The organism is Leeia speluncae (assembly GCF_020564625.1).
GTDB lineage: Bacteria > Pseudomonadota > Gammaproteobacteria > Burkholderiales > Leeiaceae > Leeia > Leeia speluncae.
This window is the reverse complement of the sequence record NZ_JAJBZT010000012.1, coordinates 1-57,671: the sequence shown is the minus strand read 5'-3', so window position 1 is coordinate 57,671 and position 57,671 is coordinate 1. Positions and strand designations below refer to the sequence as shown.

At 43.2% G+C, this 57,671-nt stretch carries 46 protein-coding genes (1 of these 46 running past the window's edge); 31 read left to right on the top strand and 15 right to left on the bottom strand.

What is annotated here, in order from left to right:
• On the top strand, window positions 1–613 hold the 3' portion of the coding sequence (locus LIN78_RS16310; protein WP_227181943.1) for a transporter substrate-binding domain-containing protein. 140 nt of this gene lie to the left of the window's left edge; the window shows 613 of its 753 coding nt (coding positions 141–753); its start codon lies beyond the left edge, outside the window; the stop codon is at window positions 611–613.
• A 92-nt stretch (window positions 614–705) separates the two neighbouring features.
• Here the strand turns inward: LIN78_RS16310 and LIN78_RS16305 are convergent, their stop codons facing one another.
• From LIN78_RS16305 to LIN78_RS16290, 4 genes are read right to left on the bottom strand one after another with little or no spacing between them, the layout of a single operon-like run.
• Window positions 706–1,689 (bottom strand): GlxA family transcriptional regulator, encoded by a 984-nt coding sequence (locus tag LIN78_RS16305; RefSeq protein WP_227181942.1) that lies wholly within the window; start codon window positions 1,687–1,689, stop codon window positions 706–708.
• 58 nt (window positions 1,690–1,747) lie between these two features.
• Window positions 1,748–2,515, bottom strand: a complete 768-nt coding sequence (locus tag LIN78_RS16300; protein WP_227181941.1) for an ABC transporter ATP-binding protein — start codon at window positions 2,513–2,515, stop codon at window positions 1,748–1,750.
• Window positions 2,516–2,550: 35 nt separating this feature from the next.
• The gene (locus LIN78_RS16295; RefSeq protein ID WP_227181940.1) at window positions 2,551–3,279 is read right to left on the bottom strand and encodes an ABC transporter permease; all 729 of its coding nucleotides are present in this window, start codon (window positions 3,277–3,279) and stop codon (window positions 2,551–2,553) included.
• Entirely contained in the window at window positions 3,276–3,965 is a 690-nt protein-coding gene (locus LIN78_RS16290) for an ABC transporter permease (RefSeq protein WP_227181939.1), read from the bottom strand. The genes LIN78_RS16295 and LIN78_RS16290 overlap by 4 nt, the downstream gene beginning before the upstream one ends.
• A gap of 262 nt (window positions 3,966–4,227) precedes the next feature.
• Here LIN78_RS16290 and LIN78_RS16285 point away from each other — a divergent pair, with 262 nt between their 5' ends.
• Genes LIN78_RS16285 through LIN78_RS16265 form a run of 5 tightly spaced genes read left to right on the top strand, consistent with a single transcriptional unit; the run spans window position 4,228 to window position 9,007 of the window.
• Entirely contained in the window at window positions 4,228–5,376 is a 1,149-nt protein-coding gene (locus LIN78_RS16285; protein WP_227181938.1) for a succinylglutamate desuccinylase/aspartoacylase family protein, read from the top strand.
• 30 nt (window positions 5,377–5,406) lie between these two features.
• Window positions 5,407–6,174: an ABC transporter substrate-binding protein gene (locus LIN78_RS16280; protein ID WP_227181937.1), complete on the top strand. Its 768-nt coding sequence runs from the start codon at window positions 5,407–5,409 to the stop codon at window positions 6,172–6,174.
• A 49-nt stretch (window positions 6,175–6,223) separates the two neighbouring features.
• Window positions 6,224–7,180, top strand: a complete 957-nt coding sequence (locus LIN78_RS16275) for an ornithine cyclodeaminase family protein (protein WP_227181936.1) — start codon at window positions 6,224–6,226, stop codon at window positions 7,178–7,180.
• 33 nt (window positions 7,181–7,213) lie between these two features.
• Window positions 7,214–8,338 (top strand): aminotransferase, encoded by a 1,125-nt coding sequence (locus LIN78_RS16270; protein ID WP_227181935.1) that lies wholly within the window; start codon window positions 7,214–7,216, stop codon window positions 8,336–8,338.
• Between the two features lie 24 nt (window positions 8,339–8,362).
• Window positions 8,363–9,007: a helix-turn-helix transcriptional regulator gene (locus LIN78_RS16265; RefSeq protein ID WP_227181934.1), complete on the top strand. Its 645-nt coding sequence runs from the start codon at window positions 8,363–8,365 to the stop codon at window positions 9,005–9,007.
• A 14-nt stretch (window positions 9,008–9,021) separates the two neighbouring features.
• Here LIN78_RS16265 and LIN78_RS16260 read toward each other — a convergent pair whose 3' ends face one another.
• On the bottom strand, window positions 9,022–9,441 hold the full coding sequence (locus tag LIN78_RS16260) for an SgcJ/EcaC family oxidoreductase (protein WP_227181933.1): 420 nt from the start codon (window positions 9,439–9,441) through the stop codon (window positions 9,022–9,024).
• Window positions 9,442–9,734: 293 nt separating this feature from the next.
• Here LIN78_RS16260 and purU point away from each other — a divergent pair, with 293 nt between their 5' ends.
• From purU to LIN78_RS16220, 8 genes are all read left to right on the top strand, one after another.
• The gene (gene purU, locus LIN78_RS16255) at window positions 9,735–10,610 is read left to right on the top strand and encodes a formyltetrahydrofolate deformylase (RefSeq protein WP_227181932.1); all 876 of its coding nucleotides are present in this window, start codon (window positions 9,735–9,737) and stop codon (window positions 10,608–10,610) included.
• Between the two features lie 9 nt (window positions 10,611–10,619).
• Window positions 10,620–11,465 (top strand): tetrahydrofolate dehydrogenase/cyclohydrolase catalytic domain-containing protein, encoded by an 846-nt coding sequence (locus tag LIN78_RS16250; protein ID WP_227181931.1) that lies wholly within the window; start codon window positions 10,620–10,622, stop codon window positions 11,463–11,465.
• Window positions 11,466–11,648: 183 nt separating this feature from the next.
• Complete coding sequence (locus tag LIN78_RS16245; RefSeq protein ID WP_227181930.1) at window positions 11,649–13,301, top strand: electron transfer flavoprotein-ubiquinone oxidoreductase; 1,653 nt, start codon at window positions 11,649–11,651, stop codon at window positions 13,299–13,301.
• A 111-nt stretch (window positions 13,302–13,412) separates the two neighbouring features.
• The gene (locus tag LIN78_RS16240; protein ID WP_227181929.1) at window positions 13,413–15,863 is read left to right on the top strand and encodes a GcvT family protein; all 2,451 of its coding nucleotides are present in this window, start codon (window positions 13,413–13,415) and stop codon (window positions 15,861–15,863) included.
• 276 nt (window positions 15,864–16,139) lie between these two features.
• A complete protein-coding gene (locus LIN78_RS16235) occupies window positions 16,140–16,889 on the top strand; it encodes an electron transfer flavoprotein subunit beta/FixA family protein (RefSeq protein WP_227181996.1) in 750 nt (249 codons plus the stop codon).
• A 2-nt stretch (window positions 16,890–16,891) separates the two neighbouring features.
• Window positions 16,892–17,824, top strand: a complete 933-nt coding sequence (locus tag LIN78_RS16230; RefSeq protein ID WP_227181928.1) for an electron transfer flavoprotein subunit alpha/FixB family protein — start codon at window positions 16,892–16,894, stop codon at window positions 17,822–17,824.
• A gap of 83 nt (window positions 17,825–17,907) precedes the next feature.
• Entirely contained in the window at window positions 17,908–19,224 is a 1,317-nt protein-coding gene (locus LIN78_RS16225; protein ID WP_227181927.1) for a chorismate-binding protein, read from the top strand.
• A gap of 249 nt (window positions 19,225–19,473) precedes the next feature.
• Window positions 19,474–20,082, top strand: coding sequence for a helix-turn-helix domain-containing protein (locus LIN78_RS16220; protein ID WP_227181926.1), 609 nt, complete (start codon window positions 19,474–19,476; stop codon window positions 20,080–20,082).
• A gap of 232 nt (window positions 20,083–20,314) precedes the next feature.
• Here LIN78_RS16220 and LIN78_RS16215 read toward each other — a convergent pair whose 3' ends face one another.
• Window positions 20,315–21,061 (bottom strand): hypothetical protein, encoded by a 747-nt coding sequence (locus LIN78_RS16215; RefSeq protein WP_227181925.1) that lies wholly within the window; start codon window positions 21,059–21,061, stop codon window positions 20,315–20,317.
• A gap of 637 nt (window positions 21,062–21,698) precedes the next feature.
• On the opposite strand from LIN78_RS16215, the gene LIN78_RS16210 reads away from it, so the two are divergent.
• The 9 genes from LIN78_RS16210 to LIN78_RS16170 all read left to right on the top strand — a co-directional run bounded on the left by LIN78_RS16210 (window position 21,699) and on the right by LIN78_RS16170 (window position 38,372).
• Entirely contained in the window at window positions 21,699–22,097 is a 399-nt protein-coding gene (locus LIN78_RS16210; protein ID WP_227181924.1) for a hypothetical protein, read from the top strand.
• A gap of 870 nt (window positions 22,098–22,967) precedes the next feature.
• On the top strand, window positions 22,968–24,398 hold the full coding sequence (locus tag LIN78_RS16205) for an integrase domain-containing protein (protein ID WP_227181923.1): 1,431 nt from the start codon (window positions 22,968–22,970) through the stop codon (window positions 24,396–24,398).
• A 660-nt stretch (window positions 24,399–25,058) separates the two neighbouring features.
• On the top strand, window positions 25,059–25,403 hold the full coding sequence (locus LIN78_RS16200; RefSeq protein WP_227181922.1) for a hypothetical protein: 345 nt from the start codon (window positions 25,059–25,061) through the stop codon (window positions 25,401–25,403).
• A gap of 301 nt (window positions 25,404–25,704) precedes the next feature.
• Complete coding sequence (locus LIN78_RS16195; protein ID WP_227181921.1) at window positions 25,705–30,678, top strand: DEAD/DEAH box helicase; 4,974 nt, start codon at window positions 25,705–25,707, stop codon at window positions 30,676–30,678.
• A 149-nt stretch (window positions 30,679–30,827) separates the two neighbouring features.
• Complete coding sequence (locus tag LIN78_RS16190) at window positions 30,828–32,024, top strand: hypothetical protein (RefSeq protein ID WP_227181920.1); 1,197 nt, start codon at window positions 30,828–30,830, stop codon at window positions 32,022–32,024.
• Window positions 32,024–34,210: a hypothetical protein gene (locus LIN78_RS16185; RefSeq protein ID WP_227181919.1), complete on the top strand. Its 2,187-nt coding sequence runs from the start codon at window positions 32,024–32,026 to the stop codon at window positions 34,208–34,210. Before LIN78_RS16190 ends, LIN78_RS16185 begins: the two co-directional genes overlap by 1 nt.
• A 42-nt stretch (window positions 34,211–34,252) precedes the next feature.
• Entirely contained in the window at window positions 34,253–34,447 is a 195-nt protein-coding gene (locus LIN78_RS16180) for a hypothetical protein (protein WP_227181918.1), read from the top strand.
• Window positions 34,448–34,498: 51 nt separating this feature from the next.
• Window positions 34,499–36,166: a GmrSD restriction endonuclease domain-containing protein gene (locus LIN78_RS16175; RefSeq protein WP_227181917.1), complete on the top strand. Its 1,668-nt coding sequence runs from the start codon at window positions 34,499–34,501 to the stop codon at window positions 36,164–36,166.
• 49 nt (window positions 36,167–36,215) lie between these two features.
• On the top strand, window positions 36,216–38,372 hold the full coding sequence (locus LIN78_RS16170) for an AAA family ATPase (protein ID WP_227181916.1): 2,157 nt from the start codon (window positions 36,216–36,218) through the stop codon (window positions 38,370–38,372).
• 382 nt (window positions 38,373–38,754) lie between these two features.
• On the opposite strand, the gene LIN78_RS16165 is transcribed toward LIN78_RS16170, so the two are convergent.
• Window positions 38,755–39,666, bottom strand: a complete 912-nt coding sequence (locus tag LIN78_RS16165) for a viperin family antiviral radical SAM protein (protein WP_227181915.1) — start codon at window positions 39,664–39,666, stop codon at window positions 38,755–38,757.
• Window positions 39,667–39,863: 197 nt separating this feature from the next.
• On the opposite strand from LIN78_RS16165, the gene LIN78_RS16160 reads away from it, so the two are divergent.
• Window positions 39,864–42,620 carry an ankyrin repeat domain-containing protein gene (locus LIN78_RS16160; protein WP_227181914.1) on the top strand — a complete coding sequence of 919 codons (2,757 nt, stop codon included), beginning with the start codon at window positions 39,864–39,866 and terminating at the stop codon, window positions 42,618–42,620.
• Between the two features lie 447 nt (window positions 42,621–43,067).
• Window positions 43,068–43,310, top strand: coding sequence for a type II toxin-antitoxin system TacA family antitoxin (locus tag LIN78_RS16155; protein WP_227181913.1), 243 nt, complete (start codon window positions 43,068–43,070; stop codon window positions 43,308–43,310).
• A 439-nt stretch (window positions 43,311–43,749) separates the two neighbouring features.
• Here LIN78_RS16155 and LIN78_RS16150 read toward each other — a convergent pair whose 3' ends face one another.
• From LIN78_RS16150 to LIN78_RS16140, 3 genes are all read right to left on the bottom strand, one after another.
• Window positions 43,750–44,241 (bottom strand): 3'-5' exoribonuclease, encoded by a 492-nt coding sequence (locus tag LIN78_RS16150; RefSeq protein WP_227181912.1) that lies wholly within the window; start codon window positions 44,239–44,241, stop codon window positions 43,750–43,752.
• Between the two features lie 116 nt (window positions 44,242–44,357).
• A complete protein-coding gene (locus LIN78_RS16145; protein ID WP_227181911.1) occupies window positions 44,358–45,749 on the bottom strand; it encodes a DEAD/DEAH box helicase in 1,392 nt (463 codons plus the stop codon).
• On the bottom strand, window positions 45,740–46,312 hold the full coding sequence (locus LIN78_RS16140; protein WP_227181910.1) for a VspR family transcription factor: 573 nt from the start codon (window positions 46,310–46,312) through the stop codon (window positions 45,740–45,742). Before LIN78_RS16140 ends, LIN78_RS16145 begins: the two co-directional genes overlap by 10 nt.
• 125 nt (window positions 46,313–46,437) lie before the next feature.
• Between LIN78_RS16140 and LIN78_RS16135 the strand changes: the two genes are divergently transcribed.
• Complete coding sequence (locus LIN78_RS16135) at window positions 46,438–46,644, top strand: helix-turn-helix domain-containing protein (protein ID WP_227181909.1); 207 nt, start codon at window positions 46,438–46,440, stop codon at window positions 46,642–46,644.
• Between the two features lie 70 nt (window positions 46,645–46,714).
• Here LIN78_RS16135 and LIN78_RS16130 read toward each other — a convergent pair whose 3' ends face one another.
• Window positions 46,715–48,019 carry a Fic family protein gene (locus LIN78_RS16130; RefSeq protein ID WP_227181908.1) on the bottom strand — a complete coding sequence of 435 codons (1,305 nt, stop codon included), beginning with the start codon at window positions 48,017–48,019 and terminating at the stop codon, window positions 46,715–46,717.
• Window positions 48,020–48,581: 562 nt separating this feature from the next.
• Between LIN78_RS16130 and LIN78_RS16125 the strand changes: the two genes are divergently transcribed.
• Window positions 48,582–48,851 (top strand): hypothetical protein, encoded by a 270-nt coding sequence (locus tag LIN78_RS16125; protein WP_227181907.1) that lies wholly within the window; start codon window positions 48,582–48,584, stop codon window positions 48,849–48,851.
• A gap of 139 nt (window positions 48,852–48,990) precedes the next feature.
• Here LIN78_RS16125 and LIN78_RS16120 read toward each other — a convergent pair whose 3' ends face one another.
• Both LIN78_RS16120 and metC read right to left on the bottom strand, forming a co-directional pair.
• Window positions 48,991–50,193, bottom strand: a complete 1,203-nt coding sequence (locus tag LIN78_RS16120) for a YbfB/YjiJ family MFS transporter (RefSeq protein WP_227181906.1) — start codon at window positions 50,191–50,193, stop codon at window positions 48,991–48,993.
• A 74-nt stretch (window positions 50,194–50,267) separates the two neighbouring features.
• Window positions 50,268–51,515, bottom strand: coding sequence for a cystathionine beta-lyase (gene metC / locus LIN78_RS16115; RefSeq protein WP_227181905.1), 1,248 nt, complete (start codon window positions 51,513–51,515; stop codon window positions 50,268–50,270).
• Window positions 51,516–51,639: 124 nt separating this feature from the next.
• Here metC and LIN78_RS16110 point away from each other — a divergent pair, with 124 nt between their 5' ends.
• Window positions 51,640–52,563 carry a LysR family transcriptional regulator gene (locus tag LIN78_RS16110; RefSeq protein WP_227181904.1) on the top strand — a complete coding sequence of 308 codons (924 nt, stop codon included), beginning with the start codon at window positions 51,640–51,642 and terminating at the stop codon, window positions 52,561–52,563.
• Between the two features lie 233 nt (window positions 52,564–52,796).
• Here the strand turns inward: LIN78_RS16110 and LIN78_RS16105 are convergent, their stop codons facing one another.
• Window positions 52,797–53,252 (bottom strand): Lrp/AsnC family transcriptional regulator, encoded by a 456-nt coding sequence (locus LIN78_RS16105; protein ID WP_227181903.1) that lies wholly within the window; start codon window positions 53,250–53,252, stop codon window positions 52,797–52,799.
• Between the two features lie 152 nt (window positions 53,253–53,404).
• Here LIN78_RS16105 and LIN78_RS16100 point away from each other — a divergent pair, with 152 nt between their 5' ends.
• From LIN78_RS16100 to LIN78_RS16090, 3 genes are read left to right on the top strand one after another with little or no spacing between them, the layout of a single operon-like run.
• Window positions 53,405–54,670, top strand: coding sequence for a Zn-dependent hydrolase (locus LIN78_RS16100; RefSeq protein ID WP_227181902.1), 1,266 nt, complete (start codon window positions 53,405–53,407; stop codon window positions 54,668–54,670).
• A 35-nt stretch (window positions 54,671–54,705) separates the two neighbouring features.
• Window positions 54,706–55,965 carry a diaminopropionate ammonia-lyase gene (locus LIN78_RS16095; RefSeq protein ID WP_227181901.1) on the top strand — a complete coding sequence of 420 codons (1,260 nt, stop codon included), beginning with the start codon at window positions 54,706–54,708 and terminating at the stop codon, window positions 55,963–55,965.
• A gap of 12 nt (window positions 55,966–55,977) precedes the next feature.
• Window positions 55,978–57,138: a M20 aminoacylase family protein gene (locus tag LIN78_RS16090; RefSeq protein WP_227181900.1), complete on the top strand. Its 1,161-nt coding sequence runs from the start codon at window positions 55,978–55,980 to the stop codon at window positions 57,136–57,138.
• Window positions 57,139–57,402: 264 nt separating this feature from the next.
• On the opposite strand, the gene LIN78_RS16085 is transcribed toward LIN78_RS16090, so the two are convergent.
• Window positions 57,403–57,671: transposase (locus LIN78_RS16085; protein WP_373307778.1), on the bottom strand; the 269-nt coding region annotated here is incomplete at its 5' end.

Sequence of the window (57,671 nt, the reverse complement as noted above, 5' to 3'; positions counted from 1 at the left end):
TGCAAAACGCATATGTGAAATTATCAATGCTAAATGCCAACTAAAGCAAGTTCCATGGGTAAATATGATTAAATCTGTTGAGAATGGAGATATTGATGTTGCTGTTTCATTGATCTCAATAACAGAGGAAAGAAAGAAGCTAATATTATTTAGTCATCCCTATACCCATTTGGCCGCAAGTTTTGCAGCCAAGAAGAAGCAGTTTCTGTCTACTTATATCACGCAAATGGATCTAAAAGATAAGGTAGTTGCTTACCAGAGTGGCACTATTTATGAAAAGATTGTCAAAGAGCGTTTTCCGACAATCAAATCGGTTGGGTTTAATACTCAGAAAGAGTTATACGCTGCTTTAGCTGAGAGCCGTGTTGATGCCATCTTCAATGATATGGTTTCAACTTATGAAGGCTTCTTAAAGACAAGTGCGGGTAAAAACTTTGAGTTTATAGGTTCACCTGTTCGTGATAAAAAAATCCAAGGTGATGGTGAGGGAGTCGCTGTAAACCTAAAAAATGTTACTTTAATAAATAGAATTAACAAAGCAATTGATCAGATTCAGGCTAGTGGTGAATACGACCAAATGTCTTATAAATATTTTATATTTAGCATTAAATAGCTGATAATTTGCTAGTTATAAAAAATAATACAATGCTTGTTTTTCAATATTTATTAACACGCATATGTTAGATAGCCCGACCATTATTCGAGTCATATCTGAGGGGATGAAATAAACCTAACCTGCCTTTCATCTCTAGGCGTTATGCCAAAGTTCATTTTATATGCACTTGAAAAGTGTGGGCCGCTAGAAAAACCGCATATTAAGCCAATCTGTACGATAGACTTACTTGTCGTTAACAAAAGATGCCGTGCACGATTGAGTCTTAGGTCTAGATAATATTTAGAAGGAACACAGTTTAAGTATTGCTTAAAGAGTCTTTCTAATTGTCGTTTAGAAAGTCCAACATAGGTGGCGATGTCTAAAGTGGTGAGTGGTTCTTCTAAATTGGCTTCCATTAGCATGACTGCCTCTGTCAGCTTAGGCTGAGTTGGTCCAATAATATTTTGCAGAGGAATACGCTGTTTTTCATTTTTATCTCTAATTCGCTCAATGCACAGTTGTTCGGCTACTTTTCCAGCTAGTTCGCTGCTAAATTGAATATGAATGAGATGCAGTAGCAGGTCGAGGCTGCAGGAGCCGCCTGCACAAGTCATTCTCTGATTGTCAATTTCATACAAACTAGACGTGACTATAATTTTGTTGAATTCTTCACAGAACCTTTCTTGTTCTGTCCAATGAATGGTTGCTCGGCACTGATCCAATACCCCCGCTTTTGCTAGCCACCAAGAGCCAAGATGAATGCCGCAAAGGATTTTTTCTTGTTTAGCGATTTGCCCGATGAAACTGGTAATTAAATGGTCATTTCTGCTGATAGAAATATCTTCTGCAAGCACAAACAAAATATCTACTAGTGGACTATTTTTGATGCTGAAATCAACATTCCATACGTTTCCCCCATGTAGTTGTACAGCTTCTCCATCGGTTGAAATTGTAAAGTAATCACACTGTCTCCTTCCGCTTAGTCGATTGATGCGGGAGAGTGGTTCGGTGATTGCCGCAATTTCAAATAGCGAACAAGGTGGCAGTAATAAAATACCAATTTTCAGTGGGGAATTGGGTTCAAGCGCGTTCATTGTTGATCGTAGCGTCACAGTTTTCGAGCATTTGGAAGAATCCAAATGCTCTTTAGCGTTATTTCAGGCTGCCAGATAAAAATTGTTTTAGTCTGTCGCTTCTTGTGTTTTCAAAAACTGCAGCAGGACTGCCTTCTTCTTCAATTTTGCCTTGATGTAAAAAGATCACGTGATTGGAAACATTCTTGGCAAACCCCATCTCATGCGTCACAACGATCATGGTTCGACCTTCTTCTGCAAGGTTCTGCATGACCTTAAGCACTTCACCAACTAATTCAGGGTCGAGTGCCGAGGTTGGTTCATCGAACAACATCACTTCTGGTTCCATCGCTAATGCTCTAGCGATAGCAACCCGTTGCTGTTGACCTCCAGACATATGTGCTGGAAACTTATTTTCCGCATCTTTTAGACCGACTTTGTCTAAATATTTTCTAGCATTAGTGATTGCAAGTTCTTTGGGAATGCCTAGCACATGCACGGGGCCTTCAATGATATTTTCTAAGACGGTCATATGAGACCAAAGGTTAAAGTGCTGAAATACCATGGCTAATTTTGTGCGGACTTTTTGCAATTGCGCAGCATTAGATGCGCGTAAATCGCCATTTTTATCTAGGCTAGTGGCGATACTTTCCCCATTTACTTCAATGCTGCCTGCACTGGGTTGTTCCAGAAAATTGATGCATCTTAAGAATGTGCTTTTCCCAGAACCTGAAGAACCGATGATGCTAATTACATCTCCTCTTTTCGCACGCAAAGAAACGCCTTTCAGCACCTCATGATTTCCATACTTTTTATGAAGATCGTTCACTTTTAACTTGTATGTCATGTCTAACCTCTATCTATATATTATTAGGTGATGATTTATTTGGCTTTTCGGGGGGCGAGATGAGCTAAAAATCTACGTTCTGCATGCCGAAATAGAAAAACGATACTAAAAGTAACTACAAGGTATAAAAGTGCGGCAAGGCCAAATGCTTCGAACGAACGGTATGTCGCTGCATTTGCATCTCGAGCTACTTTTAACAAGTCTGGTACGGTCGCGGTGAATGCAATTGGTGTGGAATGCAACATGAAAATGACTTCGTTGCTGTAGGCGGGTAATGCTCGTCTTAGCGCAGAAGGTAAGATAATTCTTCGATACGCATTAAATTTAGACATGCCATAAGACATTGCTGCTTCAACTTCCCCGTAAGGCGTTGCTTTAATAGCTCCTGCAAATATCTCGGTTGTGTACGCGCAAGTATTCAGGACAAATGCCAAAATAGTGCAATTAAAACCACTTCTAAAGAATGCATCTAAATGCACATTTCCTTTAACAAACGCTAAACCATACAAGCCAGAGTAAATTAAGAGTAATTGCACATACAGTGGCGTTCCCCGAAAGATGTATGTGTATAACCATACTGGTTTTGAAAGCCACCATTGCTTAGATACTCTGGCCACTGCAAGTGGAATTGAGCAGATGAAGCCAAAGAAAATAGACAGAATAAGCAGCCACATCGTGACCGCTAGGCCCGTCAATTGGCTGCCATCCGTCCAGAGATATGTCTGCCAATAGCTTGAGATAATTTCTAATAATGGGGAAATCATAGATTTGCTCCTCGAGTCCCAACTGAATACTTTTTATCAAGGAGACGTAAAATCAAATTCGATAGGGTGGTTAAGAGTAGATAGATTGCTGCCGTGATTAAGGTAAAGAAGAACATATGAAAAGTTGCTTTACCGGCATCTGATGCGAGTTTGACGACATCGGCTAGTCCGATGATGGAAACAAGGGCGGTGCTTTTTAGCAATACTTGCCAATTATTCCCAATCCCAGGCAAGGCAAAACGCATCATTAATGGGAACATGATCCGCCAGAATACTTTTTGACGACTCATCCCAAATGCTTGTCCCGCTTCGATTTGGCCTTTTTGAATCGATAAGAAAGCACCTCTGAACGTTTCAGTAAAATAGGCGCCATAAATAAAGCCAATAGTAATCACCCCAGCCATGAAAGGGTTGATGTCAATTTGCTTCATTCCCAGCCAACTAGTGAAGTGATTCAACCAAATTTGACCGCTGTAAAACAGTAAGAGCATCAATACTAGATCTGGAATTCCTCTAACTACCGTTGTATAGAAATAACCTAGACTTCTCATCATGCGGTTTGAAGAGGTTTTTGCTAGTGCACCTCCTAACCCAATGACAAATGCAACCATCAAAGACAAAGCAGATAACGAAATTGTTAGCTTTGTCCCCTCCCATAACAAACTGCTATAGCCATATAGAAACATTCTTGTTTTTCCTCTTTTCCACTTCTAGTTATTAACCACTGTTTGTGTACTAAAATATACGATATAGACAAAGAGTCTATGATGTCAATCAATAGTTGCCGCTAAGTTTGGTGATGCAATTAGCCATTTTTCGTTTTGCTAGCGTTCGGTGATCTGAAAAAAACTTCTTAAAGCCGACTGGTTTTCTCAAACATAAATCTGTTGACACGAAATATACTAAAAGTCTATATTGGATTTAAATGTATGTTTTTGAGGTTGAGAAATGGCTTATCGATCTAAAAGTATTCAACTCCCCGCAGTAGCGCCAGGTGCAAGCTATTTTCTTAAGCTGCATGAATTTATTGGTACCAGAACGCTTAAAAGTGCCTACATTCATGCGGGTATTCATGCTGATGAACATCCTGGCTTATTGGTAATGAATCATCTTGGCAACTTGCTAAATGAACTGGACAAGCAAAATAAAATCTTGGGCCGGATCGTTTTAGTGCCATTTGCTAATCCAATTGGGATGGCGCAGAAGATATTTGGGCACGTAGTTGGAAGGTTTAATCTCGATAACGGCGAGAACTTTAATCGTAACTACCCCTGTATTTACGACAAGGTCTCTAAAGAGCTGACCAAAATTGCATTTGAGTGGAACGATATAGCTGGTTTTAAAGAATGGTTCATTAGCTTATTAGACCAAGAAGGGACTCTTGATCCTGTCGCCGCAAATAAACTTGAACTGCTAAAAGAGGCTTTTAGACATGACATTGTGTTAGATCTTCATTGCGACACAGGAAGTATCCTGCATATTTATAGTGCAACTGATCAACAGGAGCGTGCAGAACGACTCGCCTCTTGTGTCAACGTAAAAACCGTCTTCCTTGAAGAGGAGGCCGGTGGAAAACCGTTTGATGAAAGTTATGCAAAACCATGGAAACTGCTTCGCAGAGCGGGTTTAGTAGATGAACAGCATCAAGGCTTCTCTGCAACCATTGAGTTACGTGGTCAAACAGATGTTTCTGATGCACAAGCGCTTGAAGACGCCTATGGAATCATTCGATTCTTAATTGCAGAGGGCATTCTGAGTAAAGACGCGCTTCCTCCATCAAAATTAATCAAGCCTGAAACCCCTGTAAAGATTTATCCCCTAGAAGGGGTTGCACACATTATTGCGCCAGCAACTGGAGTATTGGTATTCCATAAAAAGCTTGGTGAATTAGTTTCTGCACAAGCATTGATTGGAGAGGTAATCCCCATCGACGGAGGGATTGATGCTAAGCGGATCCCAATTTTTAGCCAAACATCAGGAATCATTGTTGTCCAACATCATATTAAGTTGGTCAGAGTGGGACAGCGAATTGCACTAGTCGCTGGAGAGCAGCCGCTTACTAATCGTGTTACGGGTAAGTTGTTGCACAATTTTTAATGCTTTTTAAGTTGAGTGGGAGAGTTGTAAATGAAAAAGCTGTTTTTACTTTGTCTACTAGGCTATTCGTTTGGCAGTAATGCAGATGCGATCAAAGAAATTCGATTTGGGGTAGAGGCTGCGTATCCCCCGTTTGAATTTAAAGATGCGCAAGGTAAGTTGACTGGTTTTGATATTGAACTAGGAAATGCATTATGTGCAGAGTTAAAAGCGAAATGTACATGGGTAGAAAGCCCGTTTGATGGACTCATTCCTGCGTTACAAGCAAAAAAATTTGATGCGATTAATTCTGCCATCAGTATCACCGAAAAAAGAAAAAAAGTAGTTAACTTCACCAATCCTTTGTATCACAGCCCGACTTATTTGGTTGCCCCAAAGGGGAGTGCGCTAACACCAACCGCTGCAGCATTAAAGGGCAAAGTCATTGGTGTACTTAGAGGTTCTATCCAAGAAGATTTTGCCAATCAGCGTCTGAAAACAAATGGTGTGCAGGTGCAATCGTATGAAGACCAAAATGTCGCATTTAATGATTTAGCGAGTGGACGTTTAGATGGAACGATTGTAGAAGCCAGTACCGCAATGGATGGCTTTATCAAAAAGCCAGAAGGGAAGGGCTTTTCTTTTGCTGGCCCAGCAGTAAAAGATCCGCTGCTTGGCGTTGGGATCGGCATTGCTGTTCGCAAAGAAGACGTGCAGTTAACGCAAGCATTGAATAGTGCGTTTGAGCAGGTAAAGAAAAAAGGTACGTTCCAGAAATTGATGAAAAAGTACTTTGATTACAACATCGCCATTAACTAATTGATAAATAGGGCAGGCTAACTGCCTGCCAAATGAAATGGACATCATTGTGAAGTCAAATTTGATACCTATTTTAGATCGAAATGCCGTTTCTGAGTTTCTACCTAAGTTAAAAACAAGAGATGTGCTTTGGAATATGTTCAGTGATCTGGCTGAAGGCTTAGCGGTACAACCTTCCCAAACGCTTACCTTGTTTCCAAATAATTCAGGTGATTTTATTTCGTATGCTGGCGTCATGTCATCTGGGCAATCTTTTGGTGTTAAGTTATCCCCTTATATTCCAACAGAGGGACGCCCGATTGTCACTGCGTGGACAATGTTAATGTCTATGCAAACTGGTGAGCCGCTTTTACTGTGTGACTCTGGATTGTTAACGATTGAAAGAACGGCTGCCACAACTGCAATAGCGGTTGAGTTGCTTGCACCTGAACAAAGTGAATGCTTAGCAGTGATTGGTCTAGGTGCGGTTGGGCTTGCGCACTTAAGACATGTTTTAACGTTACATGGGTGGAAAGAGATTCGTGTTTTTGCAGCAGATGTTGCAACTTGGACAGAACAGCGTATATCTGAAGTAAAAGCAATGGATTCACGTATTAGGTTTGCGAACAGTGCGGAAGAGGCCATTCAGAACGCTGATGTGGTGATGCTTTGCACGTCATCTGCAAAACCGGTCATTCCATTTGATCATCTAAAATCTACATGTTTAGTGACATCTATTAGTACAAACGCACCTAGGGCTCATGAAATTTCTCCCCATGCACTGCCTTTGATGGATGTTTATTGTGATTACAAGGAAACAACGCCCTCAAGTGCCGGTGAAATGCAAATTGCCGCTGAAATGCATCAATGGTCGAAGAGCCAGATTCTTGGCGATTTACCGGGATTAGTTTCTGGCAGAGATCGACGACCATCATTTGATAAACCGGTTTTCTTCCGCTCCATCGGTTTAGGTCTAGAAGATGTGGCCATTGCTTACGCTTTGCACCAAGAAATCGTAGCTAACTAAATTTATATCTAAAAATAATATCGGAGAACAGAAATGAGAATTCGTGCTTTTGGTGTAGAACAATGGATGAATGAGTTCGAAACAAAATGTGATTTTAACCTTGCTGAAACGTGTGTTGAGTCGATTACGATCGATGAACTTGTTACCATGGCCGGCAAAAAAGAGTGTTTGCTTGATGAGATCTTGCCACTAAAGATGACGTATGGCGCAATTGAAGGATCTGATCGTTTAAGAAACGCTGTTGCTGGTTTGTATCAGAAACAACGCAAAGAAAATATTCTTATCACGCATGGCGCGATCGGCGCTAACGCACTGGTTTATGAAACGCTAGTTGAACCAAATGATAGAGTGGTTTCTGTATTACCAACCTATCAGCAACACTATTCAATCCCTGAAAGTTACGGTGCAGAAGTAAAGATTCTTCCTCTAAGAGAAGAAAATCAGTTTCTGCCAGATCTAGCAGAGTTGCGTGCTTTGGTGAACGACAATACTAGGTTAATCGCGATTAATAACCCTAATAACCCAACTGGTTCCTTGATGGATCAAGCATTTCTGTTAGATGTAATAGAAATTGCGCGAAGTGTTGATGCTTATATTCTAAGTGATGAAGTGTATCGCGGGACAGATCAGCATGGTAATGGCTATACCGCTTCTATTGCTGACTTATACGAAAAAGGGATTAGTACAGCGAGTATGTCTAAGACGTATTCATTAGCTGGTTTACGCTTAGGCTGGATTGCAGGTCCAGTTGAATTATTAAAGAAAGTCGAGATTCATAGAGACTACAACACAATTAGTGTGGGTGTTCTTGATGATTACTTTGCCTCTCTAGCACTTGAAAATCGCGACAAAATTCTGGCTAGAAATCATAAAATCTTGCGCGAAAATCTAGCTTTGTTGGATGAATGGGTATCCAAAGAACCTAAGATTAGCTACATCAAGCCAAAGGCTGGAACAACCGCATTATTAAAGTATGATTTTGATATGCCATCGAGAGAGTTGTGTATCGATTTATTAAAAGCCACAGGGGTGATGTTTACGCCAGGAAGCGCGCTAGATATGGAAGGCTATTTAAGGATTGGTTATGCAAATAACCCACAAACACTGAGAAAAGGTTTGGAACTTGTGTCATCATATTTAGCTAAATTAGATAAATAAGTCCAAATCCAAAAAGGGGCAGACGTGAAAAACGACGGTAGCAAAACTAAGAATGAGTTGTTGGAGACCTATATTCCGATTGCAGACGCAATTTCATCTCTTTTTTTTCCTAATGTAGAAGTCGTGCTTCATGATCTTGCCTCTCAAGAGGTTGTGTACATATCTAATAATTTATCAAAGCGAAAGATAGGTGACCCGGCAGGGTTAGATGCGATTGGCTTTACACCAGATGCTAAGGTGATAGGTCCTTATGAAAAGCTAAACTGGGATGGAAAGAAAATCCGATCCGTTAGCGTTGTTGCAAGAAATGCCAATGCAGAGCCCAAGTTACTGATCTGCATTAATATGAATGTCTCTGTCTTTGAAGAGGCGAGAAATGCGTTAGATCTCTTCTTATCGATTACAAAGGTACAACCGCAGCCAGAAAGCTTGTTCAAAGATGATTGGCAAGAACGCATCAACACGTTCTTACATCACTGGTTAAAAGAAAATCAATCTTCCTTATCTACTCTTTCCCAAGCTCAAAAGCGCGAATTGGTTTCTGCTTTATATGCAGAGGGCGCATTTCACGCTAAACATTCGGCTGAATACATCGCCAATGTCTTATCTCTTGGGCGCGCCACAATCTTCAAATACTTAAAAGCACTTAGAGCCCCATCAGGTCGATAACTTATTGGGGGAATTTATAAATCACCTCTTAACATCGCTTCACCCGTACGCGGGTTGGTGAGTGTGACATTTTCTAATGCGCTGATCGTCCATATCCCATTGCGGCTTGCTAATACAGCCAATACAAGTGTATCCATTGTGTGAGGTCCGGCTGGGTGCGCCAAACCAACCGTTAAACGGCTCCAGAAATGCACGACAGCCACTTCTTCCACTATCTCTTCAACATCAATCAATTCATTGCTAAGTGTTGAGTCGCTATAGATTGTTTCGTGTATAGGTGCGTGCATCTCGATAATTTGGTCAACCCCATGCACATAGCGACCAAACCGATTAACGAACGAAGCCGTTTTGGAAAACAGTGCGCCGAAGGCCTGCATATCATGTAAATTCCACGCCGCTTCTAAACGGCTTACTACTTCAATGGGTTGGTCCATTCCATGAGCTTTCTCTACTTCTTTAAATACAATGCTTGATGCTACATCAGTCGATGTCTCGCTGTGCGCGATTGATAGTTCTGATGAAGGTCTATTCTGGTTTCCTATTTTAAGCACATAAAAACCACCGTGTAATCCGGATGATTCGTTTGGTTCTTGAGTATGCGTTAGGAAACTAGTTTAAACATGGTTAAAGAAAAAATATGTAAAACATTTTATCTATAAAAATAATATGCACTAAATTATTTTTGTGATAAAGTTTGCGTGTCGATAATATTTTTCTGGTGAAAAAAATGATGGATCAAAGTAAGGCTGCTGGAAATTACATCCTGATGGTGAGTTGCAAAGGGACTTATGGAATTGTTGCTGCAATCGGTAACTTTTTAGCAGACAGAGGTTGTTACATCACATCTATGTCTCAGTTCGATGATGAACAAACTGATATGTATTTCTCTCGTGTGACATTTACTACGAATCCAGAGAGAGGGCCGTCTTTACAAGAACTAAGAGAAGCATTCAAAGCAACAGCAAAAACTTTTGGAATGGAATGGCAGATCTATGATCCTAGTGAACGTCCAAAAGTCTTGATCATGGTCTCTAAATTTGACCATTGTTTGGAAGATTTATTTTATCGGCAAAAAACAGGTGAATTAAAAATTGAAGTGACAGCTGTTGTTTCAAATCACCTGGATATGAAAGCATTTGTAGAAAGTAATGGCGTTAAATTTCATTATCTTCCGGTCACAAGTGAGACTAAAGCAGAGCAAGAGCAAAAGCTGTTGAGCATTGTTGAAGAGACTAATAGTGAACTTGTTGTATTAGCTCGCTATATGCAAATTCTATCAAATGACCTATGCAAAAAACTTTCAGGCAAGGCGATTAATATTCATCACTCATTCTTACCTGGCTTTAAAGGGGCGAAGCCATACCACCAGGCATATGACCGAGGTGTTAAATTAATTGGTGCAACTGCTCATTATGTAACTGCTGATCTTGATGAAGGTCCAATTATTGAGCAAGTGGTTGAGCGTGTTGATCATGCATTTCTGCCGGAGGATCTAGTTGCTGCTGGCCGAGATTCCGAAAGATTGGCGCTAGCTCGCGCTGTTAAATCTCATATAGAAAGACGTGTATTTTTAAATGGTCATCGAACCATTGTCTTTAGATAGGAGGGCGTGATGCGTTCAATTGTTTTAGATGGCAAGTCTGTTGCGCAACAATTAGAGGTTTCACAAAAGGCTAAAGCTCAACAGATATTTGAACAATCAGGTATTAGACCTTCATTAGCCACAATTCTAGTGGGAAATGATCCTTCTTCTGCCATTTATGTGCAAATGAAAGTGAATGCATGCCATCGAGTGGGATTAGGTTCCAAAAAAGTCGTGTTGCCCCAAAGCACAACGACAGATGAATTGAAAAAGGTGATTCGAGCACTTAATGCTGATCCATCTGTTTGTGGAATTTTATTGCAGCATCCTGTACCAGATCAAATTGATGAACAAGCCTGTTTTGATGAAATTTCATTAGAAAATGATGTTGATGGCGTCACTTGTCATGGGTTTGGACGTATGAGTCTAGGGCGAAACGCGTATGGTTCGGCTACACCTACTGGCATTATGAAGTTGCTAAAAGCGTATGAAATTCAATTAGAAGGTTTAAACGCGGTAGTCGTTGGTAGAAGTTCCATTCTTGGTAAACCAATGTCTCAAATGTTACTTAGTGAAAATGCGACGGTAACAACTTGTCATTCAAGAACGAAGAATTTAGAAGAAATTATTCGAAATGCAGATTTGGTTGTAGGTGCCGTTGGTAAGCCAAATTTTATAAAAGATTCATGGATCAAAGATGGTGCGATAGTCATTGATGCTGGATACCATCCGCCTGGTATTGGCGATATTCAGATTGAATCGTTAAAAAATCGAAGCTTGGCATATACCCCTGTTCCTGGAGGGGTGGGTCCAATGACGATTGCGTCTTTGATAGACCAAACAATAGATTCTGCATTAAATCGGTTGATGAAATAACTTGAAATGATTAAGTGCGCGAAACATGTGTTGAGTGGTTTTTAAAAATTTCTCATATAAAAAAAATTAAATAAAATTTTTTATTTGAGAAACACGATTTTCTAACTGAGTGAACCTTAGTTGGGTAAGGCCCCTCTTTAGGGGTCTTTTTTTGTCCAAATATTTTGCGGAGAGTGGTTGATCATGAGTCGAGATCAAATGGAATACGATGTGGTGATTGTCGGCGGTGGGCCGGCAGGGCTTTCCGCTAGTATACGTATTAAGCAAAAGGCCTTGGAAAATGGGGTAGACATTTCGGTGGCATTGCTAGAAAAAGGATCGGAAATAGGTGCTCATATCTTGTCCGGTGCCATCATGGACCCAATTGCATTGAATGAATTATTCCCTGATTGGAAAGAGCGAAAAGCCCCGCTTAATACGCCTGTTACGGAAGATAAGTTTCTTTTTCTAACGGAAGATGATTCTTACCGTGTGCCCAATTGGTTGCTGCCAAGTACTCTGCATAATGAAGGCAACTATATCATTAGCTTGGGTAATTTATGTCGTTGGTTGGCTGAGCAGGCTGAAGGGTTGGGCGTTGAGATTTTTCCTGGCTTTGTTGCTGCAGATGTCCTATTTGATAATGAAAAAGAGCGTGTCGTTGGTGTGGTAACCGGTGATATGGGAGTTGCAAAAGATGGAACGCAAACGGGGAATTACACCCCCGGTATTGAATTGCTTGCAAAGTACACCCTGTTTTCAGAAGGTTGCCGAGGACATCTTGGTAAAAAACTAATCCAACACTATGGATTAGATAAAGGAAAAGACCCACAAACATACAGTATTGGTATTAAAGAGCTTTGGGATATCTCGCCTGATAAGCATAGGGAAGGTCTTGCAGTCCATACCGCAGGATGGCCACTGCCAACTTCAGAGTATGGTGGCAGTTTCTTGTACCACGCAGAAAATAATCAAGTTGCAGTTGGCTTGGTGGTTGGTCTTGGTTATAAAAATCCACATCTTTCTCCCTTTGAAGAGTTTCAACGATTTAAACAACATCCTCATATCAAAGGATATTTTGAGGGTGGTCGCCGAGTTTCCTATGGTGCAAGGGCGATTGTGACCGGCGGGATTCAAGCTCAACCTAAATTAACTTTTCCTGGCGGCTGTTTGATTGGTGATGATGCGGGTTTTCTGAATGTGCCTCGAATTAAGGGAAGTCATGCTGCAATAAAAAGTGGCATGCTAGCAGCTGATTCAGTGATTCTGTCAATTATTGCTAAGTCCGATGATCTTTCCGGTTATACCTCAAAGTATGAAGAAAGCTGGCTTGCCGATGAGTTATATCGTGCCCGTAATTTTAAGCCGTGGATGAGTAAAGGGAGTTTGTTGCTAGGCACTTTGATGGGCGGATTTGACCAAAAAGTTCTGGCAGGGAAGGCTCCATGGACAATTCATAATCAGCAGGCAGATCATGCAAAGCTTAAAACTGCAACTGACTTTGAAAAAATCGATTATCCCAAACCTGATGGGAAAACATCATTTGACCGGTTGTCTTCTGTATTCCTTTCCAATACTAATCATGAAGAAAATCAGCCTTGCCATTTGCAGCTTAAAGATGCAGAGGTCCCTGTAGCGATTAACTGGCGTAAATATTTATCTCCTGAACAGCGGTATTGCCCCGCCGGTGTTTATGAAATGGTGGCTAGCCCTGATACGAGCGATGAGCCAATAAAGCTTCAGATTAACGCTCAGAATTGCCTCCACTGTAAAACCTGTGACATTAAAGACCCTACGCAAAATATAACGTGGGTGCCTCCAGAGGGTGGTGGTGGGCCTAACTACCCAAACATGTAATAAATTTTCTTACAAAATAATATTTAACAATTATTTTTTTATAAGAAAAAATGTGTTTTAATTAGTACATGTGCAGATACAACGTATCTGCTTTCCAAACTGGAGCCATGAATGAGCACAACTTTAAAATCACATGCAGATGTAGTAATTATTGGTGGGGGAATTGTCGGCGCATCAATTGCTTATCACCTTACAAAAATTGGCATCACTGACGTCACTTTGTTAGAGCGTAAGCAGTTAACTTGCGGTACCACTTGGCATGCTGCAGGATTGATTGGGCAACTTCGTGGTTCGCGCCGTATTACGGAACTAGCGAAATATACCTCTGATCTACTATATGAATTAGAGCGTGAAACAGGGCAGGCAACTGGATTCAAGCAAAATGGTTCAATTTCAGTTGCTCTGAATCATGAGCGTCTAGAAGAACTAAAACGTGGCGCATCAATGGCCAAAAACTTCGGCTTAGAAGTGGAAGTGATTACTCCATCAGAAATTAAAGCCATGTGGCCGTTGCTTGATCTCAACGGAGTGGTTGGTGGTGTTTTCTTACCTAAAGATGGTCAGGCAAACCCAACTGATATCACGCAGGCGTTTGCTAAAGGTGCACGCATGCGTGGTGCAACGATTCGTGAGCACATTAAGGTTGAAAAAATCTTAGTAGAAAATGGGCGCGCAGTCGGTGTTCGAACAAATGAAGGTGAGATTCGTGCCAATACCGTTGTACTTGCGGCTGGTATGTGGTCACGTGAATTAGCTGCTGATGTGGGTGTAACGATCCCTCTACATGCCGCTGAACATTTTTATGTGGTGACAGATCAAGTTGCTGGCATTCCATCCAATCTGCCTGTGGTTCGTGTTCCTGATGAATGTACCTACTACAAAGAAGATGCAGGGAAACTTCTGATTGGTGCATTTGAACCTGTTGCCAAGCCATGGGGTATGAATGGTATTTCTGAGAATTTCTGCTTCGATGCCTTACCAGATGATTTTGATCATTTCTCTCCAATTCTAGAAGATGCGATGGGACGAGTTCCTGTACTTGAAACAACAGGGATTAATACCTTCTTTAATGGTCCAGAAAGTTTTACTCCGGATGATCGCTATTTACTTGGCGAGACCGTAGAAGTTAAAGACTTATTCGTTGCATGTGGATTTAACTCTATTGGCATTCAGAGTTCAGGTGGGGCAGGGAAGGTACTTGCTGAATGGATTCGTGATCGCCGTGCTCCAGTTGATTTAGTCGATGTAGATGTTCGAAGAATGCACTCATTCCAGAACAATAAGACCTACTTGCATGACCGTACAGTTGAAACACTTGGCTTACTTTATGCAATGCACTGGCCATTCCGCCAGTATGAAACAGCTCGCGGTGTTAGAAAGTCACCTTTCTACGATCGATTAATTAGTGCTGGCGCCGTAATGGGTGAGGTAGCCGGTTGGGAACGTCCAAACTGGTATGCGCCAAATGGTGTAGAGCCTAAGTATGAATATAGTTGGGGTAAGCAGAATTGGTTTGAACATTCGGCAAAAGAATGTTTAGCAGTTAAAAATGATGTTGCCCTGTTCGATCAAACCTCATTCGCAAAATTTATCCTTGAAGGTAAAGATGCACTATCTGTACTGAATTATGTTTCGGTTTCTAATCTAGATGTTGCCATCGGCAAAATTGTTTACACGCAATGGCTGAATGAAAGTGGCGGTATTGAAGCAGATTTGACGATTACTCGTTTAGCAGAAGACCGCTTCATGATTGTTACTGCAGGTGCAACCCAAACGCGTGACTTTGCATGGCTAAAACGTCACATTCCAGATGGTGCTCATTGCTTCTTGATTGATATCACTTCTGGCTTGCCAATGTTGGGCATTATGGGACCGAAATCCAGAGCTTTATTAGAAAAGGTTTCTGGTGCTGACTTGTCAAATGAAGCCTTCCCATTCGGTACATCTCAAGAAATCGAAATTGGTTACTCAAAAGTAAGAGCAAGTCGAATTACCTATGTTGGTGAACTAGGTTGGGAAATCTATATTCCTGCCGAGTTTGCTCATAACGTCTTTGACACGATTGTTGAAGCAGGAAAAGCCTTTGGTCTGCAGTTTGCAGGTATGCATGCGATGAATAGTTGCCGAACTGAGAAGGGTTATCGCCACTGGGGGCACGATATTGTTATCGAAGATACGCCTTTGGAAGCTGGGCTTGGATTCTGCATTGCATGGGATAAGCCTGGTGGATTCATTGGTAAAGAAGTACTTGTGAAGCAAAAAGCTGCAGGTGTGCTGACTAAACGTTTAGTGCAAGTCATGCTGCTAGATAACAGCAAATTAATGTATCACGAAGAACCAATTTGGTTGGGTGACAAAATTGTCGGCTCTATTTCTTCGGGCATGTATGGACACAGACTAGATGCTTCATTAGGTATGGGGTATTTCCACAATGAAGAGGGAGTAACTGCTGATTGGTTGGCGAATAATCAATTCGAGGTAGAAATTGCATGGGAACGATTCCCAATCAAAGTAAGCCTTGTTCCATTCTATGATCCAAAAAATGAATTGATTAAGAGTTAATCGCATCGATCAATAGGAAAAAATCCAATAGGACGTGCTTACCGATACTGCAACGTATTTCGAGGATAGATCTCGTTGTGAACAAAGCGCTTGGATGCTAACAAGATTTAAGAACTCGAATAATCGGCCTATAAAAATAAGCACGTTCTAGATGGATTGATATTGGCATGAAATATCTCCTGCACTTTTTGCAGGTGAGCAAGCATTTAGCATCTTCGAAAGTTGGCGAATCGACGATGTGAAGTGGAAATCGAAATTAAAAAATGAGGATCCATGATGAAGGTTCTTGTGGCAGTAAAGCGGGTAGTTGATCCAAACGTAAATATCAGAGTGAAAGCGGATGGATCCGGTGTTGATATTGATAATGTGAAAATGTCTCCAAATCCATTTGATGAAACTGCAGTTGAGGCTGCGGTGCAATTAAAAGAAGCTGGAGTGGTTTCAGAAGTTGTTGTGGCTTCAATTGGATCACAGAAATCTCAGGATGTTATTCGCGCGGCACTGGCAATGGGGGCAGATAGAGGTATCCATGTTTCAACTGACGCGGATCTAGAGCCGTTGGCTATCGCGAAAGTTTTGAAACAGTTGGTGGAATTAGAGCAGCCAGACTTAGTATTTACAGGTAAACAAGCGATTGATGATGATAGTAACCAAACAGGTCAAATGCTTTCTGCTTTGCTTAACTGGAGCCAAGGAACCTTTACTTCAAAGTTATCTTTTGAAAATGATTGGGTGAATGTAACCCGTGAAGTGGATTCAGGACGAGAAACCATTGCGGTTAAATTACCTGCTGTACTGACTGTCGATTTACGTCTTAACTCTCCAAGATTTGCTTCCTTACCTGAGATTATGAAATCAAAAAAGAAGCCAGTCGAAACAAAAGAGCTAACTAGTTTTGATCTTCAATTGGATTCTAGATTCAAAGTACAGTTGGTATCTGCCCCTGAAACTAGAAATCAAGGCATCAAGGTGACTTCTGTGGATGAGTTGATTGCTGCCGCTAAACTAACAGCGAAAGGAAATTGAAAATGGCTGTATTAGTTATTGCCGATCATAACAATGTCGAGCTAAATGCGGCAACGAGAAATGCAGTCACTGCTGCACTTGAACTATCAAGCAATGTTTCCGTGTTAGTAACAGGTTATCAATGCCAAGCAGTTGTCGATCAAGTTGCAAAAATTGAAGGTGTTGGCCAAGTGCTTGTTGCCTCTCATCCTAGTCAGCAGCATTTCTTGGCAGAAAATCAGTCCTTGTGTATTTCATCCATCGCAAAGGAGTTTTCTCATGTGGTGGCCCCAGCTACCAGTATGGGAAAAAGTGTGATGCCACGAGTCGCTGCTCAGTTAGATGTACAGCAGATTACCGAAATCACAAAAATATTCGATGAAAATACTTTCGAACGTCCAATTTATGCTGGTAATGCATTTATTAAACTTGTTTCATCGGATGCAATTAAAGTCATCACAGTCCGCGCTACCAAGTTTGTCTCTGCTATAGATGGGAATAATGTGGCACCAACTAAGGATATTGAGGCAAATTTTGATGCTCAATTATCTAAATTTATCGGTGCTGAGTCTTCTAAGAGTGACAAAGTAGAGCTGACTACTGCCAAAGTAGTTGTGTCTGGTGGACGTGGCTTAGCATCTGAAGAAAATTTTGGGTTGATCCATCAATTAGCAGAAAAGCTAAATGCTGGGGTTGGCGCTTCCCGTGCTGCGGTAGATGCTGGTTTTGCACCTAGTGATTGCCAAGTTGGTCAAACAGGTAAAGTTGTTGCGCCAGATGTTTATATTGCGATTGGCATGTCTGGTGCTATTCAGCATCTGGCAGGCATGAAAGATTCCAAAATGATCATTGCAATTAATAAAGACCCTGATGCACCTATTTTCCAAGTGGCAGATATAGGAATGGTGGGCGATTTATTTGAAGTTGTACCGGAGATGATTGCTAAGTTAGCTTAAATGTAACTAACAAATCATCAGATAAAAGCCAGGCTGTTTCAGCTTGGCTTTTTTATTACAAAAGAGTTATTTGCGAGTTTGTGATGGATTTGCAGGTTTTAAGCCGGAAAATAAGCACAGATTTATCTTCCTCTGAAGTGTTCGAAAGAGTATTTTCATCCAGCCAGAATGCATTCTGGCTAGCTGCCAGCTCACAAGCGCAAGACCAGGCTTGTCGCTATTCTTACATGGGGAGCGATAATCATGGTGGCTACCTTGTTACTGAATTAAATGAACATCAATTAGCGATAGAGGATGACAGTGGGAAGAGGTTACTTAATACAACTATCCATGCGTTTATTGATGAACAAATCCATCTTGCCAATATTTGTGAGCATAACCTTCCATTTGAATTTATTGGCGGATTCGTTGGTTATGTTACCTACGAACGTGGACTTTCAGCTTGTAAACTAAACACCTCCCCATCCAAATATTACTACTCTAAGTATGTATATACGCCAAGAACGATTGTCTACGATCATCTAGAAAATGCAATTTATGTTATTTCGTTACAGGAAAAAGAGCGTACAACGACCCCGTTTGATCTCTGGTGTGAAGAAGTACTAAGTAAACTTAATCAACCCCCTCGTGATAACTATTACTGCAAGAAATTTTCATATTCCTTGGAAGAACTAGAAAGCGGCTTAATCATTGGTAGAGATGAGTATTTTAATAAACTACTGGCATGCAAAGATTTTCTTGAAGAAGAGCAGATATTGGAGGTATTTCTTTCCAATTCACTATTTCTAGATGCAGGAGGCATCACTGAGGATAGTTATTTTTATATTTTTAAAATGCTAATAGAAGGTGGCAAAGAAAGATCTTCTGCATTTATGCAATTTAATGGCTTAGGGATATTGAGTATCTCTTCCGATGTTTTTTTTGAGTGTACTGATAAACAGCTGAAGATTTCTCCAATCTCTCAAAAATTACCTCCGTATGACTGGTGTGTCACAGCGGATCACAGCCGATATTGTTTAGCAGAAGAGAATATGCCTCTTGTTACTCCTGTTATGGATTTTTTTTATCAGTTACTTCCCGTTTGTTCGGTAACTGGAAGCTCAAAATATAAAGTCATAAAAAAGCTGAAACAACTAGAGTTGCTTCCGAGAGGTATTTATATAGGGTGCCTTGGTTACGTTTCTCTCAATGGTAATGTTAACTTTAGTGTAGCGAGCAATACTGCTTTTATCCAAGACGGTACCTGTCAAATAGGTGTTGGAAGTAGGGTAACCGCGCATACGGACTTAGTCTTTTCATACGATGAAATGTTGTATAACGGCAAACCTCTCTATGACGTTTTGAGAGCAAATTTTGAAAATGCCAACAAGCGGCATGGCATCCGAAGAGCAGAAAACTAAAAGTAGTGAGCGTTTCATAAATAGATTGCCGGTCTCCTTTTTTGAGAGTGGACTAGGTGCTTCCTAAATGATTTCTTCTCGTAAAAATGTCATACACCCGTCTAGTTTTGTCCAATGATGTCTCTAAATTTGCTAAAATGAATTTTATACAAATAAAAAATATGATCGTTAGTATTTTTATTATGAGTAAATAATTTCTATCATTTTGTTCTGTAAACAAATGATTGCCATGTTGTTTATGGAGGTTAAATGGCGAAAGATACAAATGAGAGCAGCAATCTAAATGTACACACTGTTTTGGATGATGGTTCGACTTCACTTGGTGAGGAAGTCAGAAAACTTAGAAAAGCACGTGGCAAGTCGTTGTTATTTGTAGCAACTGCCATTGGTCGATCTGTCAGTTTTGTTAGCCAAGTTGAGCGTGGTCAAGCGGAACCCTCTATTGCAGATCTGAAAGCCATTGCTAAAACGTTGGGTGTTCCATTTGGCTGGTTTTTTCTATCAGAAGCGACACCAAACATAGAAAGAGGCAAAATTGTACGTTCAGATGTGAGGAGGAAATTGGGCACAGTAACGGATGGATTAATTGAAGAATTACTTTCCCCAAATATTGGTGGGGGATTTGAAATGTTTCTCAGTACATTTGAACCTGGCGCATCTCTTACTGAACCGACCACCCGTGCAACAGAAGAAGAGGGTTATGTTGTGTCAGGGTGTTTAAATTTATGGATTGATGAACAATTCTTTCAAGTAAGCGCCGGAGATAGTTTTCGTATCGCTAATCAATCATTTCGATGGGATAACCCTCACAATGCAGAGGCTGTCGTCGTGTGGGTTATCGCTCCACCTGTTTATTAGTGGAAGTTGGCTGATGCAAAAGGGGATTAATCTCAAGAGTTATCCACAAATTTTGTGGAGAAGTATCCTTAAAATTTAGGAATGCCTATTAAAAACATGCGCTCAGGTGACGTGCCTATTTTTTGATCAGTCCATCGGCTTTCGCTAACACAAGATCTTTTATTCGGCTAGTTGTTAGTCACTGACTTCTCTCTCGAATTGAAAAGCATGTCAACGATGAGATTTTCTTGCTTCATCCCACGTCCAGAACCAATGTTGATTCTGTCATTTCTGCGTAAAAGACTTGAATCGCGTAGAAATTGACCTTGCTCCATGTTGCGCTGCAACAAGAGAAAGTAGATCTTTTTCCCTGCACCCCTGTGTTTTTGAAAGTATCCTTGAGGACTTTATCGTAATCAATTTCTGATTCTGCTAAACCAAATACTGTATGACATAACGCACTACATACATCGAATAGACCACTTTCAGGTATAAACCAGCTTTGCTTTAATAAAGCGATATCGAAACCAGTAATATTGAAAATCAAATCCTTAAATCGTTCGAAAAACAAATCCTTTTGTGATAAACGATTAAATACTAGAAATATTTTTTCTACATCTACACCGTTAGCTATTAGCGTTGCAGCGGTCTTAATTGAGTCGATCCCTTGTTTGGCATCACTTGAAACTGGAATAATAAATCGGTCTACTCCATCTAAAATTCCTTCGTATTTGTTGAATGCTTCTAATAATGCCTTTAGGTCAGAAGCTCCAACATCTAATACAAGATTTTCTTCGAAAGCAACCTTTTCATAGATTGTTTCAATTATAAACATGTCTGCCTTTTCCAAAACAAGGTTTTTATCAGAATTAGAAACCGACTGTATATGGTTAGTAGACTCTAGATGTATTGGATTCACACCTAAATATGGTCCAAACAAATTATTTGCAATTGTTGTTTTTCCTACGTTTCCAGAAAAACCTAAAATAGCAACAATCACGATTTATCTCCTTTTAGTAAAGATGTATTTGCAACTTTCGGCATAAAAGCTTTCATGCGTTCATATTTAGCGCGATTTTCTCTTTGTATCTGCGACCCATCGCCTAATTAATTTTGCTAAGCAAGTCATGTCCTCTCCGGCTATTAACTTCATTAGGGGGAGGGGGGGTCGGAGTAGGCTGATTTATCGGTTCAGAAATGCATTTGACTGACTCGATTAAATTCGATGGTATCGGCAAACCCTCAGATTCCTCTGATCTTGAGTCCATTTGTGGGACAAATTCTGAGTTGTACTGGGTCCTAATTTTTCGAATATAACCTGCAGAAATAGATAGCCCTTTCTCCCGAATCGACAAAACAGCATCATTGCTGGATAACTCTAGGGGTATATCCAAAACCAGTTTCACCAGGGGTGTTTTTCGTTCGATTCCTTTGCATATCGCACCAATTGATCGCAACGAGATAGGGTCATCTAGAGATGCTTGGATATCCTTTAACGTAAGTCCCGACCGTCTCAAAGCTCTGCACCGCTCTTTGGCCGACTCCAAAATTTTTTTATACATTCCAAAATCCCGATATACACATAACAATTTTTCCAGAATTTCAATTTCTATGAGCTGAGTTATTAGGCCTTAAATGTGCCAAATTCCAGAAAATGGACAGATTTTGAAAAAAAGATAATCGACTTTGCCGATCTAGATGCACCCTTTACCGATTTAGATACAGGCTTTGCCGATCTAGATGCACCCTTTGCCGATTCAGATACAGGCTTTGCCGATCTAGATGCACCCTTTGCCGATTCAGATACAGGCTTTGCCGATCTAGATGCACCCTTTGCCGATTCAGATACAGGCATTGCCGATTTAGATGCACCCTTTGCCGATTCAGATACAGGCTTTGCCGATCTAGATGCACCCTTTGCAGATTTGGATGCAGGTATTGCCGATTTAGATGCACCCTTTGCAGATTTAGATACAGGCTTTGCAGATTTAGATACAGGCTTTGCGGGATTAACTTGCCTGTTAATAAAAGATTGAAACCCCCAGCGGAGTGGTGGGCCTCCAATTTTCGTTATAGGGGGCAATAGCGGTCCTTAATCGATGCATAACACATTGCTATTTCCCCACGTCGCTGTTGTTGCAGAGGCTCAAATTTGCATCCTTTAAACTATTTTCTAGGGGTGGGTAGGCGAAGATGAACCATAAGTTCCACCAGAGAGAATCCTGCCACCCCTGATGGATACTGGGATAGAAGGCTGATTTAACTTGTGAAAGTAGGGTGAATAAAAAGGTTAAACCAAAAAAGCCTATTGACATATCGAACAAACCTGAATTACATTTCTAACCATCATGAGCGCCAATTTTTCTCAATCATGGTCTAGTAGGCAGCAGCCTTCATTTCTTAAAGTCTCATAAGAGACACCTTGGCAACGGTACAGACCGTTCCCACAGCTAGGAACACCTAGCATCCAAGCCGCCAAAGTTAATTCTCTGGTAAGGCTAGTTGCGTAAGACAGATATCCGTCTGTTGGAATCACGCACACCTAAGCGACACCTCTTTTTTTTACCAATCTGTTTTTGGTTCCTCGATTTCGCGATTAATGCGATCAATGTCCTTAGTCAGCGTCCCGCTGATGAAACGCATTGCAGAGGTAAGCCGTGACACCCTTGGCAGGGGGTGTATCGGACGCGGCAACGACCAAAATTATTAAATGAAGAATGCAAGCCCATCGATCTATCGATGCCGAAAGGACGACCCGCAAGGTTGTGGAAAAGCGCTTTAACGAAAAAGCGAATCCGATTTTGTAAAAGTCAGCAGTGAACGAAGTACAGACAGGTAATACCTCCGTAACCATCGGGCCAGGCGCGGCAAAAGATGGAAATCCAAACCAAATATTGAAAAATTAAATGGAAGATAAAGACTGGAAAAAACAGCTGTCGGAGCTGTTGCGCCAAAATAACCTGTGGCGAAAAGCTGGTAAAGGCAGGGTCTCGTTTGAGACTGCAGATGGGCGGGCAAAAACCCTTTTCCATTGTTTTGCTTGGCTTCGCCAAAACGGGTACAAGGTAATGCCAAAGAACCTGGATGTTCGCCACATCGATGCAATTGTTGAAATGCTCCGCAATTCTGATTACTCGCCATCCTACCGCCAAAATTACCTATCGAGAATTCGCACCTTTGCTCAGTGGATTGGCAAACCTCACATTATTAAAGAAACGACTACCTATTTCCAAGACCAACCGGACCTAATTAAACGTAGTTATTGCGCTACTGTTGAGAAAACGTGGGAAGGGAAGGGGATTGATGCGGAAAAGATAATTGCCGAGGTGGATCAATATGACTCTTATATCGGAATGCAATTAAGAGTGGCCTTTGCATTTGGTGCGCGGCGGAAAGAGTGCATTATGTTTCGACCATTGGAGTCTATTAATCTTGAGGAAGGTATTGTTACTATTTGGCGAGGTACTAAAGGTGGAAAATTAAGAGAAGTTAAAATAGTCACGGATCAGCAAAAAGAAATGGCGGTGACGTTAATTGAATTTGCAAAGAAGAATCGTGGGGCACTATCCAATCAGGATTTAAGATTAGATGTTGCGATACAGCGATATAAATATGTAATGCATAAATTTGGTATTACCAAAAAGTCGCTAGGGATAACATCTCATGGATTACGTCATCAATTTCTTATTAATCGATTTGAAGACCTTTCTGGTATTCCAGCGCCGATTCGCTATATTCCAAAGATTGTGGATATTCCGCAAAAGATTGCGTCTGACAATCAGGAAGATTTACTAGAAAAGATCGAGCAGTTAAAAGAAAGTGATCCGTCTGTTGCTGCTCAATTGAACCTGATTCGCCTTTTTCATATTCCGGCTAAGTTGGTGGTCAGATTTAAGCCCTCGCAATCAGTCAATGCAGAAATGACGCATTTCCTTATTGAAAATCCTGATACCGGTTTTAAGACTAGGTATGTTATTGACTCACCAGAAAAGCTAGCTGCATTTACACAGTCGCTAATTGTCGCGGGAAATCAATCTGGGTTTGTAAGGGAGAGGAGATTTAACCCTTACTCTGCGTGGCTTCATCTTCATAATATCCGCAAAAAGTTGGGAATTCATTTAAAGGCGATGAAAGCGGAGGAAATTGGTCCAACACTTCCAGTTATTTTGCCGGAGATGAGTTTTGCTGAAGCAAAAAGAATTGCGGCTGAAGAGGTGGATTTGGTGAGAAGGGCGCGGCAGATTACTTCAGCAGAAGCTGGCCATGTTCGGATATCGATTACGGCGGCTTACTGTGGTGGTTTCCGGAGTTATGTGCCTAGGAAGCGTGGCTTTTAGGCATTGAAAATGGAACCACTCGCTATAACGCTTATTATGGCGAGTGGTTTTTGATGAACAAGTCAATGGTGTAGGCTGTATCATCCATCTATAGTCCAAGGCTGCTAAGGGTAATTCGTCCTTCAAAAGAAATGTTGCCTATAGGATTAAAAGGCCAGCGCCACCTCGAGCAAAGTATTGCCAAATGCGTCAGATGCCAATTTAACCTGTCCTGGCAAAAGTAGACACACCATCTCTTAATTGTGTTGCTGCTTTTTTGCTGAATTCAAGTGTGTAAACAGATGGTGCTACGAAACCAGACCATCCCCATGTTGCGACACCCGCAGACAGGGGAAGCCAAAAGTGTGCTGCCAGAAGCTCTCTTCTAGAAAGTTTGAGTATCAATATGCATTTTCGTACCTGACTTCTGGGTCATGAAATAAAATGCATATTTTGTATGGTATATGATTAAAGTCATGTTAGATCGAATCTACATCATGTGCTTAACTATTGGCATAGGCATCATGGTATTTGGATCTGTGCTCATTTTTGGGCATTAACTTCTTGGTGTGCCTAAGGGCTTGGCCCAAAGGGGCATTCTAGTTATACGAATCCAAAGAAATACATTTTTTTCTCAAATCACACGTGTGATTAAGACTAATTGAAAAATATGAGGCAAACATGGGGCAAGCAAAGAACCGTGGAAGTAAAGAGCAGCGAATTGCCGATGCATTGGGATTAAAAAGAGTATCTCTTTCAGACTTAAAGATCAGGCTTGGCTTACCAGAAAATGCATCATTTCTTGGCTATGGCATTCACAATGTAGAAAAGGACGAGTTTCTGTCTCGCTTTGAGGAAACTGCAGATGCGATCATGCGAACTTGGGGAAAAACTCCTGAGCTGGCAATTTCATATGCCGAGTTTGATGATGCTTATACAGTGTCTCGCAAGTGTAAGGAAGCGATTGTGGTTGGTATGTTCGACACTGGTACTCAAATTTATGTTGCAAGTGTCACCGGAGATTAGTCCAACATGGTTCTTCGTTGGGGCAATTCAATAGTCGATTCTTGATGACTTCTAGACTGCTCTTGCCATTTTTGCATTTAACTCACCACTTGTGTCGACATGCCAACTTTACGAAGTGATTTGTCTAGTCCGCATAGACTTGAATAAACCGTCTGATCGACATAGTAGCATAACGCTGGGTTGCAACGTTTATGTAGCCAGCGCTTATACTAGCCAAGCATAGTCCAACTAACGTGCATGCTACAATCAGATAGTTTCCTGCCAATCCGTGGCATTCCAAGAATACCGAGATATTACGTCCATGAGTTCTCTTCAAAACTTACTAAATACATTCAGAACTACAGCCAAAACAGAACGAGAAAAAGGCACCTACTTTGAACGTTTGGTACAAATGTATCTGCGCAATGAGCCAAAGTATCAAGACCTCTACCAGCAGGTCTGGATGTGGGAAGAGTGGAGAGCCGATTGGATTGCAAAAGGCAATCAAGACCCCGGAAAAGATACCGGAATTGATCTGGTAGCGCTTACTCATCTAGGCGAGTTTCATGCCATTCAAGCAAAGTTTTGGGATGAAGATCGTACCTTGTATAAGAAGGATGTGGATTCATTTTTCACTGCATCGGGTAAGAAACCCTTTACTTACCGTGTGATCGTTTTCTCGACCGATAAGCTTAGTGACAACCTCAAAGATGCGCTGATTGATCAGACGCCTCCTGTGACGACGATTGCCCTTGCTGATTTGGAAAATAGCAAGATTGATTGGGAACAAACATTTTCTCAAGCACAACCAACACCTAGCCTCAAGCTAACTAAGAATCTTCGTCCCTATCAGGAAACTGCAATCCATAATGTCACACAGGGTCTGGTTAATGCAGACCGTGGCAAGCTAATTATGGCATGCGGGACAGGCAAAACCTTCACTGCACTACGCATGTCCGAAAAAATGGCAGGCAAAGGTGGAAGAGTTCTATTTCTAGTGCCATCGCTTAACCTGCTTTCTCAGACATTGACCGAGTGGACTCAAGAGTCTGCTTTTCCTCTGCACAGCTACGCAGTTTGCTCTGATAGTGAAGTTGGCAAAAAGCGAGGCAAAGGGGATGATGATTTTCAGTTACTGGCGCATGAGCTTCAATATCCAGCAACTACGAATGCCAAACAGCTTGCCAAGGCTTTCCTGTCCAGAGAGGACAGCGAACACATGAGTGTGGTGTTTTCTACCTACCACTCGATTGAAACGATTTCCGAGGCGCAGAAGCTGCATCAACTGCCTGAATTTGATTTGATTGTTTGCGATGAAGCGCACCGAACTACAGGGGCAACCTTCGAAGGAGAAGAAGAGTCTAACTTCGTCAAAATCCACAACTCTGATTTCATCAAGGGAACCAAGCGAGTCTATATGACCGCAACCCCACGGGTGTATGGCGTTCAGGCAAAAGCAAAGGCGGAGAACGATAGTATTGAGCTTTACTCAATGGACAAGCCAGAATACTTTGGCGAAACACTGCATACAATCACCTTCTCCGAAGCTGTCCATAATCTACAAGTCCTGTGCGATTACAAGGTAATTGTGCTGACGATCAGTGAGGACCATATCAGCAAGAGCCTGCAAAAGCTGCTGGCTGATGAAGACAACAGTCTGCGAGTGGCTGATGCTGCAAAAATCGTTGGTTGCTGGCGAGCCTTGTCCAAAATGGACTCGCAGGAAGACCTAGAGTTTGATCCAGAGCCGATGAAACGAGCGGTAGCGTTTGCGCAGGTCATTGAACTCAACCAAGGTTCCAGAACCCACAAGGTCAGTTCAAAGCACATTGCTGCCATGTTCCAAAAGGTTGTGGATGCCTACCGTGAAGAACTGAAAAACGACTTTGATACCCCTGATGAAATCAGTAACCTGATGTGTGAAGCAAGGCACGTTGATGGTGGCATGGGCGCTGGTGAAAAGAATCAGGCATTAGATTGGCTTAAAGCGGAAACCCCTGAGAGCACTTGCCGGATTCTCTCCAACGTTCGTTGCCTTTCAGAAGGAGTGGATGTTCCAGCCCTTGATGCCGTCCTGTTCCTAACCCCGCGAAATTCACAAGTAGATGTGGTGCAGTCCGTTGGTCGGGTTATGCGTAAAGACCCGAAGGGCAAGAAGAAACTGGGTTACGTGATCTTGCCAGTGGTGATTCCCGCTGGCGTTACTCCAGAAGAAGCCTTGAACGACAATAAGACATATAAGGTCGTTTGGGAGGTTCTTCAAGCCTTGCGTTCACATGATGATCGTTTTGATGCGATGATCAACAAGCTAGATTTAACTGGGCAAGACCCCGCCAAGATGGAAGTGATTGCTGTCACCGATAATATTAATCGTCGAAGCAAATCAGCCAAGGATGACCAGAAGAAGGGTAAAAATACAGACAGTCTGGGCAAGAGCAGTAAGAAAAAGGGAAAAGATACTGGCGGCGATAAGCAGTTGGAACTTGCCATGGAGTTTGGCGAGATCGAACGTGCAATTATTGCCAAGGTCGTTCAGAAGGTTGGTAATCGCCTGTACTGGGACGAATGGGCAAGTGATATTGCTCGAATCGCACAAACGCATATCAGCAGAATTACCGCCATTCTGGACACCCCAGAAAACACCGCAGAAATCGCTGCTTTTGACCAATTCCTTGATGAAATTCAGGACGATCTGAACGACAGCATTACCCGTGCCGAAGCTATTGAAATGCTGGCGCAGCACATCATCACCAAACCTGTGTTTGATGCGCTGTTTGAAGGTTACAGCTTCACCAACCACAACCCTGTATCCGTTGCCATGCAAGGGGTACTGGATGTTCTGGATAAGCACAACCTAGACAAGGAAGCAGACACGCTTACCAAGTTCTATGAGAGCGTGCGGATGCGTGCAGCAGGTATTACTGAGGTCCGAGCCAAGCAAAAAATCATCGTTGAACTCTACGACAAGTTCTTCAGAAACGCTTTCCCACGACTAGTTGAAAAGCTGGGGATTGTCTATACGCCCGTGGAAGTGGTGGATTTCATCATTCACAGCATCAATGACGCCCTGCAACAAGAGTTTGGGCAAACCCTTGGCGACAAGGGGGTGCATATCATTGACCCCTTCACAGGCACCGGCACCTTCATCACCAGACTTCTGCAAAGTGGGTTGATCAGTAAGGACCAGCTTGCCTACAAGTACCAGCAGGAAATTCACGCCAATGAGATTGTCTTGCTGGCTTACTACATCGCCGCTATCAACATTGAGCAGGTTTATCACGACATTATGGACGGTGAATATGTCCCGTTCAGTGGTATTTGCCTGACTGATACCTTTGCCCTGCATGAAAAGGAAGACTTGGTCAGTGCTGTGCTGACTGACAACAGCGAACGTAGGAAGCGGCAGAAGAACTTGGATATTCGGGTCATCATGGGTAATCCACCCTATTCGGCTTGGCAAACCAGTGCCAACGATAACAATGCCAATGTGGAATACCCATCATTGGATTGCAGCATTAGACGCACATACGCAGAGGCGTCCAAGGCAACCAATAAGAATGCACTATATGATAGTTATATCAGGGCAATTCGCTGGGCGAGTGACAGGATTGGTGAAAGTGGAGTCATCGGTTTTGTCAGCAATGCAGGGTTTGTGGAAGCGAATACTGCTGATGGACTAAGAAAGTGCCTTGCCGAAGAGTTCAGTACCATCTACATCTTCCATTTGCGTGGGAATCAGCGCACTTCTGGCGAGCTGTCCAAGCGAGAAGGTGGGAAAATTTTTGGCAGTGGTAGCCGAGCACCTATCGCTATCAGCATCCTGATTAAAAATCCCCAAGCCAAGGAACACGGGAAAATTCTGTTCCACGACATTGGCGATTATTTGAGCCAGCAGGAAAAGTTGGAGCAAATAGAAACCTTCCGGAGCATTCAAGGCATCACAGAAGCGAATGGATGGCAGCCTATTACCCCTGACCAACACCATGACTGGATTAACCAGCGGGATGATAGTTTTGGGGAACACATTAGCCTTGGCGACAAGAAAGATAAGGCTAGCTCGGTTCTATTTGAGAACTACTCTTGTGGAATTCAAACTAATAGGGATGCTTGGTGTTACAACTCGTCCCACGACGAAGTCTCTCGTAACATGAAGCGGTTTGTTGATTTCTATAATGGCGAAGTTGATCGTTATCAGTTGGCATGTTTAGCAACTCCCAATACAGCAGAGCATCCGAAAATTGAAGACTTTGTAAGCAACGACAACACCAAAATAAAGTGGTCTAGCAGCCTTCTGCCACGAGTAGAGCGAGGTGCTAAGCAAACTTACAGCCCAGACAGGTTAATCCCAAGTCAATATCGCCCTTTTTCTAAACAGTGGCTTTATTTTGATACTGTTTTTAACCACAGACCTTACCAAATGCCCAGAATTTTCTCGTCTGGCAGAGCTGAAAACCTAGTGATTTGTGTAACAGGAAGAGGTGCAACAAAAGATTTTTGCGCGTTCGTCTCCAGCATTGTTCCAGACCTTGAAATGGTATCAAAGGGGCAATGTTTCCCATTTAAGCTCTACGAAGTAAACAACGTTGAAGATGACCAACAGGACAGCCAAGGCTCACTGAATTTTGCGGCAGCTTCTGAGGCCACAACCAAATACACTGTCAAAGATGGCATTACGGATGCTGGGTTGGCACACTTCCAAGATGCCTACCCCAGCGAACAAATCAGCAAGGAAGACCTGTTTTATTACGTTTACGGACTACTCCATTCCGAAGATTACAAGAGCCGCTATGCCGACAACCTGACCAAGGAACTTCCAAGAATTCCACGGGTGAAAACTGCTGCTGATTTCTGGGCTTTCTCCAAGGCAGGAAGAGCATTGGCGGACCTGCATATCAACTATGAAACGGTTGATCCTTATCCTATTCAGTATCAAGGTGGAAATCTCCTGATTAACAGCCTTACTGCGGAAGATTTCAGGGTTCAGCAGATGAAGTTCGCCAAGGGCAAGAATGGTGAAAAGCACGACAAGAGCACCGTCATCTACAACCACAAAATCACCATGACCGGCATTCCAGTTGAAGCCTACAACTATGTGGTGAATGGCAAACCAGCGTTGGAGTGGGTTATCGAACGGCAAGCGGTTTCAGAACACAAAGACAGCGGAATTGTGAATGATGCCAACCTTTGGGCGACTGAGACCATGAATGATCCAGCCTATCCGCTGAAACTCTTCCAAAGAGTCATCACAGTAAGCCTGAAAACGCTGGAAATCGTGAAAGCACTGCCGAGGCTATGATTAAGAGTAGGTTAGTATGTAGGCAAACTACTGCCGGCAGCATGCTTCGTAAGGTGAAAGTGCTGTTTTATTTTATCAATACACTCTCATCATAACCCCACATGACTCAGTCTGTAAGCGTGAGATAAATTGGAGAAAGAAGGGCTAGCATGATTAATTTTCCTAAGACCATCACAATTGAGGCATGCGAAAAAACCATCGCTGACATCATAAATGGAAAGAGTGCGAGTGTATTGAGGTTACCTGTAGGCACAACTGGATATGCAAGCTCATTCGGAGGATTGGCGAGTGCCATTCAAGTCATAAATACGTGGGCACGTCTCAGTGATACAAGAGCACTTGCATTAAACAAAAGCGTATCCAACGATGAAATCGAAGATTTGATTAAAAAGCCTCATAAGTTTGTGGCAGCGATGTTTGCAAAGTCGATCTCGCTAACAAATAAGCCAGAAAATGACTTGAAGCTGTTTGTAAATACTGCAGCTAGGAAGGCTATTGAAGATCAAGCACAAAGCCCTTTTGGTCAAAAGCGTGGGGGATTATGTTGGTTCGCGTTTGTAGATCACAGTTCAAAAGGATTTGACCCCAACTTTTACATAGCAAAATCAGAGTCAATTCCAGTACCTCGACAGCCAGATCAATTTAATGCACTAATTCAAAAGATGGTCGGTCAGGCATTAGTTGCACCCGGAGCGGGAAAGAAGATTGCTGCTAATGATATGGATGCACTTGGCCGAATTTTTTATGAGCTTTTCCTGAATACGCATGAACATGGTTCCCGAGATAGCTCTCGCGGAACATGGTTAAAACCCGGCGTTCGTATCGTTTATGTTCAAGGGGTAAACCTCCGCAAGAGTAGCGCAGGAGGGAATGTCGAATATCAGCCAAATCTATCGAATTACCATGAAACTGTTGCAAGAAAGTATCCCGATGAGCGGCAAATTCGCTTCATGGAAATCGGTATCGTAGATTCTGGCCTTGGTTATTGCGATCGATGGTTGGCAGATCAAAATATCAGTGAAGGGTTTACAGAAATATCAATCGAAGATGAATACAGCATATTCAAGAAGTGTTTTAACTTTAGGCAAAGTTCCACTTTGAAAGACAGTAAAGGTAATGGATTACCTGTGGTGATGGATAGGTTGACGAGACTTGGTGGTTTTATGCGCATACGTAGTGGCCGACTTGGCCTATTTCGTAATTTTATATCGTCACCTTATGAGTCTGATAAGTCGCCTGAATTTTTTGATTGGGAATCAAACGATGTGGCAGATATAAACGTAACCTCTATGCCAAGGGCATGTGGAGTGGCTATCAGTATGTTAATTCCATTGGAGGCAAAATAATGAGTGACTATTTTGCCTTTAGATTTTCTGAGCCTCAAAATAAAGCTCGGACAAGTCTTGCTATTTTTTTTGTCTCAAATATTAGATTGGATGTGATCTCCAAAGCGTTAAAAATGGATGTTACGGAAAATCTTGTTCCGAAAAATGTATATCTAATTTCATTGGAAAATTGCTTAATTACTTTGCCTAACTGTAAGGCTGATTCGACGTTTGCCAGTGAGTTTGATTCGTACGTCGGTGATATTAATCAACGCTTATTTTGTTTATCAGTAGATATAGATGGGAAATTCAAAGACTGTACTGGTAGGGCTATTGAGGAGGATCTAAGCGCCACCCTCCTTCATGAAGGAATGGATGCAATTTTTAAGCAGCGTAGTGGTTTGGTGGTATCTAACCACGGCTATCATTTTGCAAAACCATCCGGTGATCATTGTAATAGCTTCATTCGAGCATCCAATCTTCTAGTTTCTGGTGTTGAGGTTGCTTTTCTTGCACTATCTTTGCTGCCATTTATGCGAAAGGACTTGAAACGTATCTATGTTGATTCCTCATCTATTTCATATTTAATTAGCGTAGCAATTCAGCTTTATCATAATTTTGACTCTGGATTTCCTGCAATTGAAAGTTTTGCATCCTATGCAGTGTTAAATGAGCAGTTTGATTTTGTAGAAGATGATAGTTCCTTATTATTTATTTCCGCCACAACCAGTGGTTCTCTTGCAAATAAGTTGCTCAATAAAACTTTATTTACAAATGAGCAAGTTATAACACTTTTTCATGTAAATTTACCGCCCGGCCAGCGTGGCGTTTTTGAGGTTGCAGCAGAGGTCGGAGAAAAGTTGGTATCTGGTAAAGCTTCAGATTGTGAGTTTTGCAAACAAGGTTCAAAACTGATACGCATTGCCGGAGATCAGTTTCTTCCGGAAAATCCGAAACACGAACTTTTAATAATAAAGAAGACCGATTTTAATAAGGATAGGCAGGGTTTCTTCAGACAGTTTGCCGCTCAGAATGTTCTTAAATGGAATATCGCGGTGAGGTCCACTGAAGAGTTTAATGAGCACTTTTACATCGATGTAAAGGAGGCATTGGCGCTTAAATTGGAACCGTTTTGGAGTGAGCTTGATAAATACGTTAAGAGATACTTATCAAGAGACCTTAGAACTGTAATCTATTTTGATGACGCGGGCTCGCAGGCATTGAAAGACAAGGTTAAGGAGTACTTTACTAGTGAGGATAACTCTGTTAATTGGGTGAAGTACGGTGATTTAACAGAAGTTATGATGAAGGATGCCTCTTCAGTCATCGTGTTGGTTGGCGCAATTACATCGGGGCGAAGTTTGTTGGCAATTTCAAGAAAATTGCGATGTATTCATGAATCCTCCACCATAACCTACTTGGTTGCATTCTCGAAAATGCCTAACGGTGATGCATTCGAGCAGCTAAGAAAAGACCTTTCTCAAGGTGGGCATTTCTTGGCGGTTCTCAATCATTGTAGGATGCCGCGAGTAAAAGAGTACACAAAAACCGCATGGGACTCAGAGCGGGAGTGTTTGCAACCGTTTGGTGATGATGATCCTTTTGGCAGCGACATTAAAAACCTTCCAGATATTTTTTCTGGGCGCTTGAGTTTGTTGGTGGGCAACTCATTTGATTCTAACAATTTATTTCTGCCAACCAGCTCGGGAAAAGTCTTAACACTTCGACAGACGTTTGCGTTTTGGTCAGATTTTGGGTTCGATGCAAAAAGATTAAGCAAGTCCACACAAGCAGATGTCTATTGGACCGTGCAATCAGTGTTACACGATCTAAGGAACGCATCTGAAAATAACGGATTAGCAACCTCTTACCATACGACTCTAATTAGTCCTGCCAATTTTGACAGATACAACGACGGGGTTATTCAATCTTGCCTGCTACGTGCGGCTCGCCCAGTTGAGATGGACTATCGAGTCGATCATATTTTTAGCCGTCAGATGACTGATGTAATTTTGTCAGTACTTCGCAACTGGGATAATGAGCAGGGCGAGGCGGCTCTTGAGTTCTTAATGGCACTTTGGACTCAGCGTCTTCGTGTAGAGGATGGACACTTGCGAGAGATACTTGAAGTTAAAGAGGATTGCATGACCGATGACTTAAAATTTCTTTTTGCCCGTCTTGAGGAAAAGTTGGAACCTGTGCAATGAACCCTTTGCAACACTCGCTACATCGAGAAATTAGTAACGACAATGGCTCCCCACGCATGTTATGCAATTAACTTTGGTTTAGAAGTCAGTTTACTGCATGCTTATCTGTCGTCTAATGTGAACCAGATTGCACATGAAACAGGCTACCGCTATCACTATATGATGGTGTTAGAGAGCAACCCAATTGAAGGTGCTCACACCACTGGCGATGTGTTGAAGCTGATTGAGGCTTTGTGATTAACATAGGATGGTCGAGGAAGCGACTAGAAGGTTGTTAAAGGGATAGAAATGGTAGACAAAGAACAAGTTGAAAAAGAAGATCCTGTAGTGCTTCTTCGTCCTGAAAATAACAATAAAAAATATGAAGCCTTATTCCTTGAGATTGATTCAGGGCAGATCAAATTGCCGATGTTTCAACGTGAGTTTGTCTGGGAAAAAGAGCAGAGTGCAAGGTTGATAGATAGCATTTTGAAGGGCTATCCAATTGGAACTTTCATTTTCTGGAAAACCAAGGAAGTTCTGAGGTCGGTAAAGGAAATTGGAAACCATCCATTGCCAGAAACGCCAAAAGGCGATTACGCCCAATACATTTTGGATGGGCAGCAGCGCATCACTTCCCTTTTTGCCATCAGAAAAGGCATCCGCATTACCAAAGAAGGTAAAGAGATTGACTACAGAGACATCTATGTAAATCTTGATTATGAGCCGTCAAGTGATGAACAGATAGTGACGAGTCAGAAGGATGAGGGGAAAAGCTATGTCTCCGTGCATGATCTTCTTACACGGAAGATGAGTGATCTGTTCAAGCAGGCCGGTCCAGAAAAGTCAGACCTTATCGAAGAGTACAAAGCCAAGCTTACAACTTACGACTTTCCTACCATCACAATCAAGGATTACCCGATAGACGTTGCTTGTGATGTGTTCTCAAGAATCAACACAGGTGGAAAACCGCTCACGCTCTTTGAAATCATGGTTGCAATGACCTATGACGAAGCAAAAGGGTTTGACCTGGCGTTGAAGTATGCGGAACTGCTTAATGGCAGTGATGAAAATGATGACAGCTTGGCCAAGGCAAAATTTGACACCATTCCAGAAGTCACGGTGCTTCAAGCTGTGGCTGCAATCACTGTTGAAAGTATCCGCGCCAAAGACATTCTGAAAATTCGTAGAGAGAAGTTTATAGCCAAGTGGGAACCTATGGTTTCAGCAATGTTCACCGCCGTGAACTTTATTCGGACGAAAATACGGGTTCCTGTATCGCAACTACTTCCCTACTCATCCCTACTGGTGCCGTTCACCTATTTCTTTCACAAGAACAATAACAAACGCCCGACAGAAATTCAGGCGAAGTTGTTGGCACAGTTTTTCTACTGGGTTGGCTTGAATAATCGCTATAGCAGTGCCACGGAAACAAAAATTGGTGAAGACCTTAAGAAGATGAATCAGATTCTTAAGGAAAAACAGCCTAGATATTCTAGTGATGAACTCTCCGTAGAGAGTAGTGACATTTCGGACTCCTGGTTCTCTGCTGGAAACTCCTACATCAAATCGGTTCTGTGCTTGTTGGCATCCCATAAGCCAAGGAATTTTGATGATGATAGTGATGTTGTACTTGATAACTCAAATTTGAAGATTGCTTCAAGCAGAAATTATCATCACTTTTTCCCAAAGGCATTTGTTGAAAAGAAGTATCCATCTTTGGAACCCAATGTTATTGCCAACATCACATTGATTGATGCTGCATCAAACAATAAAATCCGCGCAAAGGCTCCAAGCTCCTACATTGCGGAATTTAAGGATACAAACTCAAAACTATCAGGATCGCTCCGTTCGCACCTGATCGGGAGTCCAAAAGAATTTGGTATTCTCAATGATGATTATGAGCTGTTTCTTGAGAAGCGATCCGAAGCGATTGCTGGTGCCTTAAACGATATACTAAATCCTGAATTGCAGTAAGAAAAGCACCTTCGGGTGCTTTTTTACTAACATTAAAAGGGGAATAAAGGTGAAGCTTTCCATTGACCTTAAGAACTGCTATGGCATCAGTGAATTGGTGCATGAATTTGATTTTAGCAATAGCAATGGCTATGCCATTTATGCACCAAACGGCTTCATGAAAACGTCGTTTTCAAAGACCTTTGATGATCTCACCAAGGGACGAGAAACGAAGGACTTGATTTTTCCAGAAAGAGCATCAAGCAGATCAATAAAAGATGATGCGGGTAGTGACATTGCCGCTGATTCAGTATTTGTTGTTGAGCCCTACAATGCCGATTTTTCATCTGAGAAAACATCACGGCTTCTTGTTAATGGTGCCGTTAAACAAAAGTATGATGATGCTCTCAAGGAGATTGCTGATAAACAGGCTGCTTTGTTTGCGAAGCTGAAACAATTGTCTGGTTTGACTGGTAGAACCGTTACTCCTGAAACTGAAATATTGAAATGCTTTGGAAAGAAGTCGCTTGCTGAACTTGTAGAGTCATTGGAAGAACCTGTGAGGGCCGGCACTCCTTCGCAGCTTTCCACTGTGGTCTATGCAGAAGTTTTCAATGACAAGACAGTTGGGCTTCTGGATTCTGGGTCAATCAAAGATCAGCTGGAAGAATATATCCAAAAATACAACGAACTGGTTTCCAAGTCTGACGTTCTCAGTAAGCAATTCAATCACTACAGCGCATCAACTGTTAACAAGCAACTCAAAGACAATGGTTTTTTTGAGGCAAAACATTCAGTAAATCTCAGAACCAAAGATGGGATAAAAGAGATTTCTACTGCTGATGAGCTTGCAGAAAAGATTGAAGAGGAACGCAAGAAGATTCTGACCGATAAGGTTCTTGCTACCAAATTTGATGCTATAGATAAGAAAATACAAAACACTGAGCTACGAAAATTCAGAGATTATCTCTTTGATAATCAGCACATCCTTCCCTATTTGAAGGACTTCAATAAGCTTCAGGAAGACCTTTGGATTGCTTATTTGGTTGATCAGAAGGACCTCTATAACCAATTCCTAGATGCCTACAGAACGAGCAAGGTCACTATTGAAGAGGCTATTGAGCAAGCCAAGAGTGAAAGAACAGAATGGGAAGCAGTTGTTGATACTTTCAACAAGCGGTTCTCTGTCCCGTTTAAGATGAGCGTAGCAAACCAAGATGATGTGATCTTGAGAGGGTCACAACCTTCAATTGCATTCAAATTCAAAGATGGCGATGGTGAAGGTGATGTTGCTAGAGACTCTTTGCTGAAAGTGCTTAGTCAAGGTGAAAGAAGAGCACTCTATATATTGAACATCATGTTTGAGATTGAGACGAGAAGGAAGCAAGGTGCAACAACCATCTTGGTAATTGATGATATTGCGGACTCGTTTGACTATAAAAACAAGTATGCAATCATTGAATATCTCAAGGATATTTCAGCATCTGGTCAATTCCTGTGTCTCTTTCTTTCCCACAATTTCGATTTCTACAGAAGTATCAGTGGTAGGCTTGGGTTAAGGCGTGATTGCAAACTGCATGCAACCAAGACAGGCAGAAAGCTTAAGCTGATTCAAGAAAAATATCAGAAGAATCCTTTTAATCACTGGAGGGATAATTTAACAACACCTGCTTTTTGTATTTCAGCAATTCCATTTGTTCGTAACTTGGCCGAATATTGCGGTTTGGACGCGGAATTTCTCAAGCTCACATCATTGCTTCATGTCAAAGGTGATACCGACACCATGACTCTTGATGAGCTTTGCGCGATCTACAAGAAAATTCTGACTGACAAGCAGCAATTGACATTGAATCCACAAACGAAGCTTGTAATAGATTTGATCAACGAAGAGGCGGAATCAGTTTTTAATGCTCAAGAAGAGGCTGTAGAACTTGAAGGGAAGATTGTTCTCTCGATTGCTATCAGATTGCTTGCTGAACGGCATATGATTAAATCCATCAACAATGCCGCTTTTGTGGGTGCCATCACGGAGAACCAAACCATCAAGCTCCTTCAGGAATACAAAAGGTTGAGCCTTGGTAAAGAGGGGGATGTTTTGGTGCTTGAACAGGTTAATTTAATGACTCCTGAGAACATTCATCTAAATTCTTTTATGTATGAGCCTATCTTGGATTTAGGGATTGCACACTTAAAAAAATTATACTCGGAAGTAAAACAGCTTCCGTAAAGCTATTTTTCTTCCATGTTAAATTGGGGTATAGGCTTCAAATGAATGGGGGTAACAAGTGTTTGTCAATGATTCGGCGCGAATGAGCCCTTAACTGTAGAGCTTTTTCTAACGGTCTGAGTACTGTGCGATTGCAGAATGAGTTCCATCGCCATGTAAAGCCCGAAAATATAGCATTAAACCGAGATACATAAGGTTACTTAATCCCTCGGCAAAGTCGATGATTCTCAAGCGCTGCAGGAGTATTTCCTCTTCGAAGAACTACGGTGGCAGGCCACTTGAAGAGTTTGAACAGGTTTATGAGCAAGCTTTGTTGTGAAGCTGATCCCTTACTGCTGTTCATGCCCTTTGATTAAACACTCTTATCATAAACTAAGGCCGTTCAGTCATCGCTTTTGGTTACGACATAACGTGCTATGAATCTTTCGATGTCAAAGGTCATTTTTGCAAACGCAGCTGCAGCTCCTACCTCCAGAATGGGCTGGCTATAGTTATAGCCTTGCCCTTCAAGCTGAGGCTTGTTTTGAAAAAATCTTCCATAGGGGTCGATCATCAGGTATGACTCATGCATGTCATGATTGTCTTCCACACTTAGGATGTCATGAAACTCGTGATGACGGGTAACGAAAGTTTTAAACTGCTCATCGCTAACTGTTAGGTTGTGGTTTACCACCGGTAGCATTCGCAGAACTTTCCACTTATTCGGGGCTAAGTGCTTAATGAAAGTACTCAGGTCTTCGTGATAATTCAACTGGTTGACCACTGTGTTGAGCTTGATGCGCAGATTAGGATTGGACTTGCGTGCATCAATTAAGTGTTGAGCTAAAGTCTCATAGTTAAGCAAGCGACCTCGACGATCTATCCTACCAATATTGTTATTGGTTACTGGATTGATAGAATCAATGCTGATTCCTAGCCAACTCAACTGAGGTGCCAATCGACCCAGCAAATCTTCACTCAATTGACTGCCATTGGTAATCATTGATACTTCAAACCCCAGTTCTTTTGCATGATTGATAATAGATGGGATCTTTTCCGTATAGAGTAATGGTTCGCCACCTGCAAAGTTGATCCTTACCGCATTCCATTCCATCTTTTTGCCCAATATATTTTTATGACTACTTGGCTTGAAGAACTGATGCAACTCACTCATTAGTGCTATGGTTTTTTCTGGATTGTGGATCAACTCGCGATGATGAGACGACTCATTCCAAGTAGCATAACAATACTGACAACGATAGTTGCAAACTTCGGTTAGATGCCAGTTGATTACTAATGTCGTTGGTTTATGCATTACTCTGACTCGATAGTGTGGAAGTCACGAATAATGCAGGAGGAAAATTTAGAATAATATGAAACTACTTGTACCCCCTCCCTAGTTTGATATGCAAAAGGGGTGCCGTCGGGGGGGGGGACAAATAGTTTCAGTGACTAGATAGAGAGAACTCAGGAAAATTACTATAACTACAACCAAATTACTGGACATACATTTTGAGCGCGTTGCCTCTTACAGAAGCTATTCTCCTAGAAATCCTTCAAAGTCTTGGGGGTACGCCGTATCCGACCAACAAAAAAAATAAGTTTTCAACAGGACAGGTTAGTCTTGATCTACACACAGCCATGTGTGATGAAGTTATTAGTGGCATATTCAATGCTTTTGGCATGGATGAGCAAGCACAATCGGACGCGATCTATAACCTCGTGGAGTTTATCAACAACTACAAATCTATCGAGTTGAATGTCTGGACGTTTGCAGCAAATTCGCCTCAAATTCTTTGGGTTCTGTTGGGACATTTGTTTATCCCTGGATTGGCACGTCATGTGGCGTTTTGGCATCTCGAACAACCATTAGATAACGGCATGGCAGCAGGTCGTTTCTGGTATTTGCCAGAAACCCGTAATGCAGATGGCAAAGATCGCCTATATTTACCGGTGGCTCAGGTCGTGGACTGGTTACTTGATTTGCTTGGTGTAACGGTGGAGCAACATGCAAATGAGTACGGTAAGCCTAATGATAATGACCTCAGTCATGATGACATAAGGCGCTCATTGTACAATTGGCGTAATGAGACTCCAATTCGACTCGACAGCATTCAGAAATACTTTCCTGACGAAGCGAAATTAAAGTTCAATGGTGCGTTTTCTCTTGATATCACAAGAGGACATGCACAACAGTTCTCTGATGCCTTGGCATTTGTGAAACGTAAAGCGCTTACTGCTGACAAGTTGCGTCTTGAGATAGCCATGACCGCACCAGGGCGTCTAGAAGCAATTCTGGAAGGGCAGGCCAATGAAAACGAGCAGGCAGAATTTATTAAATGCCTAGCTTTACGCTATGCGGCTCCCCTCATGAGTACCATTCGCCAAAGATTACGGATAGCTCGTATGGTGCAGGATGGTTACATCCGTTTGCTCAAGCATCTTTGCCCAAATGTTGATCGGTCATGCACTGATCCCCAGCAGAACAAGCTTCTGCAAATTTGCTCTCTCTACAAGTTAGTTTATAACCTCACAATTGATGCTTGGCTAAATTGCTGTGATCAAGGTGAGTCAGCTGAAAATGCTTGCTTCGAAGAACATCTGCCTAAGTGGGGAAAGAATAGCCTGTTTCTATCCATCCTGCCATCTCGTAGGGACTCGTCCAATCTAGAACTTGCTTCTTTCCTGACTCGTATTTTCTTTGAAATGCAGGCTGATGATGAGTTAGAAAATCTCTTTGGCTGGGATGAGTCATCGACTCTCAGCATTATTCAACGGAATGCCCTGCGTACAGAAACTTTCGTGGATGAACGACGAAGTATGTTAAAGCTTCGTGAGCGAATGAGGGCATCATCTCCTTGGCGTACTTTGCAGGAGGAACATCGCTACTGGGTTGTTGCGCAGGTTGCGCAGTTTCATACCTTTGGACGAGAAACCAAACTTATGGCTGTTCAACGACTTCGTGAACTGGCGACTTCACCTGCTCAAACTGTTCAAGCCATTCTTCTAGAACTTGATGTTCATCTTAATGGCGAATATAGAAATCGTCCAAAAGATACGCGAGTCAAGGTTGAAGCTTTGATTAAAGAAGCGGAGGCGAGTGATGGCTATGCGCTTTGGAGGGCGGTCATTTTGCAGTACAAGGCTAAACACCTGCTAGCCTGTAATGACTTCGACAGCGCGGAGAAACTCTTCCGTGCGGCATTGGAGGCTAGTTTCGAAAGCAATTTCGGTACGTTGCGTACCTGGATAGCTAAGGATTGTCTCGCACTAGCTGTTGCCAACGGTAAGCTTATCGCCAACAACCACGAAAAGTACTACCGAGAGATGCTGGGTGGGTGGATGATGAAATACCAAGATGTGCCACCAATCGAGGAGGTTGCTCGATCTGCTTCGGAATATTTCTGGAGCACTCTCTACAGACCATATCCGGATATTCCGACTGAGAAACGCATCTCCAGTGAAATGGTTAAGAAAATATATCAGGATCTGATACCTCTGCTTATGTCTGGGAATCAAGATGGTCTCCGGCACTGGATAAGAACCAATCAATCATTGTTGAAATCCCCTCTGCCAGATGTTGAGGGCAATTCGGTATTAATTAGCCTGATCAAACGGCATACCCAATTTATGTCGAAACTTCCACTAATGCGAAAATTACTCCCTGATGATTTGCAAGACGAGCAACGGAAGTTCGAAGATATGTTGGTTCATTGGAAAAAATTTCTTGGGTTGTTAGCAATGGAGAGCCCCAGACAATTAAATATGGCTGATCTCAAGGGGCAAACTCCGCTCATGCTAATAGCTGAAGCTGGCGACACGGCGCTGCTCAAGATTATGTTGGGAGCGGGAGCAGATCCGGATATGCAAGACTCACAGGGAATGACCGCGCTACATGCTGCATGTAAATCGCTCATAGACGGCTGTGTGGATGCACTTCTGGATCACCCATGTGCCTTGGATAAGCTAACTAAAGATGGACGTTCCCCATTGCATACAGCAAGCTGGGCTGGTCATATTCATGCAGTTAAGCGCTTATCGCTGTTAGCTCCAAAATTGGTTTGGCACCGAGATGAGAGCAACAAAACTCCTTTGGAGTTAGCGGAGACCTTAATAGAGCAGCCTGATGAACTAGAGTCTTTGGCAACACTACGCGCACAAGATGGCAAGCGCTGTGCGAGCAAGACAGAACTGGAGCAGATATTACAATTGCTTGAGCAGGTCCCCATTCCTGACCTAACCAGCCGTGAGTCAGGACGAACTCACTAGATATACTAGTGACTGATCTCGAATTGCGAGCAACGATTGCTTGTCTTGAACTTGCTCAACAGTTGTGGCTGAACATTAGCCTTACGGTGCATTCACTTACCACGAATCTTCTCAAAATTTTAAAGCAAGCTTATATGTCGCCTGACGTAATTGCTTTGCAGGACTGTAAGAAAGGCTCGACGTTGATAAGGACTTCGGACCTATTCTCTTGCGTCGAGTGAAAGGTAATCATCAAGATGAATTTATTTGACGATAGAGCGGTTAGACCCTAAGGTTGATAATCTGTGAGTGTAGTAACCGATGTTCACTCATTTTTACGGATGACTTACATTGCGCTCATTACTTGCTTAAGAAGAGTATAGTAGTTAATTACACTGCTAGAATCGCTACTAAATATTTTCCTATTGCTTTTCAGTATTATTAAGATCGCTTTTAAGGGTGCTCAAAATGGAAGCCAACGCATTGAAAAATTGTGGTGTGGAGCGCAGTTTTCGCCTCTCCGCCAGAGGTTCACGTTCGACCATGGAAAAAATTGAGTTAGCAGCAATCATTTCCGGAACGACGGTGAGTCAATTTGCTATTCAAGCGGCTATGGAGAAAGCAGAAAGAATTTTAGCGGATAACGAACTTGCCCAAAAGCATCAGGAAATGAAGGCCAAATTCTTTCAAGTACTGGATGAACTATATTAGGTGAAATTAGTCTCTGATCTGACACGCCTCGTTGCCCATCTACCTTGATTCGACTCGTGAGGTGATCTTCTGACCATCCTATTGGTTGATCATCAATGGCGATCTAATAATTGACATTTTCGTGGTCAACATAACGTTTGATTTGTCCATAGCGAGTCGCTTTATCCCACCACGTTTCACCCTTCGGAATAGGCCAACCATTACAATTTCTCCAAAACGTACTATGCCCTGTGGCCGCGATGTTTCTTTCTTAAAGTAATATCGGGTAGCACAGGCCTGCCGCGAACCTGATAAACCTTATCTGGATGTAATACCTCTTCAAAGTCGTGAAATAGAATCATTGGTGTATTTCCTGCTTTTACTGATTTATCTTGGTCAGCCAAACTTATTTATTAGCTGAAGCGGCATAAAAGTAAACCAGCGGCAGAAACTTGAATAATCATGTACGTTCCTTTGGCAGGACTTTACCATCATGACATGCCAACCAGCCACGTCTGTGTGCGATTGCATCATGTAGTGCATGATGCTCACGTCCAGCCATCGCGTGATACTTTAGAACGGTTCTTTGATAATCAGGGTGTGCCTTCATTGTGTAAAGATCAATCCAATGGGTAACTTTGCTTGGTAACTTACCGTTAAAGATTTTTGTGAGGAGATCTTTGTCGAAATCACTATCGCAAGCAATGGTGATGTTTTCTGGTAAGGACTCAAACCATGCGGATAGCTCCGCTTCAAGATCGGCCTTAAGCACTTTTTTCCCATGACCCAACAATGGAATAACAACCGTTGTCACAAACTCGCTGCAGTTATCTTTGACGATATCCCTAACCTCAAGATAAAGCTGGTGTTTTCCATCATCACTGATCATGCCTATGCTGATCAGCTCCGGCTGGTTCAATGATGTAAATTCAGTGTCTAGAAAGATGATCATATAAAGCTACCAAATATCTATTCTTCAGATGTTAACTCTTTGAACAAGCTTATTCCACTTTATGCCTTCTAAAGGTGCTGTTAGATTTTGATAGTATCGTGGGGGGCTTATGATGATCAAAATGGAGATTCAAAAGCGATCAAGACTTTCTCATGAAATTTCCCTGTTACATTGACTAGATGTCTACTTTCTCGTTGCTCTATCGTCTGCCAATCGCTGGATAGCACATGTCTGAATGGCATCCTAGTTTGGCGTGTTAGTGAAGAACGCCAAGGTATTCGATTGTCTGGTACTTGTTCGGAACCATTTTCATTCTTAAGCGGTGATTTATTCTCATAGCTTACTATTTCATATCCCTGTGGGAGATCTTCTTGTATTTGGTGGGCATATTTCACTAGTTGGGGCTCGGCAAACGTATATAGCCACGCCGTTTGGGATTGTTTTGAGGTCTGTCGAAGGACTCTCCCTAGTACTTGCCGGTAATAAAGCTCTGTTTTAACAGTGCTAAAGTGACAGCAAACTTGAAGACGGGGAATATCTGTACCCTCACTAATCATCCCGACACTTACAATCCATTCCTGTGTGCTGTGGCGAAACCTTGATATTTTTGCCTGCGCATCATTTTCTTCATATGTAACTAGTTCAGGGACAGTGCCATATACACTAATAAGTACATCAGCAATTCGTCTCGCATGCCGTACAGAGGAGGCGACGATTAATCCACCTGCTGATGGTTCTGTTAGCCTTAAATTCCGAAGGCGATTAATGGCGCTGCCAAGCATGAACTGCATCGCTTCTTCATGATGGAGTAGTCCTCGGTATAAGCTCCGCTCTTTTCCTAGAAGAACAGATAATGAATCCAAAATTACTTTAGATTTTCCTTGTTTTTGAAATGACACCATTTCGTTGTCTATCAGCACTATATTTGGGATTCTGCAAACCTTGTCCTGTACGGCCTTCGCTAGCCCATACTCAAAATCACAGATCACTTTTCCTGTCAGTTCGCAATACTGCGCGAGCGTGATTGGCTGCTGATTTGACCGCCAAGGAGTGCCAGTCAGCGCAAGTGTGAACGTTGCATATTCACTGAGGTGATTTAGTATCTTCCGTCCCCATGCATTGGCCGTTTCTTCACTATCTCCTGCACAGTGATGAATTTCATCGAAAATCACCAATACGCGATAATTGGTAAGAATTTCATAGAACTGTTCATCAAGCCGAAGTAAGGCATGATAGGTTTTACAGGCACCAAGAGAACCAATTTGTCCATTAAAGGAACGGCCGAATCTTCGCTCCAACACTTGCGCTATATTGCTGGAAACATTGAGAGAGGGAGAAAAGGAGAGAACGAAGTCAATCTGTTGGTTGCGGTACAACTCAAACGCTAGTTCTGCCGCCATTGTTGTTTTGCCCGCTCCGGGTGTTGCCAAGCAAAGAAAGTGACGACTGAATTGATAATGTTTCAGCGCCTTGGCAATACAGGTAGATTGCCACTTTCTTAGCAACATCCGCTGCCACCATATTTCATCTGATTGAGCACGGTCTCTATCGCCTTAATTTTTCCGTAAAGGCGTGATATTTCCTCGACAGCATTTTCATAATTCACAGCGATTGCTTCCTTGAGCCCCGGGTATTTTGCGAACATGAGCTTGTACTCTTCTACTTCACTCAGCGTTGTCTGAAGATCCTTCTCCTTCATTCCGAGAGATGTCTTGAGCTCTGCAATTAATTTTTCCTGTGTTAGGGGTCTCTGGCTTATCTCTCTATCCTTATCACTTGAGGTAGATAATTGATCATAACTAAATTTCGTTTGAGAAAAGACGAGGGTTTTCTTGAAGCGCGTACCCTTTGATTCTTCGTGGTAACTGGTGAGCAGCTGCTTTTTCAGCAGACGATAAATGTTGTTGTATAGCAAGTTGTAAATCTGGGTATAGCTGAGCTCACCGAAAAAATTTGCCCCAAACTGTTCTTCAATCAATCTAACTAAGTCCTTAATTGAAAAGTCATCAAGCTGCTTTTCAACAAGCAAAATGTATAGGGGGTGAGAGATTTTCAAAGGTTTTTCTGACATGAAAGGAAGGCAAGCAAGGAAGAAAAATGGGCATTCTAGACCTCATTTTAATAATGGGCAAGTTAGACCGTGGACACTAAGACCTCATAAAGGGATGTTTCAATTTTCTTTATGGATGATAAAAGATGGAAAATCTTGCTCTGCTTTTTGGAGAAAAGGTACGTTCAATTAGGAAAGATAAAGGTGTTACCCAAGAGGGTCTGGCAATGATATGTAATGTTGATCGAAGCTACATGGGTAAGATTGAGCGTGGACAAGCAAGGATAACCCTTGAGATGCTCTACCTTATTGCGAAAGGTTTGCAGTGCCATCCGAGTATGCTACTTCCTTAATTTATAAAGACGGTAATGCTATTTCTATTGCATCAAGAGTAGGTGGTTTGGCAGCTGGGAAGTGTAATCGTCAATGGATGTGGATAGTCTTCCAAGTAGAATATTCTGAGGGACGTAAACCATAGCGAGCCAATACCCCCTCGTGTAGCCTTCGTAGCTCTTCAACAACTAATGCCTGTAGGGCTTCCTGTTGGGGCTCAGGAATACTGGCGGCAACTTTTTGCTGAATGCACGAAAGTGGATCTAATTCAGGGCGTGTAATAATTTCTCGAATCGCCTGCTTGATAAAGTCACGCCATTCCAGCCGAAGTGGGTCAGGCTCAGCTAAGTTTTGCTTGATGGCTAAATACTCCTGTGTCGAGCGCTCATACGCCCAAACGTAAAGGTCGCGAAGCAACTCCACACGCGTCATCTCATAAACACCGAGAGTAGCTCTGCTATATGCCTGCTCTGGCACATCCAGAAATGTCAGCGGGCACAGATTCGCATGGAATAGCGGTAGATTGGCGGCCAATCGAGAGGTTCGTTTGTTGATGTCGGCAAAGGGCTGTAAGTAAGGTAGATGCACCATCGTGAAGAAAGACTGTTCAAACGGATCTTCAATCTGATTAACTTTATTTAGTAGCATATCCAGCATCTCATTGATCTGCTGTGGCGTAGAAAGTGGTCGATAAGCACTTTTGCCGATATCTACAGGATGTAGCCGAATTCGCCCCTCATCTGATGGATTCGGCAGTAAGTTTTCTGCCAAGGCACTATGTAAGTTCATCAGCGTATAGCGGTTAAACTCGGCACTGTTGATGTTCTCGACCAACAATTCAATTGCCGTCTTATGATTCAAAATCATCTGTGTTTCAATGGCCGCCTTGCCACTAGCAGCTTTACCCTGCTCAATGAGTTCTCGTGTGTCGAGCCGAGAGTAAGTGTTCCCCTCCAGATGACTGGATGCCCAAGACAGATCAATCAGCAGTCGGTTCAAAATCGCACGACTGTATGTACCGGCAGGTTCACCGATATCCGTCGTACTGCCCATTTTGTGTAATTGGCGGCGCAGCGGAGCTGACAAATACCAGGTTACATTGGGACGATAGGCATCAAGAAAATCGAGTTGATACCCCACCGGATTTCGCGCTTCCGTAGGCTGATCGATGTAGGCCAAGATGTCTAGGCTATCAGCAGACAGCGGAATAAATGTTGGGAATCCATCCAAATCCGCATGCGATATAAAATCACTAGATTGGGATATGACCCCAAAATACCGCCGGGCGCGTCCCTCTCCTTGGGCTTTTACACTGCCGCTTTCAACCAGATTTGCAAGCCATCGTTGGGCTGTTCGTCTTGCTACTCCGGGATGAGCTTCCAATAGACCGGACAAAGTTAGTCCATTCTCGGAGGCTCTGATGCTGTTCAGTAATGCGGAGCTATCTGACATCTTGATATGGCGCCATTTATAATATGCATGGCGCGATTATGGCGCGATTTGGTAAATCGCGCCACATTAAATCATAAAGAGTGGCGCGATATTGATTGGTGAGATGTGGGGAAAGTGAGTCCCCCTAGCTTCCATAGACATTAATAGTCCTTACAAACATCCATCCACTCAGGAGTATCTATCGGCATCCGCGGCTGATTTTTCACACAAAAAACTGCCCAAACCGCTCTTGCTATTTGAGTCTTTTATGAGACGATTTTCGAGTCGATTCATTTTTGAGAAAGGTAGCCAGTGAAATCATTCATCCTTACATTCCGTACTATTATCTGGCCAGCGTTTAAGCAAGCAGCCGTAGAAACCCCTTATGATTATTTCGCCCCCCTTGTAGGTGCATACAGAGGGCTGGTTGACGGCCTACTTCATCCTGAAAAATACCATCCCAAAGGGCTTAACAAAACAAAATAGCAGACAGACAGAGTGAAAATCCAATATTTGGAGGATGAGGATGGATAACCAATTATCCCTAACGTTACCGGAAGAGGACTCTAATCTAGGAGCCAGTAAACTAACACTCACGATGTACTGTGAAAAACAGGGGATTCGTGTTGAGGATTTTTGCAATATGGCAATTGCTGCAGCCCTTGGGATCCAGTCTGATGCAGAAGACGCTAAGTATTGGGAAACACCCATACGCCGTGCTGGAATCCCGCCTGTGAAGATCGATAAACCTCTTCTAGGGCTAGTAGATTTTTTTAAAAAGGCAGGCGAGACTTGACGGATCAGACTTTGTAGCCGGTGAGTCACTCAATTTCAGAAGTAAAGCAGCATGTGTATCATTAGCTACTAAGAAGAGTTAGCGTGTCTATTATTGTCAGGCTACCTTAGTTGACCATTTGCTCAAATGGCCAGAACCTCTAAATCCCTGATGTCTTATCATTTTGCCATAACCAAATTGCAGTAATGATAAGTGCTACTGTTGCCAAGAGACTTGCGATACTTATTCCATTTTGCCCCGCAATCTGATAGTTGCTGATCATTCGAACAAATACGGGGCCTGTAATCTGGCCTGCAGCAAACCCTGCGGTCATTTTTGCAAGTAATGATGTTGGATTTTTTGGCATCATTTCACGGCCTATTTGCAAGCCAATAGTTGTTGCTACCATAAATGTCCCACCAACTAAAAATGCCGAAACGGCTAACACGCCTAGAGAAGTATGCAGCAATGGCAACAAAGTTCCGATTGCCATAAGAGCTTGAGCTACAGCCCAAATTCTCATTTTTGGCAATTGTTTTACCCCGGCAACTACAAAAGCAACAGATAGGGCGGCGGCGGCTCCAAAAATGGGCCAGACCATACCAAAAATAAGTGGGTCGGATATCAGATTTTTAGCCATTACAGGAAGAAACGTGGCCGGTATGATGTAGCCGAACCCAGAGATTGCATAGCTAATAATCAACCCACGACTAGTGGTGGCTACATTTGTGGCCGTCTCTTGTGCATGATTACCAGTAAATGTGGGTCTCAGGATTGAATTTTGTAAAACTGGTCGTCCAATTGAGTAAATGATGTACACAACTCCAGCAGTAGCTATAGTACCAAGTTCTAGCCAAAGTGTATTTGCGGACTGGTTTCCTCCTAGCCAAGTTATTACGCCTACTGATGAAATTCCTACTCCAACTCCCATATATATCCAGCCGCCCAAAGTCGCCAACCTTCTTGCAGCTAATACAGGCAAGCACCAAGCACTGACACATACCATTACCCATGCACTAAATATGCCGGCACTACCCCTTAATAAGGCGCCAAACCACATAGGTAAGATGTGGCTCCATGCTAGCAATAAGGTCGTGAATGCGACACCTGAAAGCCCAATTTTAAGACCCTTTGGCGGGTTCTGCCTAAAAGTTGAAGCAGTTAATGCACCTATCAAGTAGCCAAAATAGTTACTTGCGGCCCATTCCGTACCAATTGTCTGGTCAATGATGCCATCACGGAGCATCAGTGGCATAAGTGGAGTAAAGGCAAACCGCCCGATTCCCATAGTGATAGCTAGTGCAATAAAACCAATTAGGACAATATCCTTTGTATAATCGTTATTTGTTTGTAAATTATGCATGAGTTTCCATTTGGGACAGGATCAAATTTTAATTTGAAATTCGCATCTTAAGCAGATGGATATGTGGGATTTAGTTATCCAAGATTGCTCTGTACTTTTACTAGGCGATCAAAACCTTCTCTAAGATCATTTTTGATATCCGTCATGTCTTCGAGACCAATTTGTAGTCTTAAAGCAAGCCCTCCTGGGCTCCATGTTGTAGCTGTTCTATAATTTTGACAGTCAAAAGGAATCAAAAGGCTTTCAAAACCGCCCCAAGAAAATCCCATGCCAAATAATGAAAGCTGATCAAGCATGGCCGCTAGGGCCGGCTTTGTAAATTGAGGTTTTAGAATAATAGAGAAAAGACCGGTGGATCCTTTAAAGTCGCGCTTCCAGATTTCATGGCCTGGGCACGATGAGAATGCAGGATGTAAAACCGTCATGACTTCTGGTTGCTCTTGAAGCCAGTGCGCAACCTCTAGCCCACGTTGTTCTGACTCCTTTACGCGAAGCTGCATTGTTCGCAATCCTCGTAGCGCAAGAAAGCAATCTTCAGGACCTGGCAACATGGCGATACTATCGTACATTTGCCTCAACATTGGCCATGTCTCCTGGTTAGCACTGACAAGACCCAGTAGTAAATCCGAATGCCCTCCCAGATACTTAGTTCCTGCTTCTACAGAGAGATCGCAACCATGTGAATGGGCTTGGAAAAATAACGGCGTTGCCCATGTATTATCAATAATAGTTTTTATGCCGAAATGTTTTGCATGGCTGGATAGTTTAGGGATATCTTGAATTTCAAAGGTCTGAGAACCAGGCAATTCTAAGAATAGGGTGGTTGTATTCGATTTGAAGAGTTTCTGAATGCTTTCTGCTGACATAGGATCGTAATAAGAGACTTCTACGCCAAATTTAGCTAAGAAGTTGGCACAAAATGACCTGGTAGGCCGATACACACTATCTGGCATTAATAAATGATCTCCACTTTTTAAGGTAGTCATTAGTGCCAGAGCTACTGCACCTAATCCAGAAGGTGAAAGGACGGTACCTGCAGCACCTGTCAGCTCAGTCCAAGCAGATTCCAGATTTTCGATAGTTGGGGTGCCATGTGTTCCATAATGAAAGCGTGCATTTCGGTTTTCCAAATCTTCAACCGATTTATACAAGACGGTAGAGCCCCGATATATTGGCCCATTGACGAAACCACACTGATCATCTGGATTTCTTCCCATCTGGGTAAGTCTGGTACCAATGCCAAATTGTTTCATTGGATGAGTCATTTCATCATGCTCCTTGAAGGGGGTCATGGCCTTGATATCGGAATTAGACTCCTGCATATCTAGAGCTACTACAAGTTTTGTTTTAGCTATGTGACTAATCACAAACCAAGCAAACCCGATTAGATAGAAATCATTTTAATCATGTTGTTAAATGTATATGCTGCATTTTTTTCACTCCTGAATGAACGATATGCATCATGACCTTGGCCGGATTGATCTGAATCTGCTTTTAGTTTTCGATTCGCTATATCGACATGAAAGTGTTGTGGGGGCAGCCGATGAGCTTTCTATCAGCCCTTCTGCCTTTAGTCATGCACTGACTCGATTGCGTGATGCGTTATCGGACCCTTTGTTTATGCGGTACGGCAATCGGATGCAGCCAACTATAAGGGCTGAACAAATTGCTCCAGTTGTAGCAGAAGCTTTATCTGCATTATCTGGGTGCCTTTCTACAAAAACAGGTTTTGATCCGTTAACTAGTACCAAATCATTCGTTTTTGCGGCAACTGACTACACTGCATTTGCGTTGTTACCGATGCTTATTGCTCATTTACAGCAAGTGGCGCCAGGATTACGTACAAAAGTTATTTACTCAAATGGAAGGGATTCTCAGGCAGAATTGAAGACCGGAGAAATAGATTTTGCCCTTGGTTTGGATGATGAATTGGGCTCGATTGCTAGTGGAATTGATACCATCGATTGTTTTGTTGATGAATATGTCGTTGTGGTACGTAAAGATCATCCAACGATACATGCGGACATAACACTCGAACAATATCTCGACGCCCGTCATATTGTTGTGACTCCATGGAATGAACCCAAGGGCGTCATTGATCGTACCTTAGAAAAACTAGGACATCGCCGAGAGGTGTCTGTACAACTTCCAAGCTTAATGGCAGCTCCGTTTATTGTTGGAAGCACTGATTTACTTATAACCCTTCCGAAGAGGGTTGCTACAACGCTACAAGCAGCGGCATCTGTAAAACTGTTAACCCCACCTTTCAAAACACCCAACAATATTTTAAAAATACACTCGTCGGCTAAGTATGCGACAAATCTTGGGCACAAGTGGATAAAAGAACAGATTTTGCGAGCAATTGATTAACTTTAAGCATTGGCTCACCCAAAGATTAAATTACAGTCCAATTGCTGTAGCAATGTAGTTTTTGACAAGAGCAAACTACCAAAACGCCTATTAATGTAGATGTCTTATGGCCTAGTAGTACCTTTCTTTGCTGCACAGGAGACTGGGTATTGCCCTGCCAAGCTGATATATCTTGGGTTAGCGCCCATGGTCAGGGTATTCTGACGAGTCGTCTTCGTGCATCTAGGCATGTATTAATCTACCGGGACATCCAGTGTCACCTTGACGCGGTTCATGGCCACCAGCGTTTTGAATTTCTTGACGTTATTGTTCTCAAAAAATAGCGCACGGGTCAGGTTGGTGTACTCATCCATGTTTCTGACCAACATAATCAGTACAAAGTCACACTCGCCGGTGACGTAGTAGCATTGCTGCACTTGAGGGCATTTCAGGAAGCTTTTTTTCATGGCGTCCAGCAGGTTGATCTGCTCGCTTTGTGCTTCTACTTCGACAATGATGGTCAGGTTGTAGCCCAGAGACTCCGGGTTCACCACTGCGGCAATTTTGTCGATAATTTTTTCCTGGCTCATTTTCTTGAGCCGGCGATTTACCGCGGTGGTAGACAGATGTACAGCCTCGCCCAGTTCGTTCTGGGGAACGAGAGCGTCTTTCTGCACGATGCCTAGCAGTTTGCGATCAAAATCATCCATCTGAAGCCTCTTGTCCATTAAGGTACCTAAAACGGAAATTTTTACCGTTTGACTATCAAATTAAGCAATAAATAACAGCATACCACGCGATATTATTTCAGCAACACAGCAGAGGCTGAAGGATCTGTAATTTCATGTCACAGAGGTACACAATGAATATCACGACAGATGTAGTGCTGGATGCAGACTACTTACTCAATCGACTGGCTGAATTAGGTCAGGTTGGTGATGACCTTTCAGAAGGAGGGCGGACCCGTATTGCACTGACCAATGCAGATAAGGCTGGTCGGGACTTACTGTGTCAATGGATGCAGGCTTTGGGGTTGGTGGTTCGAATTGACCAGATCGGTAATGTGATTGGTCTACTCCCTATAGCATCAGGCAGTATTAATGAACCATTAATGATGGGCTCTCATATAGACACAGTACGCCACGCAGGTGCGCTGGATGGCTGTTATGGTGTGGTGGCCGGGCTAGCCGTTATCAAGGCTTACCGCGATGCAGGCTGCTTGCCTGAAAGACCGATTGCCGTTGTGGCATTTACCAATGAGGAAGGCGTCCGCTACCAGCCGGACATGATGGGCTCACTGGTCTATGCTGGCGGGTTGTCGGTAGAGGATGCGCTGGCGACCAAAGGTACGGACGGTAGCCGGCTAGGGGATGAGTTGGCACGAATAGGTTATGACGGTGCAGTGAAGCCTGGACAGATTCAGCCAGCCGAGTACCTGGAACTTCATATCGAGCAAGGCCCGATTCTGGAGGCAGAACAATTACAGATTGGCGTGGTGGAAAACCTGCAGGGGATATCCTGGCAAAAAATCACCATTTCCGGTCAGGCCAACCATGCAGGCACCACCCCCATGTACATGCGTCACGATGCTGGCTGGGTTGCGGCCAGTATTCACGTATTTCTGAACAGGCTGGCGACCGAGAGCGATGGGCGAACACTGGCCACTATTGGTTCCCTGACGCTAGAGCCTAACTTGATTAATGTTATTCCTCGTAAAGCCATTCTAACGGTGGATTTACGCGACCCGGATGAACTGCGGCTACAAGCGGCAGAGCATGCCCTAAAAGCCTTTTTACAGGAGATCGCACAGACGGCGGGCGTGGTGGTTGAAACCGAACAGCTGGTTCGCTTTAACCCTGTGAAGTTTGATGACAGTTTGGCTAACCAGATAGAAGCAACCACGGAGGCGCTGGGGTTCACATACCGGCGCATGACCTCCGGTGCTGGCCACGATGCCCAGATGATGGCCCGGCTTGCACCGTCAGCCATGATTTTTGTACCAAGCAAGGGGGGAGTCAGCCATAACCCGCGGGAGCATACCGATGCACAGGATCTTATCAACGGTGCCAATGTCTTGCTAAGCGTTGTTACCCAGCGGGTGGGTGCGCATGCGCTTATCCAGCCCTGAATTATCCCCAGAAAACGAGAAAAGGTTCATCCATCATGCTAGTCACGAATCAACAAGCTGTTAGAACGGCATATCCTGAACATCTGCAACAGATTTTGTCGATAGCAGAAGCGACAAAAAGCCAAACCTGGCTAGCTAGCTGGCCGCTGATCCACATGCAAACGCCACTTTACCCGTTACCAGGGCTGGCCAAACGTTTGGGCATTGGTGGCGTATCGTTAAAAGACGAGGGTGCACGTTCGGCGCTAGGCAGTTTCAAGGCACTGGGGGCTCCTATTGCTCTGGTGCGATTGATCATGCTCCATTTCCCTGACCAAGCTTGGCAGGCCGACGCCCTGTTTGCCGGTAAGTATCAGGAGGTAATGCGCACATTTACTGTGATCAGCGCGACGGATGGCAACCATGGCCGCGCATTGGCGGCGGCGGCGCAGTCGGTCGGTTGTGGTTGCGTGATTGTGCTGCACGCCAATGTTAGCCAGGAAAGGGAAGATGCCATTGCCGCATACGGGGCGACCATCATCCGGATTACCGGCAATTACGATGATTCTGTACTGGAAGCTGCGCGTTTGGCAAAAGAGCATGGCTGGGAGGTGGTGTCCGACACGTCTTATGACGGGTATGAGGATATCCCGCGGGATGTCATGCAAGGGTACGGCACAATCGCTGCAGAAATTCTCGCGCAGCAAGGGGTAATGGCAGGCCAACCGTTTCCGTTTACCCATGTGATGCTGCAAGGCGGGGTAGGCGGCATGGCGGCAGGTATTGCCAGCTATTTGTGGGAGTTTCTGGGGGCGCAGCGTCCGATATTCATTGTGGTGGAGCCTGAGCAGGCAGATTGCCTGTTGCAAAGTGCCATCGCGGGTAAGGCAGCCAGAGCCACCGGGTCAGTAGATTCTGTAATGGCGGGGTTAGCGTGCGGTGAAACCTCGCCGCTGGCCTGGCAAATTCTGGCGCCGTGTGTTGACCATTTCATCACCATTTATGATGAGGATGCAGTACAGGCCATGCAGTGGCTGGCCAGTGGCAGCGATACGGGAGATATCCCGGTGGTGGCGGGAGAATCTGGTGCGGCGGGCGTAGCAGGGGTAATGCAAGTGCTGGCACAACCGGCTCTGCGAGAGCGTTTGGGACTGGGGCCAGACGCCCAAGTGCTGGTGATTAATTCTGAAGGGGCAACCGCACCGGCTGTGTATGCCGAATGTGCGAAACGTACTGCCGCAGATGTCCTGGCAGCTCAGGCCGCGTGGCAAAGCGGCCAGTCAAAGCAAGCCCAGCCCCAAACCTTCACGCGTTAAGGAGAAAACATCATGACTTTGATTCCATCAACCCTTCAGGCAGAGATGCAAACCTGGCGACAGCAGTTGCACGCTCATCCAGAGTTTGGCTTCGAGGAAACACTGACTGCTGCTTTTGTGGCAGAGAAGCTAAGATCTTTCGGGATTCAGGATGTGGTCGAGTCCGTGGGTGGGACTGGAGTGGTGGCGACCCTACGGTGCGGGTCTGGCAGCCGATCCATTGGTTTGCGGGCCGATATGGATGCACTGCGTATCCATGAGAATGGGTGTCATGTCCACAAATCCACCCGCGATGGCTATATGCATGCCTGCGGTCACGATGGCCATACAACTATGCTGCTGGGTGCAGCCAAGACGCTGGCAGAAGACGGCGGTTTTGATGGCACGGTACGGCTTATTTTTCAGCCTGCAGAAGAGTGGGGCAAGGGCGCGCAGGCAATGATTGCAGATGGACTGCTGACCCGTTTCCCTATTGATGAAATTTACGGCGTGCACAACTGGCCGGGTATTCCTGTGGGGCACTTTGAAACCTGCGTCGGCCCGGCCATGTCTGCCGAGGATAATTTTGAAATTATTTTCTCCGGCATGGGTGGCCACGCATCCCGGCCGCATGAAGGGCGTGAAGTGATGGTAGCTGCATGTGCGGCGGTGCTGAATCTGCAAACCATTGTTTCCCGGCGTTGCAGTCCGACGGATATTGCGGTGGTATCCGTGACAGAGATTTTCTCGGACGGTATCCGTAATGCGCTCCCTGGCCAGGCAAGGATACTGGGGGATGCCAGGAGTTTCCGCACTGAAGTGAGTACGCTGATCGAGCAGGAAATGCGTCGAATCGCTGCAGGGACGGCAGCAGCCTATGGCTGTGAGGTGACGGTGAACTATACGCGGGAGTTTATTCCGCTGATTAACGACCCGGTTATGACCAGAGCGGCTGTATCGGCTGCCGAAAAGGTGTTTTTGCCCGGTGGTGTCGCTATGGAGCGGCCACCGATTACCGCATCAGAAGACTTTGCACAATTCCTGACACTGGTGCCGGGTTGCTTTGGTTTTATTGGTAACGGGGATAAATCCTTCCCGTTGCATAACCCGAACTATGATTTCAATGACCAGATTCTGGGGTTAGGCGCGCAGTATTTTGTCACACTTACAAGAGATAGGCTAACCACAAAGTGAGAGAGCTTAACAAAGCTCAAGTACAAGCTTTCAATATTCGGTTGATAGCTAGTACAAATTAGCTCATTTTGTTCCTCATAAAAGAGTCTGGATTTAGTTCCAGACTCTTTTGCGGATGGTGATTGTGAGTGATTGATTTTAGATTTTCGGGGGTAAAAATATGAAATGGGATTAAAATTTGTTTTAACCCTTCTGTTGGCGTATTAATACGGCTTTGTTGCACAAATGAATTAACAGCCGAACTACCCCTATCCCCAGACGGACTTATCCCATGCGTACCGTCTGTGGCGTGCCCAACGCAGTAAAGCGATTTAAAATCGCTGCACAGATTTGAAGCTCTGTAACCTGCCTGTCAAAGTCTCGTGACTTGACCCGATCAGCCAGTAATTTGAAGCAGTGCATTTTCGTTTCAACCAAACTTCGTCGATGGTAGCCACTCCACTTTTTCCAAAGCGTTCTCCCCAACCGTCTCACCGAGCGTAGCGACTCATTCCTGGCACTGTTACCTAGTGAGGACTTTTTCCAGGGCTGAC

What these genes read in the sequence shown, in the direction of transcription:
- LIN78_RS16145 (WP_227181911.1), bottom strand. Translation starts at nt 45,749, where the DNA reads ATGTTGCTAAGAAAGTGGCAATCTACCTGTATTGCCAAGGCGCTGAAA.
- LIN78_RS16200 (WP_227181922.1), top strand. Translation starts at nt 25,059, where the DNA reads ATGGGGCAAGCAAAGAACCGTGGAAGTAAAGAGCAGCGAATTGCCGAT.
- LIN78_RS16135 (WP_227181909.1), top strand. Translation starts at nt 46,438, where the DNA reads ATGGAAAATCTTGCTCTGCTTTTTGGAGAAAAGGTACGTTCAATTAGG.
- LIN78_RS16300 (WP_227181941.1), bottom strand. Translation starts at nt 2,515, where the DNA reads ATGACATACAAGTTAAAAGTGAACGATCTTCATAAAAAGTATGGAAAT.
- LIN78_RS16125 (WP_227181907.1), top strand. Translation starts at nt 48,582, where the DNA reads ATGGATAACCAATTATCCCTAACGTTACCGGAAGAGGACTCTAATCTA.
- LIN78_RS16165 (WP_227181915.1), bottom strand. Translation starts at nt 39,666, where the DNA reads ATGCATAAACCAACGACATTAGTAATCAACTGGCATCTAACCGAAGTT.
- LIN78_RS16180 (WP_227181918.1), top strand. Translation starts at nt 34,253, where the DNA reads ATGGCTCCCCACGCATGTTATGCAATTAACTTTGGTTTAGAAGTCAGT.
- LIN78_RS16245 (WP_227181930.1), top strand. Translation starts at nt 11,649, where the DNA reads ATGAGTCGAGATCAAATGGAATACGATGTGGTGATTGTCGGCGGTGGG.
- LIN78_RS16220 (WP_227181926.1), top strand. Translation starts at nt 19,474, where the DNA reads ATGGCGAAAGATACAAATGAGAGCAGCAATCTAAATGTACACACTGTT.
- LIN78_RS16095 (WP_227181901.1), top strand. Translation starts at nt 54,706, where the DNA reads ATGCTAGTCACGAATCAACAAGCTGTTAGAACGGCATATCCTGAACAT.
- LIN78_RS16305 (WP_227181942.1), bottom strand. Translation starts at nt 1,689, where the DNA reads ATGAACGCGCTTGAACCCAATTCCCCACTGAAAATTGGTATTTTATTA.
- LIN78_RS16250 (WP_227181931.1), top strand. Translation starts at nt 10,620, where the DNA reads ATGCGTTCAATTGTTTTAGATGGCAAGTCTGTTGCGCAACAATTAGAG.
- LIN78_RS16140 (WP_227181910.1), bottom strand. Translation starts at nt 46,312, where the DNA reads ATGTCAGAAAAACCTTTGAAAATCTCTCACCCCCTATACATTTTGCTT.
- LIN78_RS16260 (WP_227181933.1), bottom strand. Translation starts at nt 9,441, where the DNA reads ATGGACCAACCCATTGAAGTAGTAAGCCGTTTAGAAGCGGCGTGGAAT.
- LIN78_RS16110 (WP_227181904.1), top strand. Translation starts at nt 51,640, where the DNA reads ATGAACGATATGCATCATGACCTTGGCCGGATTGATCTGAATCTGCTT.
- LIN78_RS16290 (WP_227181939.1), bottom strand. Translation starts at nt 3,965, where the DNA reads ATGTTTCTATATGGCTATAGCAGTTTGTTATGGGAGGGGACAAAGCTA.
- LIN78_RS16090 (WP_227181900.1), top strand. Translation starts at nt 55,978, where the DNA reads ATGACTTTGATTCCATCAACCCTTCAGGCAGAGATGCAAACCTGGCGA.
- LIN78_RS16240 (WP_227181929.1), top strand. Translation starts at nt 13,413, where the DNA reads ATGAGCACAACTTTAAAATCACATGCAGATGTAGTAATTATTGGTGGG.
- LIN78_RS16280 (WP_227181937.1), top strand. Translation starts at nt 5,407, where the DNA reads ATGAAAAAGCTGTTTTTACTTTGTCTACTAGGCTATTCGTTTGGCAGT.
- LIN78_RS16155 (WP_227181913.1), top strand. Translation starts at nt 43,068, where the DNA reads ATGGAAGCCAACGCATTGAAAAATTGTGGTGTGGAGCGCAGTTTTCGC.
- LIN78_RS16105 (WP_227181903.1), bottom strand. Translation starts at nt 53,252, where the DNA reads ATGGATGATTTTGATCGCAAACTGCTAGGCATCGTGCAGAAAGACGCT.
- LIN78_RS16225 (WP_227181927.1), top strand. Translation starts at nt 17,908, where the DNA reads ATGGATTTGCAGGTTTTAAGCCGGAAAATAAGCACAGATTTATCTTCC.
- LIN78_RS16120 (WP_227181906.1), bottom strand. Translation starts at nt 50,193, where the DNA reads ATGCATAATTTACAAACAAATAACGATTATACAAAGGATATTGTCCTA.
- LIN78_RS16150 (WP_227181912.1), bottom strand. Translation starts at nt 44,241, where the DNA reads ATGATCATCTTTCTAGACACTGAATTTACATCATTGAACCAGCCGGAG.
- metC (WP_227181905.1), bottom strand. Translation starts at nt 51,515, where the DNA reads ATGCAGGAGTCTAATTCCGATATCAAGGCCATGACCCCCTTCAAGGAG.
- LIN78_RS16190 (WP_227181920.1), top strand. Translation starts at nt 30,828, where the DNA reads ATGATTAATTTTCCTAAGACCATCACAATTGAGGCATGCGAAAAAACC.
- LIN78_RS16175 (WP_227181917.1), top strand. Translation starts at nt 34,499, where the DNA reads ATGGTAGACAAAGAACAAGTTGAAAAAGAAGATCCTGTAGTGCTTCTT.
- LIN78_RS16205 (WP_227181923.1), top strand. Translation starts at nt 22,968, where the DNA reads ATGGAAGATAAAGACTGGAAAAAACAGCTGTCGGAGCTGTTGCGCCAA.
- LIN78_RS16195 (WP_227181921.1), top strand. Translation starts at nt 25,705, where the DNA reads ATGAGTTCTCTTCAAAACTTACTAAATACATTCAGAACTACAGCCAAA.
- LIN78_RS16285 (WP_227181938.1), top strand. Translation starts at nt 4,228, where the DNA reads ATGGCTTATCGATCTAAAAGTATTCAACTCCCCGCAGTAGCGCCAGGT.
- purU (WP_227181932.1), top strand. Translation starts at nt 9,735, where the DNA reads ATGATGGATCAAAGTAAGGCTGCTGGAAATTACATCCTGATGGTGAGT.
- LIN78_RS16185 (WP_227181919.1), top strand. Translation starts at nt 32,024, where the DNA reads ATGAGTGACTATTTTGCCTTTAGATTTTCTGAGCCTCAAAATAAAGCT.
- LIN78_RS16100 (WP_227181902.1), top strand. Translation starts at nt 53,405, where the DNA reads ATGAATATCACGACAGATGTAGTGCTGGATGCAGACTACTTACTCAAT.
- LIN78_RS16235 (WP_227181996.1), top strand. Translation starts at nt 16,140, where the DNA reads ATGAAGGTTCTTGTGGCAGTAAAGCGGGTAGTTGATCCAAACGTAAAT.
- LIN78_RS16270 (WP_227181935.1), top strand. Translation starts at nt 7,214, where the DNA reads ATGAGAATTCGTGCTTTTGGTGTAGAACAATGGATGAATGAGTTCGAA.
- LIN78_RS16230 (WP_227181928.1), top strand. Translation starts at nt 16,892, where the DNA reads ATGGCTGTATTAGTTATTGCCGATCATAACAATGTCGAGCTAAATGCG.
- LIN78_RS16295 (WP_227181940.1), bottom strand. Translation starts at nt 3,279, where the DNA reads ATGATTTCCCCATTATTAGAAATTATCTCAAGCTATTGGCAGACATAT.